Source organism: Campylobacter hepaticus, assembly GCF_001687475.2.
GTDB classification, from domain to species: domain Bacteria; phylum Campylobacterota; class Campylobacteria; order Campylobacterales; family Campylobacteraceae; genus Campylobacter_D; species Campylobacter_D hepaticus.
Genome location: NZ_CP031611.1, coordinates 1326443 through 1383509, shown reverse-complemented (window position 1 = coordinate 1383509; position 57067 = coordinate 1326443). Strand labels below are relative to the sequence as shown.

Annotated in this window: 65 protein-coding genes and 4 tRNA genes (2 of these 69 cut by a window edge); 38 read left to right on the top strand and 31 right to left on the bottom strand. The window is 27.7% G+C overall.

Annotated elements, in window-relative coordinates; all coding sequences use genetic code 11:
* The 18 genes from A2J15_RS06880 to A2J15_RS06795 form a co-directional block, all read right to left on the bottom strand.
* Positions 1-7: the beginning of an NADH-quinone oxidoreductase subunit M gene (locus A2J15_RS06880; RefSeq protein WP_066778881.1), read on the bottom strand. The gene continues 1481 nt to the left of window position 1, outside the view; 7 of the gene's 1488 nt are visible here — the first part of the coding sequence; the start codon lies at positions 5-7; its stop codon lies beyond the left edge, outside the window.
* 1 nt (position 8) lies between these two features.
* Positions 9-1799, bottom strand: coding sequence for an NADH-quinone oxidoreductase subunit L (nuoL, locus tag A2J15_RS06875; protein WP_066778883.1), 1791 nt, complete (start codon positions 1797-1799; stop codon positions 9-11).
* 2 nt (positions 1800-1801) lie between these two features.
* On the bottom strand, positions 1802-2098 hold the full coding sequence (gene nuoK, locus A2J15_RS06870) for an NADH-quinone oxidoreductase subunit NuoK (protein WP_066778885.1): 297 nt from the start codon (positions 2096-2098) through the stop codon (positions 1802-1804).
* Positions 2098-2613: an NADH-quinone oxidoreductase subunit J gene (locus A2J15_RS06865; protein WP_066778888.1), complete on the bottom strand. Its 516-nt coding sequence runs from the start codon at positions 2611-2613 to the stop codon at positions 2098-2100. Before A2J15_RS06865 ends, nuoK begins: the two co-directional genes overlap by 1 nt.
* Positions 2610-3239, bottom strand: a complete 630-nt coding sequence (gene nuoI, locus A2J15_RS06860) for an NADH-quinone oxidoreductase subunit NuoI (RefSeq protein WP_066778893.1) — start codon at positions 3237-3239, stop codon at positions 2610-2612. Before nuoI ends, A2J15_RS06865 begins: the two co-directional genes overlap by 4 nt.
* Before the next feature lie 9 nt (positions 3240-3248).
* Positions 3249-4247: an NADH-quinone oxidoreductase subunit NuoH gene (gene nuoH, locus A2J15_RS06855; RefSeq protein WP_066778895.1), complete on the bottom strand. Its 999-nt coding sequence runs from the start codon at positions 4245-4247 to the stop codon at positions 3249-3251.
* 4 nt (positions 4248-4251) lie between these two features.
* On the bottom strand, positions 4252-6702 hold the full coding sequence (locus tag A2J15_RS06850; RefSeq protein WP_066778897.1) for an NADH-quinone oxidoreductase subunit G: 2451 nt from the start codon (positions 6700-6702) through the stop codon (positions 4252-4254).
* Complete coding sequence (locus A2J15_RS06845; protein WP_066778899.1) at positions 6699-7388, bottom strand: NADH dehydrogenase; 690 nt, start codon at positions 7386-7388, stop codon at positions 6699-6701. The genes A2J15_RS06850 and A2J15_RS06845 overlap by 4 nt, the downstream gene beginning before the upstream one ends.
* On the bottom strand, positions 7385-7612 hold the full coding sequence (locus A2J15_RS06840; RefSeq protein ID WP_066778901.1) for an NADH-ubiquinone oxidoreductase subunit E family protein: 228 nt from the start codon (positions 7610-7612) through the stop codon (positions 7385-7387). The genes A2J15_RS06845 and A2J15_RS06840 overlap by 4 nt, the downstream gene beginning before the upstream one ends.
* Positions 7609-8835, bottom strand: a complete 1227-nt coding sequence (nuoD, locus tag A2J15_RS06835; protein ID WP_066778904.1) for an NADH dehydrogenase (quinone) subunit D — start codon at positions 8833-8835, stop codon at positions 7609-7611. The genes A2J15_RS06840 and nuoD overlap by 4 nt, the downstream gene beginning before the upstream one ends.
* A 1-nt stretch (position 8836) precedes the next feature.
* Positions 8837-9631, bottom strand: a complete 795-nt coding sequence (locus A2J15_RS06830) for an NADH-quinone oxidoreductase subunit C (protein ID WP_116980509.1) — start codon at positions 9629-9631, stop codon at positions 8837-8839.
* Entirely contained in the window at positions 9628-10131 is a 504-nt protein-coding gene (locus A2J15_RS06825; RefSeq protein WP_066778909.1) for a NuoB/complex I 20 kDa subunit family protein, read from the bottom strand. Before A2J15_RS06825 ends, A2J15_RS06830 begins: the two co-directional genes overlap by 4 nt.
* Positions 10113-10502 carry an NAD(P)H-quinone oxidoreductase subunit 3 gene (locus tag A2J15_RS06820; RefSeq protein ID WP_066778911.1) on the bottom strand — a complete coding sequence of 130 codons (390 nt, stop codon included), beginning with the start codon at positions 10500-10502 and terminating at the stop codon, positions 10113-10115. Before A2J15_RS06820 ends, A2J15_RS06825 begins: the two co-directional genes overlap by 19 nt.
* A gap of 108 nt (positions 10503-10610) precedes the next feature.
* The gene (locus A2J15_RS06815) at positions 10611-11276 is read right to left on the bottom strand and encodes an ATP-binding cassette domain-containing protein (RefSeq protein WP_066778913.1); all 666 of its coding nucleotides are present in this window, start codon (positions 11274-11276) and stop codon (positions 10611-10613) included.
* The gene (locus A2J15_RS06810) at positions 11269-11979 is read right to left on the bottom strand and encodes an ATP-binding cassette domain-containing protein (protein ID WP_066778915.1); all 711 of its coding nucleotides are present in this window, start codon (positions 11977-11979) and stop codon (positions 11269-11271) included. Before A2J15_RS06810 ends, A2J15_RS06815 begins: the two co-directional genes overlap by 8 nt.
* On the bottom strand, positions 11976-12764 hold the full coding sequence (locus A2J15_RS06805) for an ABC transporter permease (RefSeq protein WP_066778917.1): 789 nt from the start codon (positions 12762-12764) through the stop codon (positions 11976-11978). The genes A2J15_RS06810 and A2J15_RS06805 overlap by 4 nt, the downstream gene beginning before the upstream one ends.
* Positions 12757-13701, bottom strand: a complete 945-nt coding sequence (locus A2J15_RS06800; protein ID WP_066778919.1) for an ABC transporter permease — start codon at positions 13699-13701, stop codon at positions 12757-12759. Before A2J15_RS06800 ends, A2J15_RS06805 begins: the two co-directional genes overlap by 8 nt.
* Before the next feature lie 3 nt (positions 13702-13704).
* Positions 13705-15240: an ABC transporter substrate-binding protein gene (locus A2J15_RS06795; RefSeq protein WP_066778921.1), complete on the bottom strand. Its 1536-nt coding sequence runs from the start codon at positions 15238-15240 to the stop codon at positions 13705-13707.
* A 344-nt stretch (positions 15241-15584) separates the two neighbouring features.
* Between A2J15_RS06795 and cgb the strand changes: the two genes are divergently transcribed.
* Entirely contained in the window at positions 15585-16019 is a 435-nt protein-coding gene (gene cgb / locus A2J15_RS06790; protein ID WP_066778923.1) for a single-domain globin Cgb, read from the top strand.
* Between the two features lie 17 nt (positions 16020-16036).
* On the opposite strand, the gene A2J15_RS06785 is transcribed toward cgb, so the two are convergent.
* From A2J15_RS06785 to A2J15_RS06775, 3 genes are read right to left on the bottom strand one after another with little or no spacing between them, the layout of a single operon-like run.
* The gene (locus A2J15_RS06785) at positions 16037-16408 is read right to left on the bottom strand and encodes a heme-binding protein (RefSeq protein WP_066778925.1); all 372 of its coding nucleotides are present in this window, start codon (positions 16406-16408) and stop codon (positions 16037-16039) included.
* 40 nt (positions 16409-16448) lie between these two features.
* A complete protein-coding gene (locus A2J15_RS06780) occupies positions 16449-18077 on the bottom strand; it encodes a multidrug ABC transporter permease/ATP-binding protein (protein ID WP_066778927.1) in 1629 nt (542 codons plus the stop codon).
* 19 nt (positions 18078-18096) lie between these two features.
* A complete protein-coding gene (locus A2J15_RS06775; protein WP_066778929.1) occupies positions 18097-19404 on the bottom strand; it encodes an MFS transporter in 1308 nt (435 codons plus the stop codon).
* A gap of 363 nt (positions 19405-19767) precedes the next feature.
* Here A2J15_RS06775 and infA point away from each other — a divergent pair, with 363 nt between their 5' ends.
* From infA to hisIE, 15 genes are all read left to right on the top strand, one after another.
* Complete coding sequence (gene infA / locus A2J15_RS06770; RefSeq protein ID WP_002781436.1) at positions 19768-19986, top strand: translation initiation factor IF-1; 219 nt, start codon at positions 19768-19770, stop codon at positions 19984-19986.
* Between the two features lie 178 nt (positions 19987-20164).
* On the top strand, positions 20165-20278 hold the full coding sequence (gene rpmJ, locus A2J15_RS06765; protein ID WP_066778934.1) for a 50S ribosomal protein L36: 114 nt from the start codon (positions 20165-20167) through the stop codon (positions 20276-20278).
* 2 nt (positions 20279-20280) lie between these two features.
* Positions 20281-20646: a 30S ribosomal protein S13 gene (gene rpsM, locus A2J15_RS06760; RefSeq protein ID WP_066778936.1), complete on the top strand. Its 366-nt coding sequence runs from the start codon at positions 20281-20283 to the stop codon at positions 20644-20646.
* A gap of 9 nt (positions 20647-20655) precedes the next feature.
* Positions 20656-21048, top strand: coding sequence for a 30S ribosomal protein S11 (gene rpsK, locus A2J15_RS06755; RefSeq protein WP_066778939.1), 393 nt, complete (start codon positions 20656-20658; stop codon positions 21046-21048).
* A gap of 27 nt (positions 21049-21075) precedes the next feature.
* Entirely contained in the window at positions 21076-21702 is a 627-nt protein-coding gene (gene rpsD / locus A2J15_RS06750; RefSeq protein WP_066778941.1) for a 30S ribosomal protein S4, read from the top strand.
* Positions 21703-21714: 12 nt separating this feature from the next.
* On the top strand, positions 21715-22728 hold the full coding sequence (locus A2J15_RS06745) for a DNA-directed RNA polymerase subunit alpha (RefSeq protein ID WP_066778944.1): 1014 nt from the start codon (positions 21715-21717) through the stop codon (positions 22726-22728).
* A gap of 4 nt (positions 22729-22732) precedes the next feature.
* Positions 22733-23086, top strand: a complete 354-nt coding sequence (gene rplQ / locus A2J15_RS06740; RefSeq protein WP_066778946.1) for a 50S ribosomal protein L17 — start codon at positions 22733-22735, stop codon at positions 23084-23086.
* Between the two features lie 168 nt (positions 23087-23254).
* Complete coding sequence (gene hisG, locus A2J15_RS06735; protein ID WP_066778956.1) at positions 23255-24154, top strand: ATP phosphoribosyltransferase; 900 nt, start codon at positions 23255-23257, stop codon at positions 24152-24154.
* Positions 24155-24161: 7 nt separating this feature from the next.
* Positions 24162-25448, top strand: coding sequence for a histidinol dehydrogenase (hisD, locus tag A2J15_RS06730; RefSeq protein WP_066778959.1), 1287 nt, complete (start codon positions 24162-24164; stop codon positions 25446-25448).
* A complete protein-coding gene (gene hisB, locus A2J15_RS06725; protein WP_066778962.1) occupies positions 25445-26503 on the top strand; it encodes a bifunctional histidinol-phosphatase/imidazoleglycerol-phosphate dehydratase HisB in 1059 nt (352 codons plus the stop codon). The genes hisD and hisB overlap by 4 nt, the downstream gene beginning before the upstream one ends.
* Complete coding sequence (locus tag A2J15_RS06720) at positions 26500-26985, top strand: DpnII family type II restriction endonuclease (RefSeq protein WP_066778964.1); 486 nt, start codon at positions 26500-26502, stop codon at positions 26983-26985. Before hisB ends, A2J15_RS06720 begins: the two co-directional genes overlap by 4 nt.
* Before the next feature lie 93 nt (positions 26986-27078).
* The gene (hisH, locus tag A2J15_RS06715; RefSeq protein ID WP_066778967.1) at positions 27079-27666 is read left to right on the top strand and encodes an imidazole glycerol phosphate synthase subunit HisH; all 588 of its coding nucleotides are present in this window, start codon (positions 27079-27081) and stop codon (positions 27664-27666) included.
* Positions 27663-28391, top strand: a complete 729-nt coding sequence (hisA, locus tag A2J15_RS06710) for a 1-(5-phosphoribosyl)-5-[(5-phosphoribosylamino)methylideneamino]imidazole-4-carboxamide isomerase (RefSeq protein ID WP_066778970.1) — start codon at positions 27663-27665, stop codon at positions 28389-28391. The genes hisH and hisA overlap by 4 nt, the downstream gene beginning before the upstream one ends.
* On the top strand, positions 28373-29140 hold the full coding sequence (gene hisF, locus A2J15_RS06705; protein WP_066778973.1) for an imidazole glycerol phosphate synthase subunit HisF: 768 nt from the start codon (positions 28373-28375) through the stop codon (positions 29138-29140). Before hisA ends, hisF begins: the two co-directional genes overlap by 19 nt.
* Position 29141: 1 nt before the next feature.
* Complete coding sequence (gene hisIE / locus A2J15_RS06700) at positions 29142-29765, top strand: bifunctional phosphoribosyl-AMP cyclohydrolase/phosphoribosyl-ATP diphosphatase HisIE (protein ID WP_066778975.1); 624 nt, start codon at positions 29142-29144, stop codon at positions 29763-29765.
* A 91-nt stretch (positions 29766-29856) separates the two neighbouring features.
* Here hisIE and A2J15_RS06695 read toward each other — a convergent pair whose 3' ends face one another.
* Complete coding sequence (locus tag A2J15_RS06695) at positions 29857-31017, bottom strand: tetrahydrodipicolinate N-succinyltransferase N-terminal domain-containing protein (RefSeq protein ID WP_066778978.1); 1161 nt, start codon at positions 31015-31017, stop codon at positions 29857-29859.
* Between the two features lie 24 nt (positions 31018-31041).
* The gene (locus A2J15_RS06690) at positions 31042-32151 is read right to left on the bottom strand and encodes an Mrp/NBP35 family ATP-binding protein (RefSeq protein WP_066778980.1); all 1110 of its coding nucleotides are present in this window, start codon (positions 32149-32151) and stop codon (positions 31042-31044) included.
* A 123-nt stretch (positions 32152-32274) separates the two neighbouring features.
* On the opposite strand from A2J15_RS06690, the gene A2J15_RS06685 reads away from it, so the two are divergent.
* The 6 genes from A2J15_RS06685 (at position 32275) to prfA (ending at position 37337) form a co-directional block, all read left to right on the top strand.
* Complete coding sequence (locus A2J15_RS06685; RefSeq protein ID WP_066778985.1) at positions 32275-33390, top strand: bifunctional 2-C-methyl-D-erythritol 4-phosphate cytidylyltransferase/2-C-methyl-D-erythritol 2,4-cyclodiphosphate synthase; 1116 nt, start codon at positions 32275-32277, stop codon at positions 33388-33390.
* The gene (locus tag A2J15_RS06680) at positions 33387-34274 is read left to right on the top strand and encodes a DNA-binding transcriptional response regulator (RefSeq protein WP_066778987.1); all 888 of its coding nucleotides are present in this window, start codon (positions 33387-33389) and stop codon (positions 34272-34274) included. The genes A2J15_RS06685 and A2J15_RS06680 overlap by 4 nt, the downstream gene beginning before the upstream one ends.
* Positions 34252-35409, top strand: coding sequence for a sulfate adenylyltransferase (locus A2J15_RS06675; RefSeq protein ID WP_066778990.1), 1158 nt, complete (start codon positions 34252-34254; stop codon positions 35407-35409). Before A2J15_RS06680 ends, A2J15_RS06675 begins: the two co-directional genes overlap by 23 nt.
* Before the next feature lie 2 nt (positions 35410-35411).
* The gene (locus tag A2J15_RS06670) at positions 35412-35912 is read left to right on the top strand and encodes a phosphatidylglycerophosphatase A family protein (RefSeq protein ID WP_066778995.1); all 501 of its coding nucleotides are present in this window, start codon (positions 35412-35414) and stop codon (positions 35910-35912) included.
* A gap of 78 nt (positions 35913-35990) precedes the next feature.
* Positions 35991-36254 carry a 30S ribosomal protein S20 gene (rpsT, locus tag A2J15_RS06665; protein WP_066778998.1) on the top strand — a complete coding sequence of 88 codons (264 nt, stop codon included), beginning with the start codon at positions 35991-35993 and terminating at the stop codon, positions 36252-36254.
* A gap of 15 nt (positions 36255-36269) precedes the next feature.
* Positions 36270-37337 (top strand): peptide chain release factor 1, encoded by a 1068-nt coding sequence (prfA, locus tag A2J15_RS06660; RefSeq protein ID WP_066779001.1) that lies wholly within the window; start codon positions 36270-36272, stop codon positions 37335-37337.
* Between the two features lie 11 nt (positions 37338-37348).
* Here prfA and A2J15_RS06655 read toward each other — a convergent pair whose 3' ends face one another.
* The gene (locus tag A2J15_RS06655) at positions 37349-38101 is read right to left on the bottom strand and encodes a HugZ family heme oxygenase (RefSeq protein WP_066779004.1); all 753 of its coding nucleotides are present in this window, start codon (positions 38099-38101) and stop codon (positions 37349-37351) included.
* Positions 38102-38296: 195 nt separating this feature from the next.
* On the opposite strand from A2J15_RS06655, the gene A2J15_RS06650 reads away from it, so the two are divergent.
* From A2J15_RS06650 to A2J15_RS06635, 4 genes are read left to right on the top strand one after another with little or no spacing between them, the layout of a single operon-like run.
* Positions 38297-40417 carry a TonB-dependent receptor gene (locus tag A2J15_RS06650; protein ID WP_066779007.1) on the top strand — a complete coding sequence of 707 codons (2121 nt, stop codon included), beginning with the start codon at positions 38297-38299 and terminating at the stop codon, positions 40415-40417.
* Positions 40392-41378 carry a FecCD family ABC transporter permease gene (locus A2J15_RS06645; RefSeq protein ID WP_066779010.1) on the top strand — a complete coding sequence of 329 codons (987 nt, stop codon included), beginning with the start codon at positions 40392-40394 and terminating at the stop codon, positions 41376-41378. Before A2J15_RS06650 ends, A2J15_RS06645 begins: the two co-directional genes overlap by 26 nt.
* Positions 41378-42148, top strand: coding sequence for an ABC transporter ATP-binding protein (locus A2J15_RS06640; protein WP_066779013.1), 771 nt, complete (start codon positions 41378-41380; stop codon positions 42146-42148). Before A2J15_RS06645 ends, A2J15_RS06640 begins: the two co-directional genes overlap by 1 nt.
* 2 nt (positions 42149-42150) lie before the next feature.
* Positions 42151-42957 carry a helical backbone metal receptor gene (locus A2J15_RS06635; protein WP_066779016.1) on the top strand — a complete coding sequence of 269 codons (807 nt, stop codon included), beginning with the start codon at positions 42151-42153 and terminating at the stop codon, positions 42955-42957.
* On the opposite strand, the gene A2J15_RS06630 is transcribed toward A2J15_RS06635, so the two are convergent.
* Positions 42954-43811: a radical SAM/SPASM domain-containing protein gene (locus A2J15_RS06630; protein ID WP_066779019.1), complete on the bottom strand. Its 858-nt coding sequence runs from the start codon at positions 43809-43811 to the stop codon at positions 42954-42956. The two genes, A2J15_RS06635 and A2J15_RS06630, sit on opposite strands and share 4 nt — an antisense overlap.
* Before the next feature lie 169 nt (positions 43812-43980).
* Here A2J15_RS06630 and A2J15_RS06625 point away from each other — a divergent pair, with 169 nt between their 5' ends.
* Entirely contained in the window at positions 43981-45240 is a 1260-nt protein-coding gene (locus A2J15_RS06625) for an MFS transporter (protein ID WP_066779022.1), read from the top strand.
* Here the strand turns inward: A2J15_RS06625 and mutY are convergent.
* On the bottom strand, positions 45226-46245 hold the full coding sequence (gene mutY / locus A2J15_RS06620; RefSeq protein WP_066779030.1) for an A/G-specific adenine glycosylase: 1020 nt from the start codon (positions 46243-46245) through the stop codon (positions 45226-45228). The two genes, A2J15_RS06625 and mutY, sit on opposite strands and share 15 nt — an antisense overlap.
* A gap of 73 nt (positions 46246-46318) precedes the next feature.
* On the opposite strand from mutY, the gene A2J15_RS06615 reads away from it, so the two are divergent.
* The 7 genes from A2J15_RS06615 (at position 46319) to A2J15_RS06585 (ending at position 49094) form a co-directional block, all read left to right on the top strand.
* The gene (locus A2J15_RS06615; RefSeq protein ID WP_066779032.1) at positions 46319-47065 is read left to right on the top strand and encodes a hypothetical protein; all 747 of its coding nucleotides are present in this window, start codon (positions 46319-46321) and stop codon (positions 47063-47065) included.
* 70 nt (positions 47066-47135) lie between these two features.
* Positions 47136-47210 (top strand) — tRNA-Gly (locus A2J15_RS06610).
* Positions 47211-47219: 9 nt separating this feature from the next.
* Positions 47220-47308: transfer RNA gene (locus tag A2J15_RS06605), tRNA-Leu, on the top strand.
* Between the two features lie 16 nt (positions 47309-47324).
* Positions 47325-47398 (top strand) — tRNA-Cys (locus A2J15_RS06600).
* A gap of 21 nt (positions 47399-47419) precedes the next feature.
* Positions 47420-47507, top strand: a tRNA-Ser gene (locus A2J15_RS06595).
* A gap of 116 nt (positions 47508-47623) precedes the next feature.
* The gene (ribD, locus tag A2J15_RS06590) at positions 47624-48604 is read left to right on the top strand and encodes a bifunctional diaminohydroxyphosphoribosylaminopyrimidine deaminase/5-amino-6-(5-phosphoribosylamino)uracil reductase RibD (protein WP_066779035.1); all 981 of its coding nucleotides are present in this window, start codon (positions 47624-47626) and stop codon (positions 48602-48604) included.
* Positions 48585-49094: a hypothetical protein gene (locus A2J15_RS06585; RefSeq protein WP_066779038.1), complete on the top strand. Its 510-nt coding sequence runs from the start codon at positions 48585-48587 to the stop codon at positions 49092-49094. Before ribD ends, A2J15_RS06585 begins: the two co-directional genes overlap by 20 nt.
* Here A2J15_RS06585 and A2J15_RS06580 read toward each other — a convergent pair.
* The 4 genes from A2J15_RS06580 to A2J15_RS06565 form a co-directional block, all read right to left on the bottom strand.
* Positions 49091-50455 carry an L-serine ammonia-lyase gene (locus A2J15_RS06580; protein ID WP_066779041.1) on the bottom strand — a complete coding sequence of 455 codons (1365 nt, stop codon included), beginning with the start codon at positions 50453-50455 and terminating at the stop codon, positions 49091-49093. The two genes, A2J15_RS06585 and A2J15_RS06580, sit on opposite strands and share 4 nt — an antisense overlap.
* Positions 50456-50464: 9 nt before the next feature.
* Complete coding sequence (locus tag A2J15_RS06575; protein WP_066779045.1) at positions 50465-51787, bottom strand: aromatic amino acid transport family protein; 1323 nt, start codon at positions 51785-51787, stop codon at positions 50465-50467.
* A gap of 284 nt (positions 51788-52071) precedes the next feature.
* On the bottom strand, positions 52072-52491 hold the full coding sequence (locus A2J15_RS06570) for a PepSY-like domain-containing protein (protein WP_066779048.1): 420 nt from the start codon (positions 52489-52491) through the stop codon (positions 52072-52074).
* Between the two features lie 61 nt (positions 52492-52552).
* A complete protein-coding gene (locus A2J15_RS06565; RefSeq protein ID WP_066779054.1) occupies positions 52553-53296 on the bottom strand; it encodes a DUF4261 domain-containing protein in 744 nt (247 codons plus the stop codon).
* Positions 53297-53447: 151 nt separating this feature from the next.
* Between A2J15_RS06565 and exbB the strand changes: the two genes are divergently transcribed.
* The 4 genes from exbB to A2J15_RS06545 all read left to right on the top strand — a co-directional run bounded on the left by exbB (position 53448) and on the right by A2J15_RS06545 (position 56021).
* On the top strand, positions 53448-53873 hold the full coding sequence (exbB, locus tag A2J15_RS06560) for a TonB-system energizer ExbB (RefSeq protein ID WP_066779057.1): 426 nt from the start codon (positions 53448-53450) through the stop codon (positions 53871-53873).
* On the top strand, positions 53866-54252 hold the full coding sequence (gene exbD / locus A2J15_RS06555) for a TonB system transport protein ExbD (RefSeq protein ID WP_066779060.1): 387 nt from the start codon (positions 53866-53868) through the stop codon (positions 54250-54252). The genes exbB and exbD overlap by 8 nt, the downstream gene beginning before the upstream one ends.
* A complete protein-coding gene (locus tag A2J15_RS06550; protein WP_066779067.1) occupies positions 54252-54890 on the top strand; it encodes an energy transducer TonB in 639 nt (212 codons plus the stop codon). Before exbD ends, A2J15_RS06550 begins: the two co-directional genes overlap by 1 nt.
* A 147-nt stretch (positions 54891-55037) precedes the next feature.
* On the top strand, positions 55038-56021 hold the full coding sequence (locus A2J15_RS06545) for an MnmA/TRMU family protein (protein ID WP_066779069.1): 984 nt from the start codon (positions 55038-55040) through the stop codon (positions 56019-56021).
* Here the strand turns inward: A2J15_RS06545 and A2J15_RS06540 are convergent.
* Positions 56018-57067, bottom strand: partial view of a ShlB/FhaC/HecB family hemolysin secretion/activation protein gene (locus tag A2J15_RS06540; RefSeq protein WP_152778859.1) — the 3' portion only. 573 nt of this gene lie beyond the right edge of the window; only the last 1050 of its 1623 coding nucleotides appear in the window; its start codon lies off the right edge, out of view; the stop codon is at positions 56018-56020. The two genes, A2J15_RS06545 and A2J15_RS06540, sit on opposite strands and share 4 nt — an antisense overlap.

Sequence of the window (57067 nt, the reverse complement as noted above, 5' to 3'; positions counted from 1 at the left end):
TAAGCATCTTACACCACCCACACTAAAATCATTAAAACCACAAAAGCAGCAATTAAAAATCTAAGCATTAAATTAAGACTATTTGGCATAATCATTTTTTTAGACATATTTTGAGAATAAAAAGCCATTTTTTGAAGTATTTTATCAAAAATAAAAATATCAAAATATCTCAAAATACTACATAAACTTTCATATTTTCTTACAAGAAATTGATGATAAAACTGAGGAATAAAATAATCATTGCTTAAAAGCTTATAAATTTTATTTTCTTTGATATTTTCTTTAAACCAAGCCTTTTTATAAGCAATAATAGCTAAAACAATACCCAAAATAGCTGCTATACTTGCACAAATCATAACTATATGATTTTGCGCATCAATAAAAACTAATTTAGTACCAAGATATTCAAAAAATTTATGCTCAAAAAATCCTGTAATACAAGATAAAACCACTAAAGGACTCATAGCTAAAAGTGCTATTTTACTAGCCTCATGAGGATGTTTCTCATGCTTTATAGGAACAAAAAATACTAACATTAACAATCTAAAACTATAAAATGCTGTTAAAAAAGCTGCAATTAAAAGTGTTAAAAAAATACCATGATGAAAAGATATAAAAGAATATCCCAAAATCAAATCTTTAGAAAAAAATCCCGCAAAAGGATAAATTCCAGACAATGCTAAAGATCCTATACACATTAAAATAGCACTTAATTTTAAAGGTTGAAAAAGTCCACCCATTTTTTTAATATCAAGTTCATTATTCATTGCATGCATTACATTTCCAGCACCTAAAAAAAGTAAAGATTTAAAAAAAGCATGTGTAAGCAGGTGAAATAAAGCTATGCTGTAAGCTCCAAGCCCTGCAGCTACGAACATATAACCAAGTTGTGATAAAGTAGAATAAGCAATAATACGCTTTAAATCTCTAGCCACTAAAGCCATAGAAGCAGCAAAAATAGCCACAAAAGATCCAAGTAAAGCAATACCATAGGAAACTTCAGGAATTAAATCATAAATCGTACTTGCACGAATAAGCAAATAAACCCCTGCAGTAACCATAGTTGCAGCATGTATTAAAGCTGAAACAGGAGTTGGTCCTGCCATAGCATCAGCTAACCAAGTATGAAAAGGAAATTGTGCTGATTTTCCCATAGCTCCAATAAATAAACAAGTTCCAATTAAAATCAAGGCATTATGATCTAAACTTTGAACCATAGCAAAGACTTCATCATATTTTAAGGTCTGAGTTTGCAAATATAACCAAAAAATACCCAAAAGCATACCCAAATCAGCTATACGGTTCATAATAAAGGCTTCATTAGCCGCAAAAGAATAAGTAGGATTTTTATACCAAAATCCTATTAAAAGCCAAGAACAAAGTCCAACACCTTCCCAACCCACAAAAAGTCCTAAAAAATTATCACTCATAACTAAAAAAAGCATGGAAAAGACAAAAAGTCCCAAATAAGCAAAAAATTTATTAAAACCTTCATCATGAGCCATGTAAAAAATACTATAAAAATGTACACAACTTGCTACAATACCTACAACACTCATCATAGTAAGTGAAATAGCATCTACAACAAAACCAAAATTGACTCCGATAAACCATTCAAATAAGCTAATATTTAAAGCTTCATTGCAAAATAGTAAATATAAAGAGCAAAAAGTACTTAAAACTATTAAAAAAGAACAAATAATTCCTACAAATAGTTTTTTATTGCTTAAAGCAAAACAACTTGCAAATACAAAAGCTATTAAAGGACTAAAAAGTGAAATCAAAGCTAGACTTTGCATGATTAAACCTCCGCTTCTTTTAAACTTTTTAAGTCCAAAGTACCTTTTTTTCTATACCAAAGCACACACAAGGCTACACCAACAGCCACTTCACAAGCTGCCACACCCATAATAAAAAGAGCAAAAACTTGACCATTTAAGTCATTATGTATTTTAGATGCTGCTATTAAAGCTAAATTAGCGCTGTTTAACAAAATTTCACTTGAAATAAAAAGCATAATAAGATTTTGTCTTTTTAAAATTCCTGTTAATCCTATGATAAACATTAAAATGGCTATAAAAAAATACTTTTCGACCATTATTTTTCCTTTATAAGATCTTTATGTGTAAGCACAATAGCGCAAACTAAAGCAATTAAAAGCAAAATAGCCATAAATTCAAAAGCTAGAAGATATTTTGAAAAAATTGCTAAAGCCAATTGCTTATTAAAATCAAATAAAAGAGGATTATTTAAAGCCAAATCTGTACTTATATTTTGATATTTAAAACCTATTAATATCATTAAAAGTAAAATAGCGCTTAAAATAAGTAAAACAAAAAAACTTTTTTTTGCTTTAAGTTTTTCTTTTAAATCTTTAGAAAGATCAAAAAACATCATAGCAAAACTATAAAGTCCTAAAACAGCACCACTATAAACAATAATTTGTATCACTCCTAAAAATTCCGCATTAAGTAAAAAGTAAAATCCTGATAAAAATACCATACCTCCAGCTAAAGCAGAAAGAGAATAAAGCATATTTTTACTTAAAACTGCTATGCTAAAAAAACCTAAAACTACTACACTAAAAAATATAAAAGCTAAATTTTCTATCATTTAGCCTCTCCTTGATCATTTTCAAAAACTCTTTCTTGCATAGCATCATAATAATTTGGTGTTTTTTTAACCCACAAATCTGCATCCTTACTAAGACTTCCTGCACCTTCAAATTCAACTTGTTCTTTAAGTTTATCAATAGGAGTTAAAAAATCTTGCTTATATCCAAAATAAGATCTTTGTTCAGCCGCATTTTCATACTCTATTCCATGTACTATTGCAAGTTCAGGACAAACTTCAGCACAAAAACCACAATAAATACAACGTCCTAAATTAATACTATAATTAGCTACTTTTTTACGTCCATTTTCATCTAAAGAAGTTTCCATTCTAATGCAATTGCTAATACAAATTTTTTCACAAAGTCCACAACCTATACATCTTTCATTTTCACTTTCTATAAAGCGCATAAGCCTATGAACAGCTCGGTATCGACTATCAAGCTTAACTTTTTCAAAAGGATATTTAATCGTTGCACTATTGTTTTTTTTAAGCAATTCTCTCATCATAACAAAAAGTCCTATAAAAAGCTCTAATTTAATACTTCTATGCAAAGTTTGTGCAATTTTTTGCCAAGTATTACAAGGATTTTTTCTTTTTCCATCAATTAAAAAATAATTCTTCATCATAAGCTCCTATAAAAGCACAACTAAAGCAGTAATTAAAAGATTTAAAACTGCTAAAGGGATTAAAATCAAATAACACATTTTCATAACTTGATCAGGACGCAATTGTGCAAAAGTTGCTCTTGCCCAAAAATACCAAAAAAAAATAAAACTTGATTTTATTATCATCATAATCCATCCAGGAACAAACCAAAAGCTATTAAATCCTCCTAAAAATAATAAAGTAATCAAAATAGACCCTGCTATCATAGAAGTATATTCACCTATAAAAAACATTCCCCATCTTAAACCCGAATATTCTGTTCCATAACCAGCTACAATTTCAGCATCATTTTCAGTTAAACAAAGTGGGGTTCTATTAGTTTCTATAAATAAAGCTATTACAAAAAGTACAAAAGCTAAAGGTTGCTTAAAAATCAACCAGGAAAAAAAACCATCACTTTGGTAATTATTAATATCTATAAGAGAAAAAGAACTAACAAGCATCACAATAGCAATCAAAGCCAAAGCACCTACACTCTCATAAGAAATAACTGCTACAAGTCCTCTTGCAGCACCTAAAATAGACCATTTATTATTACTTGCTAACCCACCTAAAAAAATGGCATAAAAACAAAGCCCAGAAGTTCCTATGACAAAAAGTAAAGCTACATTAATATCTGCTAATATAGGTTTAATTACTCTACCAAATAAAACAAACTCAGGTAACATTGGAATAACTGCTAAAGAAATAAAAGCACATACTACAGAAATCAAAGGAGCAATAGCAAAAATGAATTTTTGTGAATTAGAAGGAATAATATCCTCTTTAGTAAAAAGTTTTATCATATCAGCTACAAGTTGAATAAGTCCAAAAGGACCCACCATATCAGGACCTATACGTCTTTGAAAATAAGCTAAAACTTTTCTTTCGGCATAGGTTGCAAGCCCAGCTAAACTAGCAAATATAGCAATAATAATAATACATTTAATCAAAGCCTCTAAAATAAAAAAAGCAAAATCACTCATTATTTCATCCTATTTTTTCTAATCTTGCTACAATAAATCTTTCATCAAAGATACTTAAAGTATCAATCTTTTCATCAAAATACGGCAAATAAGCTCCATTTTTTATATCTTTATCTACACGCACACTTAAAACAAATTCTTTATCTTTAATATAAATTTTAACTAAATCTTTATCATACAAATCATTTTTCCTAGCAAGTTCCTCACTTACCCCTAAAAAAACTGTCTCATTAATCGCACTAGCACGATTTGAAAATCTACCAAATTGGTAGCTAGGATTTGCGCTATAAAGTAAAATTTCATCATCTTTTAAAACAAAATTTTCTACATTAAAAGCTATAAATTCTTTTTTAGCTTCTTGTTTAAAACATTTTAAATTTAACTCATAACCTCTTTTACACTCGCCACCATTAGTATAAAAATTATCCAAATCATCAAATTCTAAAGGAGCAAAACCTTTATTTATAGGAAGTCTTTTAGTATAATTAATAGTATATTCTTCATCAAAACCTAAAGCATTAGCTAAATCATTTAAAAAATACCCTTTAAATTCTAAAGCTGCATTAGTTGGAACCACTCTTTTATCATAATTTAAAAAGGTTCCTTCTTGTTGATTTAAACTAGCGCTAGCTAAATGGGCATGCTCTTCATAAGAAAAAGTAAAATCTCCCTTTTCATTATAACCTAAAATTTTACCTTCTTTTATATTTTTATCTAAATCACAAATCATAGAAACGCCTAAAGTATTAGTATAAGTAGGATTTAAAAAAACTTTAAAAGGTGTTGTAATTTGGATTAAAGCAAGCAATTTGGCTAATTTTTTAGCATGTTTATGAAAATAAAAATCACTCCCTATAATAAGAATAAAATTTTCTTTTTTTAATAATAAATTCTCTAATTTATCTTCATCTAAACCTAAATTTTTAGCAAAAATAGAATGTTTAATTGCAATGGTTTTTTTTATTTTTTTAGTAACGATTTTCTTTACTTCTTTTTGAATTTCATTACCTACTTCATCTTTTTGTATAACTTGCTCTACAATTTCTTCATTTATATTTTCTTCTATATCTTTAAACCCATCAACAAAAAATTGTGCTAAATTATTTTTAATATTTTCATCTGTACTAAATTTTTGAAGTAAAAAATATAAAATTTGTTCTTCATCTCCATATTGATGTTTATGTGAAATAAAATTTTTAGAATATTTTATAATTCCTAAATCTTCTATAGGATGAAAATAAAGCCCTGATCCTTTATTCATTACCAAAGCATTATTGATTTTATAACTTAGAGTTGGTGCATCATATCTTAAAAGCATTCCTGCAACGACTAAAAAATCGCTTTTTACTATATCTTGAGTACTTGCATTATAAAATACTCCAGCATTAGCTATAAATTCATCTAAAAATTCTTTAAATTTTAAAGCTTCTTCATTAATCAAATTAAGATTAAATTTATGTTTTAAATTTTGCAAAATCAAAGCTTCTTCATTTGTAATAAAACTATTAAATTTAATATTTTTAATTTCATTTTTTTCAAAAAGTTCTATAAGTTTTTTAAAAGCATTTTCATCTTTTTGTGCTTCATTTTCAGTATCAAAAGCAAATCTTGCTGCTTTATTTAAAGTTGCAAAAGCAAAATCATTACTTACGCGATAAATTTTTTCTTTTTGATTATTAATACTACTTTGTTTAATATCATAATACATCAATTCACAATCACTAGAATGCGGATTTGAAGCAGGAATTCTTTTAAGCTCCCATATATTAGAAGTATATTGGAATTTCGAACTAATTAAAGCGCCTGTAGGACACACACTTGTGCATTCTCCACAAAAAGAACAATCTAATGTATCACCATTAACAGGACCAATTAAACTTTTTTGAAATTTAGTCCAAATAGCATAAGCGTCTTTACTCATAAGATCTTTAAAACTATTATCTACACTATCACTATTACGTGGTACTGTCTTTAAAGCACTCTCACCTATTTTATCCTTACAAACAGTAATACAGCGTTCACACACTATACAAAGAGCAGGATCATAATTTATCGCTCCCCAATGTTTGTGAGGCTTATGCGTATCTTTAATCCAATATTTTTGTATATTTACACGGCTTTTATGAGTAAAATTTTGCAATTCACACTCACCCGATTTATCACAAACTCCACATTCTAAAGGATGGTTAATACAATAAGCTTGCATGATTTCATTTCTTTCATCCCAAAGACTTTGTAAATCACTTTCTACAACCATACCTTCTTTTGCTTTAGTATTACAAGAATATACTTTTTTACCATCAACTTCTACCATACACATACGACATGCTAAAGTAGGGCTACAACCTGAAAGATAACAAATTGCAGGTATAAAAATATCATTCCTTCTTGCTATATTTAAAATATATTCGCCTTCTTCAAAGGTACAATCTATGCCATTTATTTTAATAGTCATTTTACTTCCTTTATGCGAATTGGAGTAAATGCAAAGTCATTATCACAATTAAAAAATCCTATAGTACCTTGTAAATTTTCATCTAAACATAACGTAGTTTTAAAACTAAAATTCTTAGCTAAAACTTCAACTTTGCTTCCATTTTGACATTTTGCAATTTGCAAAAACTGTTTAGAACAATGCAAATTACTATCTTCCATATTAACCTTAAAAAGAATTAACCCATCATAATTATCAAGTTCTTTTAAAGGATGTAACTTTGCTTTTTGAAAATCACATTCTTTTTCCTTACTATCTAAAATTTTAACTTGATATTTTTGACTTAAAAAATTTAAAAAATATTTAATATTTTCATTATCTTTATAAAACTTAATATTTTCATCTATAATTAAATATTTTGCTGTTTTTAAAAATTGAAGTATTTCACAGGCTTCTTCTTCCCCAAAACAAGACTCTGCACTCAAATATCCTTCATCTAAATCTTTAAAAATTTTTTCATCGCTTAATTTACAAAATAAAGCTAAAACAAAACTCAAACTTGCAATTTCACACTTATAAAATCTTGACTTTAAAACTTTATCCTCAAGGCAAGAAATATTAATGCTATTAAATCCTATCTTTTGACATAAATTAGGATTTTGCAAGCTTGGCATATCTAAAAAACAAAGGGCATTATCATAAATCATTCCCTATCCTTTTTTATCACAATAGTCCAATCCACTTGATTAAATTTTAAAGAATTTAAAAGAGTACAACCTTTTTCTTTTACAAAAGAAAAACTTTTTTCAACACAAGAAAAATCACCAATTTCAAAAAGTATTACCAAAACCTCACCCTGCTTTGCTTCTTTAATCAATTGTGTTAAATCTTCAAAAAGATCTTTACTCTTTCTTAAATCCACCCTTCTCATCGATCTATCTCGCCTAAAACTATATTAACATTACCCATAATAGCTACAACATCTGCTAAATAAGATCCTACAAGCATTTCTTCAAAAAAAGCACAATGCCAATAACTAGGTGTTCTAGCTTTTAAACGATAAGGTCTTGAATCTCCATCACTATGAATAAAAAATCCAAGTTCACCTTTTGGACTTTCAGTTGGTACATAAACTTCACCTTTTGGAGGCTTTAAACCCTGAGTAATTAAAACAAAATGTTGCATTAAAGAATAATTTTGTGTTAAAATTTGTTCCTTTGAAGCGCTTACATATTCAGGGTGAGTAGCTAAAATTTCAGGTGGAGTATCTTTATAAAGTATGGTACATTGTTTAAGAATTTTTAAACTTTCACGAAATTCTTGCATATAAACCTTATACCTTGCATAAGAATCTCCCTGAGTAGCATAAGGCACCCCAAAATCAATCTCATCATAAAGTAAATAAGGCTCTTCCTTGCGTATATCATATCTTACACCACTAGCTCTTAACATTACTCCGCTACAACCCCAATTTAAAGCTTGTTCTTTACTTACTACGCCTACATTTTCAGTTCTTAAACGCCAAATTCTATTATCATCTAAAAGATCTTCATAATCTTTTAAGTCGCTTGGAAACTTATCGCAAAATGCTAAAACTTCTTTTAAATAATTTTCTGGCAAGTCAAGCATGACTCCTCCTATTCTCATAGAAGAATGAGTAAGTCTTGCACCACAATATTTTTCTATTAAATCTAAAACATACTCACGCTCTCTAAAACAGTATAAAAATACGCTCATCGCACCAATATCTAAAGCATGTGTAGCAAGCCAAAGCAAATGTGATGCAATACGGTTTAATTCTAAAAGTATCATACGTATGATTGCTGCACGACGCGGAATACTCAAACCACAAAGTTTCTCAACAGCAGCACAATAAGCATAATTATTTGCTGAAGCAGCAATATAATCCATTCTATCTGTAGTAGGAATAAATTCTTGATAAATCATATTTTCAGCCATTTTTTCCATACCACGATGCATATAACCTATACAAGGACGTGCTTTTACAACCTGCTCTCCATCAAGCTCTAAAATCAAACGTAAATTTCCATGAGCTGAAGGATGCTGTGGACCTAAGTTGATAATCATTTTTGAATCTTCTTGCTCAAAAACTATATTCTCATAATAAGGTTTTAATTTGCTAGGAATTTGCATTTTAACGCCTTTTTTCTAAAATTTTTGTTTTATTACGTTTTACTTTCTTAACAAAAGCCACACCTTCATCTTCTTGATATTCTTGCTTAAAAGCAAGTTCTTTATTTTGACCGCCTTTAGGCACTTCATGACAAAATCTTGCAAAATTTAAAGTATCCTTGTCATCTACAAAACCAGGATCTCTTTGTTCTTCACCTACAACTTCACGATATTCTTTACCAAAAATTTTATCAATTTCATACCATCTTGCAAATTCATCACCTTTTAAAGGGTAAGTTTTTAAAAGTGGATGTCCAAACCAATCATCAGGCATTAAAATACGTTTTAAATTAGGATGATTAATGATAAAAATTCCAAACATATCATAAATCTCCCTCTCGCTCCAATTTGCTCCTTTAAAAACCTTAGTAACGCTTTGTAAACGTTCTTTCACCCCTACAAATGTTTTAATTCTTACTCTTAATTTTTTCTCTAAATTTAAAAGCTGATAAAAAACTTCAAAACCTTTTTTATTAGCTATAAAATCAATAGCACTTGCTTCTGTAAAACTTAAATATCCTAAAGTTTTAAGCATTTGTAAAGTTTTAACATTATCTTCTTTTTTAATTTCTACTACCCAAAAATCAAGTTCAACAAAAGAATTTAAAATTTCTACTTGAGTATTTAAAATTTCAAAATCTTCCTTAAAAATACTTTCTAAAACCTTATCTTTTTTAACACTAGGCGCATGATAAAATCTATCTTTATAATAATTTTGAACTTGAACATTTTTTTTATGGCTATATTTTCTCATTATACTAACCTTTTTGGTGCCATTTTATAATTTGCTTTTTGTTTTCGAATTTTTTTTTGTAAAATCATTAGAGCAAATTGAAAACTTTCAGGACGAGGAGCACAACCTGGAACATAAATATCTACAGGAATAATCCTATCTACTCCTTGAACCGTAGAATAAGTATTAAACATTCCTCCAGTATTAGCACAACTTCCCATAGAAATCACCCATTTAGGATCAGGCATTTGATCATAAAGTCTTCTTGTAAATTCAGCATGCTTTTTACACAAAGTCCCTGCAATAATCATTACTTCACTATGCCTTGGAGAAGCCCTAAAAATAGTTCCAAATCGATCAAAATCGTATCTTGAACCCCCAGCTGCCATCATTTCAATGGCACAACAAGCTAAACCATAAGATAAAGCCCATAAAGAATTACTTCTACCCCATTGAATAAGCTTATCTACACTTGTTAAAACTATAGGCAAGCCACTAGCATAATTTACTTGATGCTCTGCCATATAAATGCTCCTTTTTTATAAACATACAAAAATCCAACGCCTAAGAATAATATAAAAATTAAAACTTCTAAAAATCCAAACCAACCTAAATCTTTAAAAATTAAAGCCCAGGGAAATAAAAAAACAACCTCTATATCTAAAAGTATAAAAATAAGAGCAATAATAAAAAATTGAGAATTGATTTTATTGGCTTGTTTAATAGGAATAGGACCACATTCATAAATTCCAAGCCCTAATTTTTTGCGATTTTTAGAAGCCAAATTATTACCAATTTTTGAAGCCAAAAATACTAATCCAAAAAAAATAATACTAGCTAATACTAACATTAAAAAAATACTAAAATAAGGATGCAAAGCATCTATATGGGACATTTATTCTCCTTTTAAAACACCTAAATCACTCCGCAGCAAAATCAAATTTACACTTTTTTTATTTTACTCTAAACTTTCTATATTGAAACTTAGAATAAAAAATATTTTTTAAAGTTTTATTTTCTCATATTTAAAATTATAAAAAAGTTCACTTTGATGAGTAATAAAAATATAAGAAATAAAATTTTTTTGCTGATAATGATATAAAAAATTTAAAATTTCTTTAGAATTTTTTATATCAAGAGTAGAAACAATTTCATCTAAAATAAGTAAACTAGGATTTAAAATTAAAGAACGAATAAGACCTACACGAGTAGCTTCTCCTCCACTTAACTCATAAGGTTTTTGTTCTAAAATTTGTTTTTTTAGATTAAAAAAATCGAAAAATTCATCAATTAAATCACCATTTTTTTTAAAATTAAAATTTTCTAAACCATCTTGTATTAAATTTTTAATTTTTTTATAAGGATTTAAAGCCATTTTTTGATCTTGAAAACAATATTGAATTTCTTTTCTTAATAATCTTTGCCTTTTTTTATCTAGTTGATGCAAATTATCACCTTTATACCAAACCTCACCGCCGCTTGGATTTTCCAAAAAGCAAAGTATTCTAGCTAAGGTACTCTTACCCGCACCACTTTTTCCTTCAATCATTAAATTTTCATTTTGTTTAAGAGAAAAATTAATATTTTCAAAAATAAAATACTTTTTGCTTTTTAAATACCGATGTTTTTTTATTTCATAAAATTTACTTAAATTAGAAACCCTAAGCATATTCACTCTTTAAAAATTCTTCAAAACTAAAAAATCGAGAATTATGTTTTTCTAATATATAAATTTCATCTGCTAAAAAATGCACTAAATTTAAATCATGGGTAATACACACCAAGGCTCCATCTTTTTTAAATTCTTTTAAAATTTGCATAATTTTTTGTGCATTTTTTTTGTCTAAAGAAGAAGTAATCTCATCACAAATTAAAATTTCAGGCTTACTTAATAAAGCCAAAGCTAAACTTACACGTCTTGCCATACCCAAACTTAATTCATTAACATAAGAATGCCACAACAAGTCAAGATATTCAAATCCTAAACTTTCAAGACAAGAAAAAGCGTAATCTTTTCTTTCTTTTTTCTTTAAATGAGTATAAGTTTTTAAAACAAGATGGCATAAATCACCTATATTTAGATAAGGATAAAGACTAAGTTCAGCATCTTGTAAAACTAAGGCCACTTTAGAACGCAATTGTCTTAATTCTTTTTTATTAAAATTTAAAATAGAAGCTTGATTAAAACTTAATTCTTCTGCATCAAGTACAAAATCTGAATCTAAAAGACCTACCAAAGCCTTGCCAAGTAAACTTTTTCCAATGCCACTTTTACCTAATATCATCAAAGCCTTGCCCATTTTTATATCAAAATTAATATCTTCAAGTATAATGCTATTTTTTATACTAATATTTAAATTTCTAATTCTCAAGATCTTACCCCCCAAATCTTTTGCAAAAAATTACCTAACCATAAAAGGGGTAAAAACAATAATAAAAGAGTTGCAAGAGGAAATAATATCATCCACCAAGCTCCTATAAAAACAGCTTTTGAAGACTCACTTAAAAGAGTTCCTAGAGTTGGAAATTCAAATCCAAGTCCTAATCCAAAAAAACTTAAAGTCGCTTCTGTAGCTATAGCATGGACAATATTAAACACAAAAAGTATAAAAATCAATGTTTTTAAAGCGGGTAATAAATCTTTAAAAAAAGCTTTAAATTGAGTCCTTCCAAGCACTATATTTGCCTTGTAAAAATCTAAATTTTCAAGTCTTTTTAACTCACTTTCTACAATTCTTGCAATAAAACACCAATGCACTAAAGCAATTAAAAAAATCATTAAAAATAAATTGGCTCCTAAAAAACTTTGAAAAAACATCATAAGTAATAAAGCAGGCAAGGCTAAAAAAAATTCTAAAATACGCATCCAAAACATATAAAAAAAACAACGAGCTAGCCATAGATAAAAAAGGGCAAAAAACACAGAGAATAAAGAACTAAAAATCCCTATTATCAATGAATTTCTTAAAGCAAAAAGTAAACGAGAGAACAAATCTCTACCTAAAAAATCTGTTCCTAAAATATAAGTAAAACTTGGAGCTTGATGCAAATGATTTAAATGGCTAGTTAAAATATCATAAGGTGCTAAAAAAGGTGCTAAAAAAGCACATAAAAACAAAAATATTAAAGGAATAAAACAATAAATGATTTTAAGCAAAATCAAGCCTTCTTAATCGTGGATTTAAAATTTTTGCAACAATATCACTTAAAAATGTAAAAAACGCTACAAGCAAAACGCTAAAAAAAACTAATGCAAGTACAACTGGGTAATCTTTAAAAAGAATGCTTTTAAAAAGCAAAGTTCCAAGTCCTTCATAAGCAAATACACTTTCTATTACATAAGTTCCCATCATAAAACTTAAAGCAGTACCTCCAAAATAAGCAATAATAGGACTTAAAGAATATTTTAAAACCAAAAAATAAATATCTTTTTCTTTTAAAGCTCTAGCATATAAGTTTTGAATGAAAATTTGAGTAAAACTTTCATTAATAAAATTTCTAGCAATCTTTAAAAATAAAGCTAAATGAGATAATACAAGCACGCAAACAGGTAAAATTAAGTGCTTTAAACGGTTTAAAAAATCATCTTCAAAACCTATATCACTTGTCCCTAATATAGGTAAAACTTGCCAAAAAATTCCAAAAATTAAAACAAAAAACAAAGCTAAAGCAAAAGGAGGTAAAGCAAAAAAATTAAATGCTAAAAAAGTAATAATTTTATCAATAAAAGTATCCTTATAATAATACCCCAAAAATGCTAAAAAAATACTCGATAAAAACAATAATACTAAAGCACTTAAACTCAAAATTAAAGTGTTAAACAATCTTTCTTTTATCAATTTTAAAACATTTTCTCCGCTTAAAAAAGAAACTCCTAAATCTCCTTGTAAAGCCTTAAAAAGCCAAATTGTATATTGCTCTAATAAAGGCTTATCAAGCCCTAAATTTTGCTCTACTCTTTGAACAAATTCTTTACTTTGTGAATTTATTGTATTAGCATAAGCCACACTAGTTTTACTAAAATAAAGTAAAATAAAACACAAAAAAGTGCTAAAAAACGCTATAAAAATACTAAAAATAAAGCGTTTTAGCACAGTTTATTTAACCCATTCATAAATATTCCAAGTAAATCCTACACCATGGTGACCCAAAGTTCTTGCTTTAATTCCTTGAATTTCACTATTATAAACTAAAGCAAAATCAAGATAAGTTAAAAAAATGAAAGGAGGATTTTTATATAAAGCATCTATAAATTCTTTATAGTATTTTTTTCTTTCATCTAAATTTAAAGTATTTCTAGCTTTTTGTAAAGCTATATCAACTTTTTTATCATGATAGTGTCCAAAATTCCAGCCTTCATCATTTAAAGCACTATCTTGAGAACTTTCAAAAACTCTAAAAGTATGAAAATCAGGATCTAAAGGACTTCCCCAACCCACTAAAAAACTATCGACTTTAGAATAATCAAAACTACCAGCAGGTTTTGCTATAACTTTAGTTAAAACTCCTATTTTTTTAAATTCACTTTGCAAAATTCCTGCTAAACTCACTCTTAAAGGATCATTACTCATAACCCAAATTTCAAATTCTAAAATTTTTCCATTTTTTTCAAAAATTCCATCTTTATTTTTCTTAAAACCTGAATTTATAAGTAATGCTTCAGATTTTTTAGGATTGTATCCATAAGTACGGAAACTTTTAGGATTCGCCCAAGAATTTTCTAAAGGATGATTTGCTACAAAACCATAACCATGTAAAAGATTTTTTACTATACTGTATCTGTCAACAGCATAATTTAAAGCTTGTCTTATTTTTAAATCTTTTAAAAATTCATTATCAAGATTAAACATTAAAGCCCTATAATCAGCTGATTTTTCACGTAAAATAGTAAAATGAGTATCATTTTTAAAAATATTAAGCAAAGAAACATCAATTAAAGCAGCATCAATTTTCCCATTTTTAAGCTCTACACTTGCTATTGAAGGATCAAAAATATGCTTTATAATCAATCTTGGAGTTTTTACCTTTGCAAGATAAAAATTTTCATTAGCTTTAAATTCTACATATTCGCCTTTTTTCCATTTAACAAATTCATAAGGTCCTGTACCTATAGGATTTTGATTAAAAGAAGCAGTATTTAAATCTTTATTATCCAATAAATGCTTAGGCAACATTCCTATACTTAAAGCATCTAATAATGCAGGATAAGGTTTAAAAAGTGTAATTTTTACATGATAGGGGTTTAAAACTTCTACATTTTTAATATCTTCAAAATTCACATATACTGAAGAATTATTTTTAGGATTTTTAAAAGCATCAAGACTGAATTTTACATCATCAGCACTAAATTTAACCTTATCATGCCATAAAACATCATCTCTTAAAAAAATATCATAAATAAGCCCATCTGCACTAACATTCCACGATTTTGCCAAGTCTGGCTTTAAATCCATATTTTCATCAAAACGCGTAAGACCTGAAAATACAAGATTAATATACGCATCATGATCTTCACTATAGGCAGGGTTAATTCTTGAAATTTCATTTTCAACTGCAACAATTAAAGTATCTTTAGAAATTTTAGCTTCTAAATTAACTAACAATAACAATATAAAAATCAAAAATCTAAACATGAGAAAACCTTTTTCACTCTAAAATATTTTAAAAATTATAAAATAAAATTAATGAAGTCGCAAGCCTATATGGGGGATAAAAGTACTAAGTTTTAAAATTAATTTTTCATATCAATTATATTATAAATTTTTAGGTAAATATATTTTACAAACCTTATAAAATAAGCATTTAAAAACATCTCTTAGTCTTAAACAATAATTAAAATTTAGCAATTTAATTATTATAATTTTTGATTTAAATTATTAAGATTAAGTTTCAATTTTAACCTAAATCAATTTTTTGTTTTAAATTTCAAGATAAAATCTCTCCTTAATTTTAAATATTTATATTTCAAGGAGAAATAATGACACAAAAACAAATTCAAATTATTAAAGACTGCGTTCCTATTTTACAAACAAATGGAGAAAATTTAACAAAAGAATTTTATAAAATAATGTTTAATGATTATCCTGAAGTAAAACCTATGTTTAACATGGAAAAACAAATATCAGGAGATCAACCAAGAGCTTTAGCCATGGCAATTTTAATGGCAGCTAAAAACATAGAAAATCTAGAAAATACTAAATCTTTTGTTGATAAGGTTGCTATAACCCATGTTAATTTAGGTGTAAAAGAAGAACATTATCCCATAGTAGGTGCTTGCCTTTTAAAGGCTATTAAAAATCTTTTAAATGCAGATGAAACAACCTTAAAAGCTTGGGAAGCTGCTTATGGCAAAATAGCTAAATTTTATATAGATATAGAAAATGATCTTTATATGAAAAAAAATCATTCTTAAAAAATAAGAAGCATGGGTTATTTTAAGAATTTTAACCCTGCTTTAGCTATTTTAACATCTTGCTCTAAATGAGCGCCTCCTACACCTATACCCCCTATCACAATTCCATCAAGCATAATAGGAACACCTCCTGGCATAATAGAAAATTTATCATCTAAATAGCGTATATCTTCTGGAATTATCCCTTCTTTTACCCCTTTTAAAATTTGTCCTGATTTATCCACTATAGTAATACTAACATTAAAACCTTCTTTTCTTGCTTCTTTTTGAGCTAATTCAAGTATACCTTTAACCATTTGATGAGTTAAAATTGGTTCTTTAACTATTTCATAAGATTGAGCAAAAAGACTTGAACTTAACATAAAAATAAAAAATAAAAATTGCTTCATACTTTATCCTTAATATCATTATTTTTCAAAAATTATAAAATTAAAATTTTTCTACTTCTTTAATAGCTAAAAAATTTCTATTATCCCCATGTAATTCTTCGATATTACCATTATTAGCTAAAAGTATTCTATCAGCCATATCAAAATATGTATCATCATGAGTAATTGCAAAAATTGTTTTACCTTGATTTTTTAATAAAGGTAAAAGTTTTTTATAAAAAAACCTTCTAAAAACAGGATCTTGATCAGCAGCCCATTCATCAAGTACTAAAATATCCCTTTCTTCAAGTAAAGCTATAAACATAGCTAAACGCTTTTTTTGTCCTGTAGAAAGCTGAGTTAAGCTTAAATCATGATCTTGGATTTTTGTTTTATCTTGAAGTTCTAAAAATTTAAGCCAAAACGCAATTTTTTCTTCACTAGCAAATTCTTCTTTACTTAAAGTTTTAGTAAAAAGATGAAAATCACTAAATACAGTTGAAATAAGGGCTTTATATTGATCTAAATTATCATCATTTATAAGCATATTATCAAGATAAATCCTACCTTTACTTGCTTTAAAAAGCCCTGTTAAAAGCATACAAAAAGTCGATTTTCCACTTCCGTTTTTACCTATTAAAAATACAAGTTCACCTTTTTTAAGTTCTATATTCACAGGATTTAAAGAAAAATTTCCATCGTAAGTAAATTCAATATCTTTAAAAATAATACGCTCCCAATCATTAATATAAGATATTTTTTTAAAATTTTTTACATATGTATCTAATTCCAATTTAGCAATCTTATCTAAAGCAATCTTTGCTAAAAGCAAAGTAGGAAAAGATCCTATCATAGAAACTAAAGGGGTTCGTAAAAATAAAATAGAAAGAGCTATAGTAGTAGCATCTGCTACACTAGCCCATTGAAATTTTAATGCTAAGTAAAATTCCACTCCAACTAAAGCTAAAAGGCTCACATTTGTCCAATTATTTGAAAGATTATTAAAAAAATTTCCCAAAGTGCTATTTTTCTTTTTTAATTTAGCATTTTTTTCAAATTCATCTTCATAATAAAGTTTAGCTCTATAACGATTCATTAAAAGTTCTTTATGTCCATCAAGTATATTTTGATAATTATTTTGTAAAGCATCATCATTTTCTCTTGCTTTACGAAAATATTGATACACTTTAATCATTAAAAAATTATTAGTAAGAAAAACAACCATTATCCATATCATACACAAAATAAAAATAGGTTTTGAAAGATAATACAAATAAATACTAGTACAAAAAATTAATATGCTTGATTGTAAAAAATCAGGCAGTCTTAAAAGTCCAAAAGATATATTTCTTATATCACTCCCCAAAGATGCTAAAATTTTTGCTTTACCTATTTTAGCTATTTTTAATAAAGGAGTATCTAAAATTTGTTTTACTACACGCCTTTGCATTTTAAAAATAAAATTTTGACCAAAAATATTAAGTCCAAATTCAACCATAGTAGAACTTATAAAAAATATCCCAAGTAAAACAATGAAATAAAAAATAGGAATATTTTGTACATTTTTAAGTAAATAATTATTAATAAAAACTAGAATTAAAACCCCAAGTATGCTACTTATAAAAGAAAATAATAAAAAAAATATTAATTTCAATTTATTTTGTTTTAGCAGTTCTAAAATAAAAGACATATATTTATTCCATAAATAATTAAGAATGTTTATTAAATTGTATTTGATCTTTTACAATTAAAACAGCTAAAATAGCCAAAAAAGATAAAAAAATCATATATATACTCATACCGTATAAAAATGGATTTTCTCTTTTAGTAGCAAGAGTATTAAACCAAAAAACAAGTTGTGGAGTTATGCCTCCTGAAATAGCATAGGCAATATTATATGAAAAAGAAATTCCTGAAAATCTTATCTTAGCTTTAAAAACCTCACTCATTAAAATTGGAGCAAAAACATTAATTCCTCCTAAAAAACAAACAATAGCATATAAAATACATACAAAAATCAAATTTTTAAATTCATATAAAACATAAAAATATAAACAAGAAAAGAACATAAAAACCAAAGAAAATACAATACAAATTTTAAATAAACCCAATTTATCCACAAGATAACCTACAAAAACTCCACCAAAAGCTATACCTAAAATTCCTAAAATCTGTAAATAACTAGCTTGAACCTCACTTAAATTCAAAATACTAGGCATAAATTTAGGCATTAATAAAACAAGCACCACAACACAACCTGTTAAAACCCAACTTATAGCCATAGATGAAAATATTTTTTTAAAAATACCTTTTTCTTTAAACAAATCTTTAAGAGGAAAAGAACTAAGATCTGATTTTTCTTGCATTTGTTTAAAAATAGGAGTTTCTTGTAAAAATTTACGTAAATAAACAGAAATGATTCCAAAAATTCCACCTATAAAAAAAGCAATACGCCAAGCATAAGCTCCAATTTCTTCTACACTAAAAAGAAGATTAATAAATAAAAATACCACACTTCCTAATAAAATCCCTAAAGCCATAGCAGAATTTAAACAACTTAAAAAGAAAGCTTTATGATTTTCTTGACAATGTTCTCTTATAAAAACCCAAGCTCCAGGAAGCTCTCCGCCTATAGCTATACCTTGAAAAACTCTTATTATTATAAGCAAAACAGGGGCCATAAATCCAAGAATTTCATAACCTGGTATAAAAGTTAAAATAAAAGTAGGAAGCACCATAAGTAAAATACTCAACATAAACATATTTTTACGTCCGAATTTATCCCCAAAATGTGCCATAACTATGCCTCCTAAAGGACGCACCAAATATCCTATAGCAAAAACCCCATAAGTATTTAATAAAGCCCAAAATTCATCTATACCTTTAGGGAAAAATACATTAGCAATATATTGAGCAAAAAAAACAAAAATAATAAAATCATAAAATTCTAAAGTTCCACCTAAAGAAGATAGTCCTAAAATTTTTAATTCTTTAGCTTTTAATTTCTTTTTTTCCATTATATTAATACCTTAAAAAATTTAAAAACATCAATTTTTAATTATACTATAATTCTAAAATATCATCTCATTTTATAAAATAGGCTTTATTTTATTAATTTATTTCTAAACTTAGTCAAACAAAAATTCAAAAAGAATCAATCTTAAATTATTTAGATGTTCTTAATTATAATACAAACAAAATCTGTAATATAACTTAAATCTTAAATATTACCTAATAAATAAAAAATTTCACATAAAAAATTTAAAAATTCATACATTGAAAATAAGAATTTTAATCTTAAATAAATTATTTAAATTAAGTAAAAATTTTTATAATTTTAGATAAAATAAAGCCTTTTTAAATTTTTGAAAGGAGAACATTTGGCAAAAGATGATGTAATCGAAATTGATGGCACAGTACTTGAAGCATTACCAAATGCAAATTTTAAAGTAGAACTTGACAATAAACATGTAATTTTATGTCATATTGCTGGAAAAATGCGTATGCATTATATAAGAATTATGCCAGGGGATAAAGTTAAAGTTGAACTTACGCCCTATAGTCTTGATAAAGGACGTATAACTTTTAGATATAAGTAATTCTAAGTTATTTAAAAGTTAATTTTAGATACAATTAGAATTTTTGCGACAAATTACATCAAACTCTATGAAAGAAGTATTTTTAAAATCTACCACTTATTTTAAAAATAGTTGGTTATTCATAAAAAAACCTGATGTAGTCGTAAATCAAGTGGAATTTATTTACAAGGAGATTCTCATGAAAGTGAGACCATCGGTTAAAAAAATGTGCGATAAATGTAAAATAGTTCGCCGCAAGGGTATAGTTCGCATTATTTGCGAAAATCCAAAACATAAACAAAGACAAGGATAAATATGGCTCGTATTGCAGGTGTTGATTTACCAAAGAAAAAAAGAATAGAGTATGGACTAACCTATATTTATGGTATAGGACTTTTTACTTCAAAAAAAATCTTAGATAAAGTAGGAATTTCTTATGATAAAAGAGTTCATGAATTAAGCGAAGATGAAGCAGCAGCAATCAGAAAAGAAATTCAAGAAAACTACATGGTAGAAGGAGATTTAAGAAAACAAGTTGCTATGGATATTAAAGCACTAATGGATTTAGGAAGCTTTAGAGGCTTAAGACATAGAAAAGGTTTACCAGTTCGTGGACAAAAAACAAAAACAAATGCAAGAACTAGAAAAGGTAAACGCAAAACTGTTGGTGCAAAATCATAAGGATAAATCATGGCAAAAAGAAAAATTGTAAAGAAAAAAGTAGTTAAAAAAAATATAGCAAAAGGTATTGTTTACATTAGTGCAACTTTTAATAATACTATGGTAACTGTTACAGATGAAATGGGAAATGCTATTGCTTGGAGTAGTGCAGGTGGATTAGGATTTAAAGGTTCTAAAAAATCTACTCCTTATGCAGCACAACAAGCAGTAGAAGATGCTTTAAATAAGGCAAAAGAACACGGAATTAAAGAAGTAGGTATTAAAGTGCAAGGACCAGGAAGCGGTAGAGAGACTGCTGTTAAAAGCGTAGGTGCTATAGAAGGTATTAAAGTAACTTTCTTAAAAGATATTACCCCATTAGCTCATAATGGTTGCAGACCACCTAAACGTCGTCGTGTCTAAAATATAAGAAAAATTTAGGAGAATATTATGGCAAGATATAGAGGACCAGTAGAAAAATTAGAAAGACGCTTTGGTGTTAGCTTAGCATTAAAAGGAGAAAGAAGGCTAGCAGGTAAAAGTGCCCTAGATAAACGCCCTTATGCACCAGGACAACACGGAGCAAGAAAAGGGAAAATTAGCGAATACGGATTACAACTAAGAGAAAAGCAAAAAGCTAAATTTATGTATGGCGTAAGTGAAAAACAATTCCGTCGTTTATTCAGCGAAGCAGCTAGAAAAGAAGGGAATACTGGGGTTTTACTTATACAACTTTTAGAACAAAGATTAGACAATGTAGTTTATAGAATGGGTTTTGCTACAACACGCCGTTTTGCTAGACAACTTGTAACTCATGGACATGTTTTAGTAAATGGCAAAAGGGTAGATATTCCTAGTTTTAGAGTAGAAACTGGAGCGAAAATTGAAATTATTGAAAAAAGCAAAAACAATCCACAAATTACAAGAGCTATTGAGCTTACAGCACAAACTGGTATAGTTGCTTGGGTTGATGTTGAAAAGGACAAAAGATTTGGAATTTTCACTAGAAAACCTGAAAGAGAAGAAGTTGTCATTCCAGTAGAGGAAAGATTTATCGTCGAGCTTTACTCTAAATAATAAGGGCTAAATATGAGAAATATTACAACATCAGCTTATACGCCAACAGAATTTACGATAGAAAATATTAGCGATACTGTGGCTAAAATCAGTGCTTGGCCTTTTGAGATTGGTTATGGAATCACCCTAGCCCATCCTCTACGCCGCTTACTTTATACTAGCACTATAGGATATGCTCCCACTGCAATTTATATTGATGGTGTAGCTCACGAATTTGATAGTATGCGTGGTATGCTTGAAGATATAGCACTTTTTATTATCAATCTTAAAAAACTACGTTTTAAAATTAAAAATGATTCTAATAAAGAAATAGTAGAATTTAATTTTAAAGGTTCTAAAGAAATTTATGGTAAAGATTTAAATAATGATCAAGTAGAAGTAGTCAACACAGATGCTTATTTAGCAACTATTAATGAAGATGCAGAACTTAAATTTACCTTAATCATTGAAAAAGGTATTGGTTATGTTCCAAGCGAGGAAATTAAAGAACTTCTTGATGATCCTAAATTTATTGCTCTTGATGCATTTTTTACACCCGTAAGAGAAGCAACCTATGATATTGAAAAAGTTTTATTTGAAGATAATCCTGATTATGAAAAAGTAGTTTTAACTGTAGCAACTGATGGGCAAATCACACCTAATGAAGCTTTTCAAAATGCTTTAGAAGCTATGTATAAACAATTATCAGTATTTGATAAGATTACTAATGTTAGAAGTATGATCAAAAATCAAGCAACGAGTAATGAATTAGAAAATACAAAATTATTACAAAATATCACAGATTTAAATTTAAGTGCAAGAAGCTATAATTGCCTCGAAAAGGCAGGAATAGTTTACATAGGAGAACTTGCTTTAATGAGTGTAAATGAACTAGCAGGACTTAAAAATTTAGGTAAAAAATCTCTTGATGAAATTAAAAATATTATGGAGAGTATAGGTTTTCCTGTGGGAACTTCTAAGCTTAGCGATAATAAAGAAATACTTAAAAATAAAATCGCAGAATTAAAAGCACAAAACGAAGGATAAAAGAATGAGACATAAACATGGATATAGAAAACTTGGCAGAACTTCATCTCATCGTGCTGCCTTATTAAAAAATTTAACCATAGCTTTAGTTAATAGTGGCAAGATTGAAACAACCTTGCCAAAAGCTAAAGAATTAAGATCTTATATAGAAAAATTGATCACCAGAGCAAGACTTGGAGATTTTAACGCTCATAGAGTGGTCTTTGCTTCTTTACAAGATAAAAACGTTACAAATAAACTAGTCACAGAAATTGCTCCAAAATTTAAAGATCGCAATGGTGGATACACAAGAATTATTAAAACAAGAATACGCCGCGGTGATGCTGCTGAAATGGCTTTTATTGAATTTGTAGCTTAATATCCTAGCCTTGCTAGGATTTATCTTTTTATTTTTTTTAAAAAATAAAAAAAGCTTCAAATATTATCTTAAATAAAAATTAAATTCATTTATTTTAAAAAGCCTTGCTAAAAATTCAACTACTTATGCTAATATAGTCATTTTAATTTTAATTTCTAAGGATATGATATGCAAGAAAATACTCGTTTGAGTATAGCTATACAAAAATCAGGTAGACTTTCAAAAGAATCTATAGATCTGCTCTTAAAATGTGGGATTAAAATGCATATCCATGAACAAAGTTTAATTGCTTTTTCTACAAATTTACCTATAGATATTTTACGCGTTAGGGATGATGATATCCCTGGACTTATTTTTGATGGGGTTGTAGATTTAGGAATTATAGGAGAAAATGTTTTAGAAGAAAATGAACTTGAACGTCAATCTTTAGGCGAAAATCCAAATTATAAATTATTAAAAAAATTAGATTTTGGTTTTTGTCGTCTTTCTCTTGCCTTACCTCAAAATAAAAAATTTGATAATTTAAAAGATTTTGAAGGCTTAAGAATAGCTACTTCTTATCCACAACTTTTAAGACGTTTTATGAAAGAAAATCATATAAATTACAAAAATTGTATGCTAACAGGTTCAGTTGAAGTAGCTCCAAGATCTAATTTAGCTGATGCAATTTGCGATCTGGTTTCAAGTGGTGCAACTTTACAAGCCAATAACCTTAAAGAAGTTAAAGTAATCTACCAATCGCGTGCTTGTTTAATCCAAAAAGAAAGTGTTCTAAGTAAAGAAAAACAAGCTTTAGTAGATAAAATTATGCTACGCGTTTCAGGAGTTATGCAAGCAAAAGAATCAAAATACATTATGCTACATGCCCCAAAAGAAAAACTTGATAAAATCCAATCTTTATTACCAGGAGTTGAAAAACCGACCATTTTGCCTTTAGCGCATGATGAAAAAAATGTAGCTTTACACATGGTAAGTAAAGAAAATCTTTTTTGGGAAACTATGGAAGCCTTAAAAGAAGAAGGGGCGAGTTCCATTTTAGTTTTACCTATAGAAAAAATGTTAAAGTGAGTCAAAAATGCAAATTTTAATTTATGATAATTTAAATCAAAAACAAAAAGAAGAAGCTTTAAAACGTCCAGCTATAAAAGCACAAGATGAAATCACAAAAATAGTAAGTTCTATCATTAAAGAAGTCCAAAAACAAGGTGATGAAGCTTTAATCAATCAAGCTTTAAAATTTGATAAAGCTAAAATTACAAATATCGCAATCACTCAGGAAGAAATCCAGCAAGCAAGTACACGCTTGGATCAAGACTTAAAAGAAGCAATTTTAGTAGCTTATAACAATATAAAGAAATTTCATGAAGCACAAATCCCTCATGATATTTCTCTTGAAACTACTAAAGGGGTTAAATGTGAAGTTTTAACACGTCCTATAGAAAAGGTAGGACTTTATATACCAGGTGGATTAGCACCTTTATTTTCAACTGTTTTAATGCTTGCTATTCCTGCAAAAATTGCCCAGTGTGAAAAAATTGTTTTAGCAAGTCCTGCAAAAATCCATGATGCTGTACTTTTTTGTGCCCAACTTTGCGGTGTAGATGAAATTTATCAAATGGGTGGCGCAGGAGCTATAGCAGCTTTAGCTTATGGAACACAAAGTGTTACAAAAGTAGATAAAATTTTTGGTCCAGGCAATGCCTTTGTTACTGAAGCTAAACGTCAAGTTAGTAATGATATTAATGGAGTAACCATTGATATGCAAGCAGGTCCTAGCGAGGTTTTAGTCATAGCTGATGAAAAAGCTAATGTGGAATTTGTAGCCAGTGATTTATTATCTCAAGCTGAACATGGAGCAGATTCTCAAGTTATTTTAATATGCTTAAGTGAAGACTTTGCTAAAAAAGTAAGCAAACAAATTGATGAGCAAATTCAAAAACTTCCAAGATATGAACTTGCAAGCAAAAGTATTAATCATTCAAGAATTATTATTGCTAAAGATTTAAAACAAGCATTAGAAATTTCTAATGCTTATGCCCCAGAACATTTAATCATACAAACTCAAAATCCACGTGAACTTTTAAAAGATGTTAAACATGCAGGATCAATATTTTTAGGAGCTTATTCTCCAGAATCTATGGGAGATTATGCAAGCGGGACTAATCATGTTTTACCAACTTATGGTTTTACTAAAACCCATTCTAGCTTAGGTTTAGCTGATTTTAGTAAAAGAATGACAGTACAAGAACTTAATAAAGAAGGTTTTTTAGCCTTAAGTAAAAGTGTTACAATTTTAGCTCAAAATGAGTGTTTACAAGCACACAAAAATGCAGTAACTTTTCGTTTAAAGAGTTTAAAATGAGTCAAAAAATTCTTTTTATTGATAGAGATGGAACCTTAATAAAAGAACCAAAAAATGACTTTCAAGTTGATTCTCTTGAAAAATTATATTTTGAAAAAGATGCTATTCCTGTGCTTTTAAAGCTTAAAAATTTTGGTTTTAAATTTGTTATGGTAAGCAATCAAGATGGTTTAGGAACCCATAGCTTCCCACAAAAAACATTTCAAAACCCTCATGAAAAAATGCTAGATATTTTACAAAGTTGTGGGATAGAATTTCAAGATATTTTTATTTGTCCGCATTTTGAACATGAAAATTGTACATGTAGAAAACCAAAAACGGGTTTATTAGAAGAATATATCAAACACCAGCTTTATGATAAAGAACAAAGTTTTGTTATAGGTGATAGAGATAGTGACATAAACTTAGCTTCAAATTTAGGTATACGTGGTTTAAAATATGGTATTTTAACCTGGAAAGATATAGAAAATGAAATTTTAAGCTCTTTTAGAAGTGCAAATTATGAAAGAACCACCAAAGAAACAAAAATCAGAGTAAAAGTGTGTTTAAACGGTGGAAAAATAGATATTCATACAGGTATTGATTTTTTTGATCATATGTTAGAACAAATTGCCATACATGCTAATATAGGACTTGAAATTTTTTGTAAAGGTGATTTAGAAATTGATGAACACCATAGTGTTGAAGATGTAGCCTTAGCACTTGGTACTTGCATTAAAAAAGCTTTAGGAGATAAAATAGGTATTGCAAGATATGGTTTTTGTTTACCTATGGATGAATGTTTAGCAAGTTGTGCGATTGATTTTTGTAATCGTCCTCATTTAATTTATAAAGCAAAATTTAAAAAATCCCACCTAGGAGCCTTAAGCACAGAAATGATAGAACATTTTTTTTATTCTCTAAGCTATACTATGGGAGTAAGTTTACATTTAAAAGTAAAAGGTAAAAATGAACATCATAAAGCCGAAGGACTTTTTAAAGCTTTTGCAAAAGCTTTAAAAATGGCAATTAAAATTGAAAGTGAAAAATTAGCCAGCTCTAAAGGGATAATATGAAAAACAAGCTTACTTTTAACGGTTTTATAGACAAACCACAGCCTACAAATACATATTTAGGATTTTATATAGATTGGGAAAAATGTTTAAAAAATAAAGATAAAATTGAAATGGCTTTAAATTATTTAAATCTGTTATTAAAAGCTAAAAAAAAACAATTACAAAGAAAAATTAAAACACTTTTTAAAGAATATCCAAAAGTTTTCAATATTTTACCTTTGTTAATTACAATTAAAAATGCTGCTAATAATAAACTATTTAACAGCCAAGGTCAAATATGTGTTATGAGTTCTTGCTTAAAAACACCATATAAAATTTATAAATTTATTCATCAAAGCAAATTATCTAAAATATTTTACAATGAAAAAATTAAAAATTTAAACGATTTTGCATTTGGAATAGAAATGGAACTTAATACCAATGCAAGAAAAAATTATAGGGGTGATAATTTTGAGAAAGAAAATCAATTTATCAATAACTAAAAAGAAAGAATTGCAAATTAATTTTAATGCTATTAAAAATAAAATTAATAATTTAAAATCATTAGATAAAAACAGTTTGTTTCAAGGAGCAATATGAAACTAATTATTATCGATACAGCTTGTGCCAATTTAGCATCTTTGAAATTTTGTCTTGATAGACTAGGCTTTAATGCTAAAATCAGCAAAGATTTAAAAGATTTAGAAAATGCAGACAAACTTTTTTTACCAGGTGTTGGAACAGCATTAAAAGCAATGAGTAATCTAGAAAATTTTAATCTAATACATTTCATTAAAAACACCAAAAAACCTTTACTTGGCATTTGTTTAGGAATGCAAATTTTAGGAGATTTTTCAGAAGAACTCGATCAAAAAACTCTAGGCATCATCCCTTTTAAAACTCAAAAATTTAAACTTGCAAAAGAATATTCTTTACCTCATATGGGATGGAATAAAATCACAAGCTCTCACCCACTCTTTAAAGGATTAAATGGAGCTTATTTTTATTTTGTACATAGTTATCATGTAGCATTAAACAACCACACTATAGCTACAAGCGAATACGGGGTGCAATTTAGCGCAAGTTTAGCAAAAAATAATTTTTATGGGGTGCAATTTCATCCTGAAAGAAGTGCTGAAACAGGAGAAATTTTAATATCAAATTTCATTAAGGATATAGCATGATAATCCCTGCACTTGACTTGATTGATGGAGAAGTAGTGCGTCTTGTCAAAGGTGATTATAAACAAAAAAAAGTATATAAATATCATGCTTTAGAAAAATTTAGAGAATACGAAAATGCAGGAGCAACCTGGCTTCATTTAGTAGATTTAAACGGGGCAAAAAATCCAAACAAAAGACAACTTAGCTTAATAAAAAAATTAGCCGCTCAAGTTAATGTCAATTTACAAGTAGGTGGTGGAATTCGCACCAAAGAAGAAATAAAAGCCTTACTTGATTGTGGAGTAAAACGTGTAGTAATTGGCTCTTTAGCGATTACAAATCCTAAACTTTGTATTGACATGTTAGAACACTTTGGAAATGAAGTTATTGTTTTAGCACTTGATACAATTTTAAAAGAAGATTATATGATAGCTATTAATGCTTGGCAAGATACTAGTGATAAAAAACTTTTAGAAGTTTTAAAATTTTATAATACCAAAGGTTTAAAACACATACTTTGTACTGATATTTCAAAAGATGGTACCATGCAAGGAAGCAATACTACACTTTATAAACTCATACACAAAAACTTTCCTAACATTCATACTCAAGCAAGTGGAGGTGTAGCAAGCTTAGAAGACCTTAAAAAACTAAAAGGTGTTTGTAGCGGGATTATTGTAGGCAAAGCTTTACTTGATGGAATTTTTAGCGTAGAAGAAGGGATAAAATGCTTACAAAACGCATAATTGCATGTTTAGATGTAAAAGATGGTAGAGTGGTAAAAGGAACACAATTTAAAAATCATAAAGATATGGGAGATATTATAGAACTTGCAAAATATTATTCTCAAAATGGCATTGATGAACTTGTATTTTATGATATTAGTGCTAGTGCTAAAAAAGAACGTATTTCAAGAGAATGGGTAAGCAAAGTAGCTAAAAATATTAATATCCCTTTTTGTGTAGCAGGAGGGATTAAAAGCGAAGAAGATGCAGCAGAACTTTTAGCCCATGGAGCAGATAAAATTTCTATTAATTCTCCTGCTTTAAATGATCCATATCTTATCACACGTTTAGCAAAAAGTTTTGGTGTACAATGTGTTGTAGTAGGGATTGATAGCTTTAAAGATAAAAATGGAAATTTAAAAGTTTTTCAATACACAGGTGATGAAAACACTAGCAAACATAGTGGAAAATATACACTTGAATGGATTAAAGAAGTACAAGATTTGGGTGCTGGAGAAATAGTACTAAACATGATGAATCAAGATGGTCTTAAAAATGGCTATGATTTAGAACAATTAAAAATAGGAAAAAAAGAATGCAAAGTACCCTTAATTGCAAGTGGTGGAGCAGGCAAAATGGAACACTTTTTAGAAGCTTTTAAGATTGGAATTGATGGAGCTTTAGCAGCCTCTGTTTTTCATCAAAAAACCATTAATATTAAAGAATTAAAAAATTACTTAAAAACTCAAGGTTTAAATGTAAGGATATAAAATGCAAAATTTCCAAAGCTTAAATGAAAAAATCAATTGGGAAAAAATAAAGGGACTTATCCCTACTATCATACAAGATGCAAAAACTTGCGAAGTTTTAATGTTAGGTTTTATGGATAAAAAAGCTTTAGAAAAAAGTTTAGAAAATAAAAAAGTTGTATTTTTTTCACGTAGTAAAAATCGCCTTTGGATGAAAGGTGAAAAAAGTGGGAATTTTTTAAATATCATTGATTTAAGTCTTGATTGTGATAATGATACACTTTTAATTTTAGTCAATCCCATAGGTCCTACTTGCCATTTAAACAATATTTCTTGCTTTGAAAAACTATCTAAAAATGCAGACTTTGTCTTTTTAGCTAGACTGGAAAAACTTATAAATTCACGTAAAAATGCTGATGAAAACACTTCTTACACTGCAAAACTTTTGAAAAGTGGTACTAAACGTATCGCACAAAAAGTAGGTGAAGAAGGTGTTGAAACTGCCTTAGCAGCAACTATTAAAAACAAAGATGAACTTATTTGTGAAGCGGCTGATTTAATATATCATTTAAGTGTTTTACTTGCTGATGCGAATTTAAGTTTTTCAGATATTATTGCTAAACTTAAAGAAAGACACAAAGAATAAATTTTTATTGCAATATTTTTAAAAATTTACAAATCAAAAAAATAAGAAAATTGTACATATATAATAAAAGCCTATTTGAGGCTTTTATTTGCTAATGTAAAGCCTCATTAAGTTTAACTGCCTTTTTATTTAAACTTACTATCATTGCACCACTAATAGAATCTTGGCGGAAATGAAGCCCATTTAATCCTTTAAGCTCAATACCCTTATAAATGTCTTTACTAAAATCAAAACAAGGATTAAGTTTAACAAGATCCTCACGATCTTTAAGTAAAAATTTAGTACCTTCTAAAACTGCAATACCTGCATCTACTATACAATTATCTCCCAAAGGAATGCCTGTAACTGAATTAGCCCCCAAAAGACAAGCTTTACCCACACTTATAGCATTTCCACTTGTTCCACTTAAAACGCCTAAAATTGAAGCCCCTCCACCTATATCAGAACCTTCACCCACAATAGCACTTGAACTAATGCGTCCTTCAACCATACAAGCACCTGTTGTACCTGCATTAAAATTCACATAAGATGCTCCTGGCATTACAGTTGTACCAGCAGCTAAACAAGCACCCATTCTTACTTTAGAACTTTCTAAAATTCTTGTATTATCCTCAGGAATAATATGAGCTAAAAATTGTGGAAATTTATCAACAAAATCAATTTTTGGATATTGATTACTCATTTTTAAACGCATTTCATTTTCTCTTAAATATTCTAATTCAAAGGGTTTATTATCACTCCATGCTACATTACTTAAAAGTCCAAAAGCACCATTGAGATTTAAACTTCTTAAAGGAACCTTTTTAGTGGAAAGTAAATAAAGCTTTAAATAAACACTCTCAACACTTAAAGGTTCTTTATCTTCAAAAAGACACACAAAAGCAAACTCATCATCTTTAAATTTATCTTTAACAATTTTTAAAAGATCTATATTTTGATGCCCTTCTTCTTCTAAAAAAGGTTTAAAACATGAAAGCGCAAAATCAATATCCTCTAATTTTAAAACCTGAACAAATTCACTTGCATTAAAATCAATCTTTATCCCTCTTAACATAAAAGCTTCAAGCATAATAGCTGCTGATCCAAAGTTTTGCTCATAATTTATTAAAGCAAAACTAGCTTGCAAGATTTTATTCTTATTAAGCTGACCTCTATCAAGCCTTGCTATACCAAAAGCCTTGGGCTTTTTATATCCACTTTTTTGCTCGATTTGTTTAACTAAAAGTAAAAAATCCTCTTTAGTACTAATCATTTTATTTTCCTCAAAATAATAAATTTAATGTGAAGAACAAGCACTTTTTCCATTCATCACAGGTTGAATAGCAGAATTATCACCGCCACCTTCATTATTAACCCTTTCTATAAAAGTCCAAATTTTTTCAGCTGCCATTAAATACCGTTTAGAGCTGATACTTTCAGGATGATAAAAACTTACAGGTCTACCTTCATCTCCTCCTTCCCTTATTATCATTTCAATAGGAATTTGTGCTAAAACCTCGCTTTTGTAAGCCTCAGCCATAGCCAAAGCTGTACCTTTACCAAAAATATCATATTCTTTACCATTATCAGGACATAAAAACCCACTCATATTTTCAATAACACCAGCAATAGGAATATGAAGCTTATTAAACATATCTAAAGCTCTTTTATTATCATCTAAAGATACAATTTGAGGGGTACTTACACACACACCAGCAGTAATTGGAATACTTTGAGCAGAAGTGATTTGCGCATCACCTGTTCCTGGAGGCATATCTAAAAACAATACATCAAGTTCAGGCCAAATCACATCAGCCAGTAATTGTTCAATAGCTTTCATAATCATAGCTCCACGCCACATAAGCCCTTGTCCTTCTTCAATTAAAACCCCCATACTCATCATATAAATGCCATGAGTTAAAATAGGTTTTAATCTTTGACCTATAACTTCGGGTTGAGTTTTAGTTTCACCCAACATCCTTGGAATATTTGGCCCATAAATATCAGCATCTAAAACCCCTACTCTTTTACCCATTTTAGCCATAGAAATAGCTAAATTTACCGTAGTTGTAGATTTACCTACCCCTCCTTTTCCACTTGAAACCATAATAAAATTTTTAACTTGTGGAACAATATTTTTACCGCTTCTTGAATTACTTTTTTCTTCAGGAATTTTTGGAGCAATAATATTTAATTGTATATTCTTTAAATTTAAACTTGATAAAGCTTTTTGAGCATTTTGACGAATTTCATTTGCTACTTCAGGATTTGCTGAAACAATTTGTATATCAATACTTACATTATCATTTTCAATTTTAATATCTTTTACGAAATTAAAACTCACTATATCTTTTTCAAAACCAGGATATTTTACTTCTTGTAATTTTTTTAAAATTTCTTCTTTCATTATTTTCCCCATAATTTTTTAAAATCAATTTTACTAATAAAATTATAAAATTTAGCTTTTTATAAGTGTATAATATGGTAACATTACACAAACTAACTATACCAAAATTAGGATCAAAATAAAGTGAATAAAATTAGTCTTATTATGCTAGCAGCTGGCAATTCTACTCGATTTAACACTGGTGTAAAAAAACAATTTTTACGACTTGGGTGTGATCCGCTTTGGCTTTATGCAACAAAAAATTTAAGCTCTTTTTATAATTTTGATAAAATTATTATCGCTTCAAATGATATTACTTATATGAAAAAATTTGCCAAAAATTATGAATTCGTAGAAGGGGGTAATACTCGTGCACAATCTTTAAAAAAAGCCTTAGAACTTGTTGAAAGTGAATTAGTAATGGTAAGCGATGTTGCAAGAGTATTAATCAGTAAAAACCTATTTAAACGCTTAATTGAAAACATAGACAAAGCAGATTGCATTACTCCTGCTTTAAAAATAACAGATACAACCCTTTTTGATAATCAAGCCCTACAAAGAGAAAAAATCAAACTTATTCAAACTCCTCAAATTTCTAAAACTAAATTGCTTAAAAAAGCCCTTAATCAAAATTTAGATTTTACAGATGATAGTACTGCAATAGCAGCTATAGGAGGAAAAATTTGGTACATAGAAGGGGAAGAAAGTGCGAGAAAACTCACCTTTAAAGAAGATTTAAAAAACTTTGATTTACCTAAACCTAGTTTTGAAATTTTTAATGGCAATGGTTTTGATGTCCATGAATTTGGAGAGAATCGACCCTTGCTTTTAGGCGGTATACAAGTACATGCTAGCATGGGTTTAAAAGCACACAGCGATGGAGATGTTTTAGCACACTCTTTAACTGATGCCATCTTAGGTGCAGCAGGACTTAAGGATATAGGCGAACTCTATCCTGATACGGATATGAAATTTAAAAATGCTAATTCTATGCAACTTTTAAAACAAGCTTACGATAAGGTAAAAGAAGTAGGCTTTGAGCTTGTTAATATAGACATTTGCATAATCGCACAAACACCTAAACTCAAAGATTTTAAAGAAGCTATGCAAACAAATATAGCAAATACTTTAAATATTGATGAATTTAGAGTTAATATTAAAGCTACCACAACAGAAAAATTAGGTTTTATTGGTAGAGAGGAAGGAATAGCTGTACTTAGCAGCGCAAATTTAAAATATTTTGATTGGACAAAATTATGAAAGTTTTAATTATAGAAAATGAAATTTATTTAGCACAAAGCATTAGTATTAAATTAAGTGACGTAGGATATCATTGTGAAATTATTAGCTCATTTGATGAATATAATCATGAAAAATATTATGATATTATACTACTTTCTACTAATACTAATAATTTTTTAAAGGCTGTGACAGAATTTAAACATAGTATTATTATTTTACTTATTTCTTATATCAGCACAGATACTGTTTCAAATCCTTTAAAATTAGGTGCTAGTGATTATATTCAAAAGCCTTTTATGATAGAAGAATTAATCAGAAAAATTAAACACTATCAAGATTTTAGAAAACTTTCAATCCTTAATGAAGCTTATCGTAATTATATTAAATCTCGACTAGAAACAGTTAAAATTGCTGAATATAATTATAAAAAATTAAAACTTCCTTTAATTTTAAAATCTAATAAACAAAGCAGTGCAGATGCTTTTGTGTTTAATTATATTAATGAATACAATATTACTCTTTCTTTTATAGATTTAACCATTACCAATGCAGTAGAAAAAGCTATAAAACTTCCTACAGAAAACAATCTTTTATTTTTAAGTAATTTTCAAGCTTTAAAAGCGGTAGAAAGGGAAAAACTTTTAGATTTTATACAAAATAAAAATGTTATTTTACATACTAATTCAAATACAGATGATTTAAATTTTCATTGCATCAATTTAAATGATAATGAAAAAAATATAGACAGTAATGAAATTTTAACTATAGATGAATATGTAAAATATATTATTATAAACTATCAAAATATCTTTCCAGATACAGATCTTTCAAAAAAGTTAGGCATTTCACGTAAATCTTTATGGGAAAAAAGGAAAAAATATGAAATCAGTAAAAAAAAATAAAAGCATTAAGATAGATCAAAATGAATTTGGGATTTTTTCTTTAATCAAAGAAGGTTTACTTGGCACTTGTACTCATTTAATGGATGAAAAAGAAGTAAAAGAAATAGTAAAAACTGGTAAATTTAAAGGAGAAAGCTTCCCTTATCCTTTAAGTTTTACTCCAAAAAATGAAGACACTTTACACAATATTAAAAGTGGTACTCAAATTGATCTTATATTAAAAGAAGAAATAGTTGGACATATAGAATTTAAAACTAAATTTAAAAATAATAAAAATTTTTCTGATATTTTTAGCCCTAACACTTGCTCATTAGAAGATATGGGCGCAACTTATATAAGTGGAGAAATAGAAATTTATCATTCTCCAATCCAAGAAATAAAAGCAAATTTTCAAGAAGTTAAAAACAATCTTAATGCTCAAAAAATTACTGCTATAGTTTCAAGTTTTGATCCTTTACATAGAGCTCATGAAAGAATGTTTCGTTGGACTATAGATAAAGCAGATTTAGTTGTCCTTTTTCTAATAGAATCTTATGAAAACAATGGTTTAGATTTTACACTTAAAGAAACTTATTTAAGAAATTTTATACAAAATTATTTACCGCCAGATAGAATTTTTATTTTTCCTTTAAAAGATATTAATATTTTTCATGCTCATTTAAACCCTGGCTTAGAAAGCATTATTGCAAAAAGTTTAGGTTGTACCAAACTCGTTGTAATGCAAAATCATACAGGACTTGGAATGTTTTATGATCATAACCAACCCAAAACCATACTTGATGATTTTTCTAAAGATTATGGTATAGAAGTCATTGTTTTACCCGAATTTGTATTTTGTGATCAATGCCGTATGATTGTTAGTACAAGATCTTGTCCACATGGTTCCCACCATCATTTACATTATAATTCTCAATCTTTAAAAGATTTATTAAGAGCAGGTATTATTCCTCCAGCAATTTTTATGCGTAAAGAAGTATCAAGTATCATTTTAGCTTCTCTTTTTCCAAATAGATTAAAAAATATGCAAAAAATGTATAATGAACTTTTTTCAACTAATGGAATTTTAGAGTATAAAAATGATGAAGAATTTTATCAAAAACTTTTAGAAATTCATCAAATGTCTTATATGGTGTAATCATGCAAAAATTATTTTTAACCTTTTTTTATTCAGGTTGCACAAAAAAAGCAAGTGGGACTTTTGGAACTATTGCGGCTTTAATTCCAGCTTTTTTCATACTCAAATACTTAGGAATTAGTACTTTATTTTTACTTAGTATTTTAATTTTTATTATAAGTATTCGCATCATAGATGATTATGAAAAACAAACAGGTATTCATGATGATAAGCATATTGTTATTGATGAAGTTGCAGGGGTTTTTCTAGCTTGTGCCATTGCCGCAAGTGCTGAAAACTCAATCATTAATTTTATCATGGCTTTTATTTTATTTAGATTTTTTGATATTACAAAACCTTCTTTAATTGGAAAAATAGATAAAAAAGTCAAAGGTGGATTAGGAGTTATGCTTGATGATATGCTAGCAGGATTATTTGCTGGTTTATTAAGTAGCATAATTTATGGATTTTTAATACGATTTAATCTTTTAATATGGGATATTAAGCTAGAAGATTTATTTTGAAATTTTTCTTAAATTAATTAAATTTTAAATTTTATTCTTATATAATTTAGTCTTTAATTTAAAAAAAGGAAAATATAAATGGCAAACCATAAATCTGCTGAAAAAAGAGCAAGACAAACTATTAAAAAAACAGAAAGAAATAGATTTTATAGAACAAGACTTAAAAATCTTACCAAAGCAGTAAGAGAAGCTGCTGCAAATGGAGATAAAAATACTGCAAATGAAGCTTTAAAAATAGCAAATAAAAGTATTCATGCTATGGTAAGTCGTGGTTTTCTTAAAAAACAAACAGCATCAAGACGTGTAAGTCGTTTAGCCCTTTTAGTAAATAAAATTGCATAATTTTTTATCATTTTAATGTTAATTAGTAAATTAGATCCTTTTTTAAAACGCTTTGAAGAATTAAATTCTCTTCTTAGTAAAACTGATATCATTAATGATATCAGTAAAATGACTGCACTTTCTAAAGAACAAAAAAATTTAGAACCTATTGTTTTAAAAACTAAAGAATACTTAAAAACCATACAAAATATAGAAGAAAATAAAGCTTTAATCAATGATTTTGAACTTGGAGAACTTGCAAAAGAAGAATTAAAAATTCTTGAAGAAACTAAAATCCAGCTTGAAAAAGAACTCAAAATCTTATTAATCCCCAAAGATCCTAATGATGAAAGAAATATTTTTCTTGAAATTCGAGCAGGCACAGGTGGAGATGAAGCCTCTTTATTTGTAGGAGATCTTGTAAAAGCTTATGCAAAATATGCTGAAAATCGTGCTTATAAACTTGAAATTGTAAGTTCTAGTGAAGGAAGTGTTGGAGGATTTAAAGAAATCATTATGCTTATTAAAGGTGCGGGTGCTTATTCAAGATTAAAATACGAAGGTGGCACACATAGAGTTCAACGTGTCCCTCAAACAGAATCTCAAGGTCGTGTACACACTTCTGCTATTACTGTAGCAGTAATGCCAGAAGTTGATGATATAGAAATTCAAATTAATCCCAACGATCTTAAAATTGATGTGATGCGTTCTTCAGGACATGGTGGACAAAGCGTCAATACCACAGATTCAGCTGTTCGCATTACCCATATACCTACAGGTATAGTAGTGGTAAATCAAGATGGAAAAAGTCAACATAAAAATAAAGAAAGCGCCATGAAAGTTTTAAAAGCAAGACTTTATGAAATGCAAGAAAACGAAAGATTAGCTCAAGAAAGTCAAGCAAGAAAATCTCAAGTAGGTAGTGGAGACAGAAGTGAGCGTATACGCACTTATAATTTTCCACAAAATCGTATTAGCGATCATCGTATTAATCTTACTTTGTACCGCTTAGATGCTATTATGGAAGATGGGCTTTTTGATGAAATTATAGAACCTTTAATCGCTCATTATCAAGCCCAATCTTTACAAAAAGAAAATTTATAATTTTAAAAATATTAAGATTTATGTGGAAATTGATGGGGATTCTTAGAACCTACATGAGTTATATTACCATTTTCTATATCATAAGCTTGACCAAAACCTTTAACAAAACGACCCTTTCCAAACTCAAGCTTAACTAAATGAAAATCAAGCATTGTACGTATAGTTTTAATACCACCTTGAGCTCCTGTTTGCCTTTCAAATTCATCATAAATCTTATCAAATTGTTCACCACGCTCTAAAAAACTTGCATTAGCCCTATAACGCAATCTTTTACGTAATATCACAGATGCTGCCTTGCTCTCATCTTCTAAAAACATTATTTCTATATTATTTGGATTATCTTTAATATTATTAAAATGCTCGCTTACTTCACTAATATAAATATAATTTCCCCACTGAGTGCTTATAAAAGGTGCATATGAGCAAACAACTTCACCTTGTGCATTTAAAGTTGCTAAAGATACAGAATTAAAACTTAACATAAAATCATTAAATTCTTTCTCTATAGCATTAAAATTTTGTTCACTCTTTGCACCCATACAAAGAGATATAATAGTATCTTTTATGGTGTTTTCATCTGCTTTTTTAGGAAATTCTATACGCAAATTTTCATTGTTATTATAAACAATATCCAAGCCATTAAAATCAACACTCTTTAAAAAAACATCTTTAAGATCATTGATGCCGCCAAATTTTTTACAAAGATCTATTAAATTAGATTTGTGATGATCATTCATATGAGAAATAATACTTTCAAAATTCATTATTTAGCCTTTCTTAGTTTTAAAATAAAATTCCAATATAAAAATGGTATCAATTATCAAATTAAAAAGGACTTAAATAATAAATAAATTATTATTTTAACAAAAATTTATACTAAATTAAGTGAATAAAGGATAAATTTCAATTTAAATTATAATGATATAAATTATCATATTCATTTTATTTAAGGAGTTATTTTGCAACAAAATACAAAGGTTTTAAAATTGTCTTTGTTGATATTTTTAAGCACAACATATGTAAATTCTCAAGAATTAAATGAAAGTATTAATTTACAAAAAGTTGTTGTAAGTGCAACAGGCTTTGAACAAGATGCAGATAAGAATTTACGCAATACCATTATCATTGATGGTAAAGATTTACAAAAAAAAGGATTTAATACCTTAGAGCAAGCTTTAGAAAGAATTGCAAATATTAGTTTTGTCAATTTTGGATTAGGTCGCAATATAGATATGCGTGGGCAAGGAAATAAAGCTAATATAGCCGTAAAAGTTATGGTTGATGGACGTAGTATTAATTTACTCGATAATTCTCATGGTATAACACCTTTACAAAGTATCAATTTAAATAATATAGAACGCATAGAAATTATACCTGGAGGTGGTTCTGTTTTATATGGAAATGGTACAAGAGGCGGGGTAATTCATATCATTACAAAAAAACAAAAAGCAGACTCTTTTGCCATTAATTTTAAAAACAATAATTATGATGATGATAAAATTAGTGGTGATTTAGGTTTTGATGGGACTAAAAAAATCAATGAAAATCTAGCACTAAATTTTAATATACAAGGATTTTATCATAAAGGATATCAAGAAGGTTATAGTCAAAAAGGTTATTTTATCAACACAAAAACTTATATAAATACTACTAATGATGCTACTATAAGCTTAATTTATAATTATTTTAAAAGTAAAGATACTAGTAGCGGATACTTAACAAAAGCACAAATACAAAAAAATCCAACTCAAAAAGGCGATAGTGATAATATCTCACAAACTTATAAGCCTGAAATTGCTTTAAATTATCATTATTATTTTAATGACATATGGGAATTTGATTTAGAAACTTTTTGGCAAAACCAAAAAATAAAATATCTTAAAGATATATCTACAATAAATTATAAAAGTTTAAATGTTCCTATATATCAAAACGGAAGTGGTTTTGAAGATACACTCACAGGTATTAATTTAAAAAATAAACTCCATTATACTGATAATTCTTATTTTATTTTTGGCTACGAATTTGCAAATCATGATGCAAAAAGAAAAAATATTATCCACTATGATATCAATCAAGTCTCATTTACAATGAATCATACTATGACAACACTCATGGATATGAATAAACTAAGTCATTCTGTTTTTGCACTTGATTCTCATGCATTAAATGATATTTTAAACCTTTTAACTGGAATAAGATATGAATATAGTCTTTATAATACAAATAAAAACTATACAAGCAATATGACCCTATTGAAAAAATATAAAAATAATAATGAATTTTTTAATACAGAGGATATAAGCCATAATTTCGCTTTTGAACTCACTCCTAATTTTCAATACTCAAATACAGGAAAATTTTATATCAAATATGAAAGAGGTTTTATTTCACCTACTCCTGCACAATTTATCAATAAAGATCAAAAAACTCAAAAATACTATACTGCTAATTTAGATTCTGAAATCTTTGATACCTTTGAATTAGGTATAGAAGATTTTTGGTGGGATTTTTATGGTTTTAATTTAACTTTATTTTACACTTTAAGTAAAGATGAAATTGCTTATCTTGGAAATCCACATGCTACAAATGGAGCATTTTGGAAATATTATAATATAGATCAAACACGCCGTTTAGGAATAGAATTAAACCTTAATCAAAATTTTTTAGATGATATATTAATCTTTAAAGAAAGTTTAACTTATCTTGACGCTACAATTTCTAAAGGTGTTAATAAAAATCTTAAAATTCCTTATGTTTCTAAAATAAAAGCTAGTGCTGGAATTGAATACAGCTGGAGTAAAAATTTATCAAGCTTTATAGATTTAACTTATTTTTCTAGAGCAAAAGATGGAGGAATTATAGATGAAAAAACAGGAAAAATGTCTAAAAATTCTTGGATAAAAGATTATTTTTTAACAGATATAGGCATCAATTATAATTATAAAAATTTACAATTTTTAGCAGGCATTAGAAATCTTTTTGATAAAAAATATTATACCTATCAAGATAGCATTAATGATCAATATTTACCTGGAAATGGCAGAAATTACTATGTTGAATTTAAATATACATTCTAAAAATTTAATCATTTTAGGACTTTTTCTAGCCTATATTATTAGCTGTTTTACTGCACTTTGCTTAGGAGATGAAAATTTAAATCCTAAACAACTTTTTTCTTATATTTTTGGAGAAGATGAAATTTTACGCCAAATCATAATCCATGGACGCTTACCTCGCATCATAATGGCTATTTTAATTGGAATGCTCTTAGCTAGTAGTGGGGCTATTACTCAAAATGTATTTTCAAATCCTATAGCAGACCCTTATATCATAGGCATAGCTTCTGCAGCAACCTTTGGCGCAGTATTAGCATATTTATTAAAATTAGCTGATTATTATTATGGAATTATAGGCTTTATTTGTTCTGCCCTTTTTGCATTAATGGTATTTAAAATTTCTTCTAAAGCTTCTATAGCTAGTTTACTTATCATAGGCATAGCCACTTCATCTTTTTTAGGTGCTTTTACTTCTTTTTTTACCTATCTTATAGGAGAAGATTCTTTTAAAATAGTAGCTTGGCTTATGGGAAATATAGGAGTAGCCTCTTGGTTTCATGTAAAAATACTGATTTTACCACTACTATTTTGCTTGCTTTATTTTTATGCTCACAAAAATGAATTAAACATACTTTTAAGCGGGGATGATGAAGCTAAAAATTTAGGAGTTAATGCTCAAAAATTAAAAATCAATTTACTTATTGTCTCATCTTTGGCTGTATCATTTGCAGTTGCTTTTACAGGACTTATAGCCTTTGTTGGGCTGATTATACCTCATATTATAAGACTTGTATTAAAAAATTATGACAATGCTTTAGTAATACCATTTTGCACTATACTTGGAGGACTTTTTTTATTAATTTGTGATACCTTAGCAAGAACTCTTATAGCTCCTGTACAAATTCCTATAGGAGTTTTAACTGCATTTTTTGGAGCCCCTATATTTTTATATTTAGCTTTAAGGGCTAGGAGATTTTTATAATGCTAAAAATAGACAATTTAAATTTTTCCTATTATAAAAAAAACTTACTTAAAAACATTAATTTAGAACTTAAAAGTCAATCTTTTATTGGTATTTTAGGTCCTAATGGATCAGGAAAAAGTACACTTTTAAAACTCATGCTTAAAAACTTAAAACCTGATTCAGGAGAAATAAGTTTTTTTAATACCAACATACAGCAATTTTCCCTTAAAGAATTTTCTAAAATTTGTGGTTTTGTCCCTCAAAATTCAGGATTAAATACACCATTAAAAGTAATAGATATACTTTTAATGGGAAAATATATTCATTTAAAACATACTTTTAGCTCTTATACTCAAGAAGATATTTTAGAAATTACAGAATTTTCAAAACACTTCAAACTTGAAAATTTCTTAGAAAGAAATGTACTTTCTTTAAGTGGAGGAGAATTCCAAAGAGTACTTTTAGCAAGAGCCTTATTAAAAAAACCAAAAATTCTCTTTTTAGATGAAGCCACTTCAGCACTTGATTTAAACTATGCTATAGAACTTTTAAGCCTTTGTGAAAAATTAATCAAAGAAAAAAACATAACCGTCATTGCTATTTTACATGATTTAAATTTAGCTTCTATATTTTGCGATAAAATAATTTTTCTAAAAGAAGGAAAAATTCAATATTTTGGAACAAGTAAAGAACTCTTTACTAAAGAAATTTTAAAAGAAATTTATAATTTAAATTGTGAAATTATCTATAAAAATTCTAAACCTTATATCTTAATTTTAAAGGAGTAAAAATGAAAAAAATTTTAATTATAATAGGTTTATTTTTAACCCTATTACAGGCTAAAGAACGCCTTGTAGTTCTTGATCCTGCAAGTATAGAAACCCTTTTTATGTTACATGCAAATGATCAAATTGTTGGTATAGCAAACTTGCAACATGCAAACATCTATCCTCAAGATAAAAGCTCAAAGCTTACAAGTGTTGGAACTTTTTCAAATCCTTCTCTTGAAAAAATCATCTCTTTAAAACCCACTTTAGTTATTCTTAGTTCTTATTCTTTAAATTTAGAAGAAGGACTTAAAAATTTTGGCATCAAAAGTATTTATTTAAAGGCTCAAAATCTCAATGAAATAAAAACCAATATACAAACTCTTGCAAAAATCACAAATAAGCAAAAAGAAGGCGAACAACTTTTAAAAGATTTTGAAGAAGGATTGGAAAAATTACGACAAAACCCTTTAAACAAAAGTGCTATTTATTTATATTCTAATCATCCACTCATGGCTTTTAATGATAATTCTTTAATCGCTGATATATTAAGAACAATAGGAATAAATAATTTAAGCCCTAAAAGTGATATAGCTCGCCCTATTATATCAGCAGAATATATCTTAGAACAAAATCCTGATTTACTGATTTTAGGTATGAATGCAAACGATAAGCTTTTAAGCATGCATACTTTGTTAAATCAAACAAAAGCAGCCAAAATGGGACAAATTTATTATAATAAAAATACAACTATACTTTTACGTTTAAGTCCAAAAATAATAGATAGAATTCAAGAGTTTAAAATGACAATAAAAAACAAAAATTTTTAACCATTCAATCTTGTTTTAAAAAATTCACAAGTTTGACAAAGTTTTTCTATGCGTTCATTTTTTTTAAAAGCTTTTTTCATCGCCTCTACATGAGGTGATTTAAGAAGCTTAATAAAATCATCCTTAAAAACATTCCCCAAATAAATATCACCTTGAGTATCCAAACAACAAGGTACTAAATTTCCATTGCTTAAAATTCCAATTTGCTCTTTTAAAGCATGACATTTACCTTTTTTATAAAAAGCTTTTTCTTTAAGATTGGGCCATTTAAAAAGTTTATCTTGATGAAGCAAAATATGCCTTTGAAGACGATTTTTAGCTAAATGTGTAAAAATTTCAACCCCAAATTCTTGAGCTAAAAATTTATAAATTTCATCATTTTCTTTAGGAGCTTTAAAATAAGCATCTAAATTCCAAAGCCTAAGATTGATAAAACTTAATTTTTTATTCTCTAAATGCTCTTTACAAAATGCTAAAATAGGTTTTAAATATTCCTTTAAAGTAAGTTTTTTTTGACTTAAAAAAGCCATTAAAGAAATATTAATTTGACGAATATTATCATATTCTAATAATAATTTAGAATTTTTAGAACTAAAATAAAAACCACTTGTAGTGATTTCTAGTTTCATTTCATAATTTTTAGCAATTTGCAAATAGTTTTCTAAATTATCCAAAAGCAAAGGATCGCCCAAAAGATGAAAGGTAAAAATTTCACTTTTATCATAAATTTGCTTAGCAAGTTTAGAAAAATTATCCACACTCATTATTCCACGCGAAGCTTTTTTTGAAGGACAAAAATCACATTTTAAACCACAAATATCACTTAATTCTATATATATTTTTTTAAATTTCATTAATACACCTAAAAATGCCTTTAAGATATTTTTAGAAAATAAATTAAAATAAGTAACATTTAATACCAATTTTATTTATTTTTTTATGATCTTACATAATTTTAAAACTTTATAAATAAAAGCTAGATTATACTTTAGTAAAGTTAAAACCTTAAAAATAAGGATTTTCATGCAAAAACTTAAAGCTAAAAAAATTCGCTCTATTATAGGTGCAAGTAGTGGAAATCTAGTAGAATGGTTTGATTTTTACATTTATGCTTTTAGCGCAACTTATTTTGCTCATGCTTTTTCCACTTCAGATAATATTATCATACAGCAAATCAATGCTTTTGGAGTTTTTGCTGCAGGATTTTTCATGCGTCCTATAGGATCTTGGCTTTTTGGATCTTTAGCTGATAAGATGGGTCGTAAAAAATCTATGCTTATTTCTATAATTTTAATGGCACTAGGATCTTTTATGATAGCAATTTTACCTAGTAAAGATATTATGGGAGATTTTGCTATCATCTTGCTTTTAATTGCAAGATTAATACAAGGACTTAGTGTGGGTGGAGAATATGGCATAGCAGCAACTTATCTTTGTGAACTTGCCACAGAAGGCAAACGTGGTTTTTATTCTTCTTTTCAATATGTAACCCTTATAGGTGGACAACTTTTAGCTGTAGCTAGTATTAGCATAATGCTTTTCTTTTTTAGTGTTGATGAAATGAAAGATTATGCTTGGAGAATACTTTTTATTATAGGAGGAATTTTAGCCCTTAGTTCACTTTTCATACGTAAAATTATGAATGAAAGCGCAACACAAATTCACAAACACGATGATAGGGGAACACTAAAAGCATTATTTAAAAATTCTTGGAAAGCTTTTTTAATGGTGCTTGGAATTACTGCAGGAGGGTCTTTAACCTTTTACACTATTACTACTTATGCTAAAACTTTCCTAGAAAATTCAGGCATGGATCAAATACTAGTTAATAATCTTTTTTTAGGTGCCTTATTTATACTTATGATCATACAACCACTTTTTGGATATATAGATGATAAAATAGGACATAAAAATTCTTTAATCATATTTTGTATTTTAGCTTTTATAGGAATTTATCCTATCTTTAATTTTATATCTAATAACGCACAAAATAATTCTTTAGCGGTATTTATCTCTTTGGTATTTTTATTTACAATTCTAAGTTTTTATACCTCAGTAGCTGGAATTTTTAAAGCCAAACTTTTTCCTGAGTATATAAGAGCTTTAGGTACAGGTTTAAGTTATGCAATTTCAAATGCCATCTTTGGAGGATCTGCACCTTGGGTTGCCTTACAATTTAAAAACGCAGGAATAGAAAAAGGTTTTTTTATTTATATAGCTGTAGTGATTTTACTCATGTTTATAGCAAGTTTATTTCTACCTAAAAAATCAGAGCTTAATTAATTTTAAAGCCTTTAAAGATAAAGTTGAAAGTGGTAAATTTTCAATTTCTTTTAAACTTTTAAATTCATATTTTTCATCTTTAAATTCTAAAACTTGATGATAAACTTTAATGCTTAATTTATATTTAGTATAACTGTGTCTAAATTGAGTTAAAAAACGCATATTTTTATGAATTTTAAACTCACCTTCGTTAAAAAAAGGAAAATTATACATACCTTTATACAACTTATTATTACTTTTTTGTACAGCAAAATTATTATCTAGTTCAAATAAAAAAAGATCTAAATTAAGTTCACCGTAAAATATTTTTTTGGCCCTAGGATAAAGCTTGGGATGAATCTTACCTTGACAAAAATCACATAAAGGACATACTCCACATTTTGGATTTTTACTTATACATATTAAAGCACCTATATCCAACAAGGCTTGGTTGTGATTAAAAGCATCATTTAAATTTAAAAGTTCTTGAGCTTTTTGTTCAAGCTCTTTCATGCTTGGGTTTTCTAAAGCAAAAAGTCTTGAAATTACACGACGTATATTAGCATCTACAAAAGAAACTTTTTGATCATAAGCAAAACAAGCAATAGCCCCTGCTGTATAAGCTCCTATCCCGTTTAACTTTTTTAAATTATTAAGTTCTTTAGGCAAATTACCCTTAAATTCAACCATACATTTTAAAGCTGCTTTTTTTAAATTTCTAGCACGAGTATAATACCCTAAACCTTGCCAAAGTTTTAAAATTTCATCCTCATTTGCATAAGCTAAACTTTTTAAATTAGGAAATTTTTCTAAAAAAGGAAAATAAAATTTTTCTAAAACTGATTTTACTTGGGTTTGCTGAAGCATAATTTCACTAATATAAACCCCATAAGCTCTATTAATATGTTTTAATCTTGCATCACAATTTTGACTTTGCAAATTCCTCCAAGGTAAGCTTTTGCGTCCATTTTTTTCATACCAAAAAAGTAAATCATTTTGTAATTTTTCAATTGTTGCTTTTTGCATAAATCAAAGTATAACAAAAATTGAAAAATTTCTGCTAAAATTATTAAATAATTAATATAAAATAAGGATATAAATGTTAGCTTTTTTAAAAGGTTTAGGCATAGGATTTTTATGTTTATTGCTTTTTGTTGCAGGAGTAATTTTTAATGTAGAATTTTTAAATAAAGAAAAATCTAATCATAATTTATATTTTTCAAGAAATATAGAAGTAAGCAATACTTTAAAACCTGATCTTTTATATGCTAATATTAATTTTTGGGCAAATGAAAATTTAAGCTCTAAAATTACATTGAGTAAAGATGAAAAAGCTCAAATCGCAAATACTTTTAATGAAATCATAAAACGCACTCAAAAAGAAAATTTTTGTCAAGGCGGTAGTTTTGATTTAAATCCTAACTTTTCTTATCAAGAAGGTGCTAAAATCTTAAAAGGTCAAACACTTCATGCGAATTTAATATGTGAATTTAAAGAAAATCAGATTCAAGATTTTAACAAAATGTTAAATGATATTGATTTTATTCTTGAAAAAAACATTTTTATTGGTGTTTCAACACCTGCTATCAAAACAAAATTTTCAAAAGATATTTTGAATAAAAATAAAGAAAAACTTTACAAAGAATTATTACACACAGCTTATTCATATGAAAAAACTTATTCTTTAGATCTTAATAAAACTTGCACATTAAAAAATCTACAAGTAAATAACTATATTAATACACCTTTATTAAATACCAAATCAAACAATATAGAACTTTCATCTCCTATTATCCATGAAAAAGAACAAATTTTAAGTGCAAAAGCTTTATTTGTGTGCAAATAAGTGGATACAAAATAAACTCCTTTTAAGTTTATTTTGCTACAATTTCACCTTAATCCTTTCAAAAAATTTTGCGGGAATAGCTCAGGGGTAGAGCACAACCTTGCCAAGGTTGGGGTCGCGAGTTCGAATCTCGTTTCCCGCTCCATAATCACCCGCCCGGGTGGTGGAATTGGTAGACACAAGGGACTTAAAATCCCTCGGAATTTTTCTTCCGTGCCGGTTCAAGTCCGGCCTCGGGCACCATTTTCAAGCATTATCAGGCGACATAGCCAAGCGGTAAGGCATGGGCCTGCAAAGCCTTGATCTCCGGTTCGAATCCGGATGTCGCCTCCAAAAAAAGGCAAAATACTTTATCGGGAGATGGCTGAGTGGTCGAAAGCGGCGGTCTTGAAAACCGTTGAGGGTAACACCTCCAGGGGTTCGAATCCCTTTCTCCCGGCCACTAATTTTCAACTTAATTAATCATACTTTATAGAAATTAAATATAAAATACATTGATTATAACTAATATTTAAAAAATTTCAGTTGATTGTCTTAAAAAAATACAAGGTGCACACAATGAAAGAATTTTATATGAATCTAGCTTTAAGTGAAGCATGGAAATATCAATTTCTAACCTATCCCAATCCAGCCGTAGCTTGTGTAATTTTGGATAGAAATGGGAAAATTTTAGCTATAAAGGCACACGAAAAAGCAGGATGTGCGCATGCAGAATTAAATGCCATAAGCCATGCTTTTAAATCTTTAAAACCTGAAATTCCTCTACCTAAAGAAGCTAACGCCTTACATGAGTTTATTTGCAAAAATCATCAAGGAATTTTTAAAGATAGTATAGCTTTTGTTACACTTGAACCTTGTACTCATCAAGGCAAAACCCCACCTTGTGCAAAACTTTTTAGTGAACTTGGCTTTAAAACAATTTTTATCAGTGTCAAAGATGAAAATAAACTTGCTAGCGGGGGGGCAGAATTCTTAAAAAAACAAGGTATAGAAGTTGAATTAGGGATACTAGAAGAAAAAGGGAAACAACTTTTAAAACCTTTTTTAATATGGCAAAAAAAACAATTTAAACTTTTTAAACTTGCCCTTTCTATGAATGGATCACCTTTTGGCAAAATCGTAAGCAATGAATTAAGTCGCACTTATGCCCATAAAATCAGATCAGTTATTGATTTACTTGTAGTAGGTGGGGACACTATAAGAAAAGACCGCCCCATTCTTGATGCTAGACTTTGCAAAGGAAAAGCACCTGATATTTGTATTTTAACTCGTAAACAACTTGATGATTTTGACAAAAATATTCCCTTATTTAAAGTACCAAAGCGTCAAATTTATACTCAAGTCCCGCATGAAGCTAAATTTTTAATGTATGAAGGTGGGGAAAATTTCCTCAAAATATTTAAAAATGAAATAGATATGTTTTTAATTTTTCAAAATCCTAACTTAAATAATGAAAAAAATGTTACAATACCTTTAAATTTTAAAGTTCTTTATAGAGGTTTTTTAGGAAATAATATTTATGGCATTTATGAACTTTAGTGGATTTTTTTATGCAAGAAATGATATAAAATTATTTAAAATAGCAAATAAAAAAGTATTAAAAACTTTCTTTTATAATAATTATATTTTAGTAAATTTCAAAGATGAATTAAATTTAAACAATAAAAGCTTTTTTTATAATAGTCAAAAAGCAAATTTATTTAAAGAAAATGATGAAATTTTAATTTCTTATTTGAATAAAAAGATCATACTTTTTAAAAATTTTACCCAAAATACAGATAATTTCAAAGAAGCTAAATCTAAACAAGGATGGCTTTTATTTTTTTTATTTTTATCTAATATATTTTTTATAAATCTAGCCATAATAAATGAGTTTAATACTGTAGATCTTCTTTTTTTGATGATAGGTTTTCTACTTTTAACTATGGGTTTTATTAATCTTATTTTACTTTTTAAACAAATTAATATTTTAAAAAACTCTTCAAAAAAAGAAATTAAAGAATTTTTAAAACAAAGAAAAAATACTTAACATATTGTTTTTAAATTAGTCGCAAGACCCCCTAAAGAAGTTTCTTTATATTTATAATTCATATCTTTACCAGTTTCATACATAGTTTCTATAACCTCATCAAGACTTACTCTAGGAGTAGATTTACGCGTCATAGCCATTCTAGCAGCACTAATAGCCTTAATAGCACCAAAAGCATTCCTTTCTATACAAGGAATTTGTACTAGTCCTCCAACTGGATCGCAAGTTAAACCTAAATGGTGCTCCATAGCCATTTCAGCAGCATTACAAGCTTTAAATGCATTAGCACCCAAAACCGTTGCCATAGCACCTGCTGCCATGGAACTAGCACTACCAATTTCTGCTTGACAACCTGCTTCTGCCCCACTAATACTTGCATTTTTCTTATAAAAAGACCCTATAAGCATAGCCGTAAGCAAAAATTTAACAACCTTTTCATCGTTAAAACCTATAGTATGGTTTTTAAGATAAAGCATTACTGCAGGGATAACAGCACAAGCACCATTAGTAGGAGCTGTTACTACCTTAGCTCCACTAGCATTTTCTTCAGCAATTGCAATAGCATATAAAGAAATAAAATCAATAATACCCATAGGATCACTTGTCATACTTATTCTTTCCTTAAGCCCCTTTGCTCTACGCTTTAAATGGAGCGTTCCGGGTAAATAAATTTCATTTGAATGTGTACCATTATAATAAACTTCTTGCATCACCTCCCAAATTTCAAAACAATAAGTATAAATTTCTTCTTTAGTATGAAATTGCAATTCATATTGATAAGAAAGTTCTGCTAAATCCCAATTTTGTTTATCACAAAGTTCTAAAGCTTCTTTAGCATTATTTAATTTTATATCCAATTGTTTTTGATTTTGATGGGAATTTTTACCTTGTTTTTCAAGCTCTAAAGCTGTTAAAACAAAACCTCCTCCTATGGAATAATAAGTTTGTTCTTGCACTAAAACACCTTTACAATTATAAGCTTTAATAAGCATCCCATTTTCATGTAAAGGTAAAAAATCTTTAGAAAATATCATATCTTTTTCATAATTAAAATTAAGCTTTTTTCTTCCACAAAAATTAATTTCACCCTTTTTAAAAGCATTTTGATTAACTTCATCTTGTATAGATGCACTTAAATTTTTAGCTTCCAAACCACTTAATCCCCAAATTACAGCTTTATCACTTAAATGTCCTTTGCCTGTTAAAGACAAAGAACCATAAAGAATAACTTCAATTCTAACAATTTCATCAAGATTTTTAAAAGCTTGCTTACAAAATAAATTACCAGCTAACATAGGTCCTAAAGTATGCGATGATGAAGGACCTACCCCAATTTTAAAAATATTTAAATTACTACCCATTTTAAAACCTTAAAAAGTATAAATTACAGTTATAATTGTTAAAATCCCTGTGATAAATACAAAAGCATCTAAAGCTTTATTTTGAAATTTTTTCATTTTAGAAACAGTATAAATAGCAATTATTGGCATTAAAAATAAAATTGCAGCAATAATAGGACCACCCAAACTTTCAATAAAACCTAAAATACTAGGATTTACATAAGCAGTAATTAACATAATAATATACATAGTTAAAGTAGAATAAATTGCAATTTTTTTCAAATTAGGGTTTTGATTACCTGCTAATTTAAAACATTTTCTTACTATACCATAAGCACCCTCTCTAGCACCAAAATAATGTCCAAAAAACGAACTAGAAATAGCAAAAAAAGCGACCAAAGGACCCCCATAAGAAATAAATGGATTATCAAGTTTATTTGCAAAATAAGAAAGTACAGGTATATTTTGAGATCTAGCCTCAGCTAATTCATCAGGACTTAAAGAAAGCACACAAGATAAAACAAAAAACATAACAAAAAAAAGTAACATTACAGAAGTTCTAAATAAAATTTGATTGGCTTTTTGTACAGAATTTTTATCGTACCTTCTCTTTACACTTAAAGAAAAGGTAGAAATAACTGGTGAATGATTAAACGAAAATACTAAAACAGGTAAAGTTAGCCATACTATAGTAATAAATTCTTGTGTTCTAGAAATAATACCAAAACTCTCAAATGACCACTGAGGAATAAGATATAAAGAAAAGATAAATAAAATAGCACATAAAGGATATACAAGCCACTCACACACTTTAGTAATTAACTCCTCACTAAAAAGCATAATAAGCATAAAAATACTTACCAAAACAAAAGCAAAAATAGCCCTATAAAAAGGAAACAAATTTGCTATAGTTTTTCCTTGTTCATTGATATGTACTTGATACATAAAAGAAATAGCATTAGCCCAAGTACTTTTAGGATCTAAAAGTGGTAAAAACTGATTATAAATAAAACTTTCAAAAGTATTAGTTATACCCACACAATAAGCTAAACAAATAGGAAAAATCGCAAAAAAATAAAGTACAGAAATAAAAACACTCACCTTCCTACCAAAATACTCTTCAGCCGCATGAGTGATATCTTTATCATTTCCATTTGCTTGACACACAAAACGACTCAAAGCCCTATGACTTAAATACACCATAGGAAAAATAATTAAAGCCATTACAACAACTGGCCAAAAACCACCAACACCGGCTTTAATGGGCAAAAATAAAATTCCAGCCCCAACTGCAGTTCCAAATAAAGATAAAACCCATCTAGTATCGTAACTTGTCCATTTAAGAGTGTCCATGTATTTTCCTTAAAAATTTAATACATTATAAATAAATTTATTTTAACATACTTACTAAAAAACAAAAGAATTTTTAATAATATGTTTCAAAATATGTTACATTTAGTAAATTACTATAATAGAAAAATAATAATTTAGCTTATCATATTTAATTCAATTTTATTTATTTTATATTTATATTATAAATAAAATTATTTAAATTTAATTTATAAAGTATAAATTTTAGACAGATTAGTAAAATTTTTTAAAGAATATATACTTTAAAAAATTTTACAATCCTATTTTCAATCATCTAGTTTTTTTCTTAAAATATTACCTTGCATATCTGTATATACTTTTATACCATTATTAAACTTAAATTTATAACCATTTACTTCTTTACTCAGTTCAACAATATAGGAACTAAGTTCAGTATTGCTTATTTTTTCCATAACAACAGGTAAGATACTATAAGGTAAAGCTTTATGTTTTCCATCGAGATCTTTCCACTCTCCATTAAACATAAAATCAATTTCTGTCCCATCATTTAAAGTCACCTCATAAGAATCAAGATCTTTTTTCACTAAAACAATTTGAGTGTTTTGGAAATTTTTAGCAATAAATTCTTGAGCATTTTGTGGAAGTTCATTAGCGGGAATAACCATATCTTTAGCAAAAAGCACCATAGCACTAAATAAAGCGCATAAACTTAATTTTAATTTCATTTAATTCCTCCTTACTTTTATCCATAAAAATTTAACTAAATACTGTGAAGCAAATGTGAATTTAAAAAATAATTTTTAAACTTTCATGCTCAATCTTTAAACCTTGACTTTTAATAAATTTAACCTTTTTACCATCTTCAAATTTTAATATATCTTTATCTTTTAAACTAAGATCATAAGTTAAAAGATGTAAAATAATATCATAAATACAAAAGAAAAGTTCTTTTTCTTTTATCTTTGCATCACAAACTTCAAGCTCTAATTTATTAAAATTTCTAAGCCCAGAAGTATAAGCATTAACCCCATTCTCTCCAGGATAAACATTAACATATACCCAATTGTAAACAGGTAAGCGATTATCATTTAACATTTTTGCATTTTCTATATAAAAATGAGGTTCTAAAACAACAGCACCTGTATAAAAACCTAAAGCATGTTTATCCTCTAAACACAAAGCTGCAATTTGAGTAAAAAGCTTAGCTTGTTCTATCTTACTTTCATCTTGACTTAAAACAGCTACAAGAAGATGTGCTTGATGTTTTTTAGTTTGTACTAAAGCATCTTTCCACATAAAATTAAAATTAGCATAATACTCTGCTTCATCATTAGGTATACGATTTTTGATTAAATTTAAAGTAATTAATATATTTTTATAATAAAAAATTACCCCCTCTTCATTAAAATTCTCATCAGCTATTGTTATATTTAATTTATCTTCTAAGCTCTTTTTTAGTGCCATAAAATCAAAATCAAGACTATCTAAAAGAACAAAAGAAGTAAAATTACGATTTAAATCTGTAGTCATTTTCCACCCTTTATAAAAAATTGTATTAAAATAATTATAGCTTATAAAAATAACAAATACCAAAGATTAAAAGATTATGATAATTAATATTAATTATAAATTTATTTTTTAAATAGTATAATTTTTATTTACATATTTTTGGGAGTAAATTATGGAATTTCTGAAAAATTATATAGACTTAATTATCTTCATTATTCTTGGAATAATGGCATTTATAGCCCTTTGGTGTGTTATTGAAAGAATACTTTTCTTAAAAAATATTAATTTTAAAGATTATGATAATCAAGAACAATTTGATGATGCTATTAGTGAAAATTTAACTCCAATATATATCATTTATTCTAATGCTCCTTATATAGGGCTTTTAGGGACTGTTATAGGTATTATGATTACCTTTTACCAAATGGGTTTAGCAGATAATATCGAGGTAAAATCTATAGTTACAGGCTTATCTTTAGCATTAAAAGCGACAGCTTTAGGACTTTTAGTAGCTATTCCTTCTCTTATAGCATATAATGCTTTACTGCGTAAAATTTCACTTTTAAGCAATGCTTATAAGGTATACAAAAATGCTTAAATTACCTAAAAATGAAGGTTTAAACATAATCCCTTTTATAGATATTATGCTTGTTTTATTAGCTATAGTGCTTAGTATTTCAAGTTTTATTGCATATGGAAAAATCAAAATCAATCTTCCTTTAAGCGAAAATGCTACTAATATAAATAATGAACAAAAAAAACTGCTTATAAGTATTGATGAAAAAAATTTATTCTACCTTAATGATGCCTTAAGTCCTTTAAATGAAATAAATAATGTCCTTTCTTCACTTGATAAAAAAACCTTAGTAGAATTAAAAAGTGATAAAAATGCCAAATTTGAAAGCTTTATTAAAATTATAGATTTATTAAAAGCTAAAGAACATGAAAATTTTCAAATTATTACAGAGAAAAAATAATGAAAACTTTATTTTTTAACCACAAATATCAAGCTTTTTATATCACTTTTTTCATTTTCATGCCTTTAGTTTTTATTTTTTTACATCTTAATAATTTTTTTAAAACAGAAATAAAAAATCAAAACACTTTTTCTTTAACAATGAAACATTTTATACAAATCAATCAAAACCAAGAAAACAAAATCACACAAACAACCATAAAACAAGCTCAAAAACAAATAATAAAAAAAACTTCTAATCCCAACAAAGCAATAAAAAAACACACAAACCTAAAAAAACCATCTTTAAACACCATGCAAGTAAATAAAGAAGATATATCCTTTTTAAAAACTAAACATATACAAACAAATCAAATCTTGCAAGATAATACTTCTATCTTGCAAGAAATTCAACAAGCCATACAACAAGTACAAATTTATCCCAAACAAGCTATAAAAATGCGTATGCAAGGCATAGTAAAAGTAGAATTTTTATGGAAAAAAAATAAAAGCTTAGCAGAACTTAAAATCCTTGAAAGTTCAGGATATGATTTATTAGACAAAAATGCTTTAAAAAGTATACTTAAAGCTTCAGTTTTCTTCCCTTCTTATGAAAAAGATTTAAAAATAGTTTTACCTATAGTATACCATCTAAGCTAATACATTTTTAAATTTAAAACTTTTTATATATTTTTATTACCTATGGTAAAAAATGATTTTAAATAAGAACTCATTCTTATTTAAAAATTTTTAGTTAAAATTATAGTTTTGAAATAAAAAATAATTTTTAATTATAGAAAGGGAGAAATGAAAGCATTAGCTCTTTTTAGTGGTGGGCTTGATAGCATGCTTGCCATGAAGCTTATCACCTTACAAAACATAGAAGTTAAAGCTTTAAATATTAATATAGGTTTTGGAAGCACAAGTGACAAAAGTGAAATCATGAAAAAACGTGCGGCTATGGTAGGTGCTGATTTTGAAATGATAGATGTAAGAAATTCTTATCTTCAAGAAGTACTTTTTAACCCTCAATATGGTTATGGAAAACATTTCAACCCTTGTATAGATTGCCATGCTTTTATGTTTAAAACGGCACTTTCTATGTTAAAAGAAGAAAAAGCAAGCTTTATTATCACAGGAGAAGTTTTAGGACAAAGACCCATGAGTCAAAGAAACGATGCTATGGTTAAAGTTAAAAAACTTGCTTTAGATCAAGAAGATTTAATCTTACGTCCCATGTGTGCAAAAAAATTGCCCCCAAGCAAGCCAGAAAGAGAAGGTTGGGTAGATAGAGAAAAACTTGAAAATATCAGTGGAAGAAGCCGCAAAAGACAGCTTGAACTTGCAAAATTATTTGGCTTAGAAGATTTTGAAAGCCCTGGAGGAGGTTGTTTACTAACTCTTGATAGTTTCACTAAAAAAATCCGTGACTTTATAGAATTTGATAAAGACATGCAAGTTAATGATGCACAACTTTTAAAATACGGTAGACACTTAAGACTACCTCATGGAGCTAAAATGATTATAGGGCGCAATGAACTAGAAAACGCTATTTTAAAAAATTTAAAAACTCCAAAATATGAAGTTATAGAACTTAAAAATCTAATAGGTGCTTATTCTTTAGTAGATGAAAAAATTTCAGAAAAAGATTTAGAACTTGCTATGAAAATCGCTTTAAGCTATACTAAACATGAAATAGGAAAAAGCTATGAACTTAGTTTTAAAAATAAAACTTATCAAAGCATAGCCTTTGAAGATAAAAATAGCATAAGTCAATTTTTTATTTCTTAAAAAAACATCGAAGCTCTAAAGTAAATAGGCATTCTTTCACTTGGCATATTAGAAGATTTATGCAATGCCTTAGATGCAGTAAAATTTAAAGATAAATAATCTAAATTGTATCTAAATCCAAAAGCAATGCCTGCTAAAAAATCTTTATTAGGCAAAAGATAATCTCTACCATAACCCAAATCTAAACCAATAAAAGGTTGTAAAGCTCTTAAATATTTTGGGAAGTGTAAAAATTGTAAATATATAGTATGATTTCCATATACTCCATAATCAAGTGCTGCTGAACTTTCCTTAAATCCTCTAACAGTATATTCATCACCTATTAAAAATTTATTTGCATATAGCAAGGGTTCATTAGAATAACTTCCCCCTATATTACCCTGATATAAAAAGGCTAAATCATCATTAAAATAAAAATTCTTTTTATAACTTGAATTAAAATTTACCTTATTAAATTCTACCTTATATAAAGAATTAATAGAATCTCTTTTAGATCCTAAAAATGGAACCCCTTTTTCATATTCTAAATTTAAAAATAAAAACCCATCAAATGCAAGAGTTGAATACTCAATACCACTAGCAATACTAGAATACCTACCACTTGAACTTTTTAAAACAAAATCATCAATTTCATTAACATCATCTTTAATAGATAAATTAGCATAAATTGAAAACTTATCCGTATTAGTACGGTGTAAAATTTTCCTTAATGTAATTTTATGTCTTAAACTTGTATCTTTATTTACTATGTAAGAATTACCATAACCTTCAATCAAATTTTTATTATCACTGTATTGTAAAGAATAAATAAATTCATAAGTTTGCAAAGGTAAAAGATAATTTAACAAATAAACATTTTTATGTTCTTTTCCCATATCTTTTAATAAACTTTGGATAAAACCAAATTGCATAGAATCATTAACATTAAATGGATTTTTCAAAACAACTTGAGTGCTAGTCTTATATTCTCCTTGATCTTTACTTCCACTATTATCAAAATCAATAAGTATATCAATAGGATTTGGTTCACTTTCAATAAATATATC

Coding starts and splice junctions, on each gene's coding strand:
- nuoL (WP_066778883.1), bottom strand. CDS start 1,799: ATGCAAAGTCTAGCTTTGATTTCACTTTTTAGTCCTTTAATAGCTTTT.
- nuoK (WP_066778885.1), bottom strand. CDS start 2,098: ATGGTCGAAAAGTATTTTTTTATAGCCATTTTAATGTTTATCATAGGA.
- A2J15_RS06865 (WP_066778888.1), bottom strand. CDS start 2,613: ATGATAGAAAATTTAGCTTTTATATTTTTTAGTGTAGTAGTTTTAGGT.
- nuoI (WP_066778893.1), bottom strand. CDS start 3,239: ATGAAGAATTATTTTTTAATTGATGGAAAAAGAAAAAATCCTTGTAAT.
- nuoH (WP_066778895.1), bottom strand. CDS start 4,247: ATGAGTGATTTTGCTTTTTTTATTTTAGAGGCTTTGATTAAATGTATT.
- A2J15_RS06850 (WP_066778897.1), bottom strand. CDS start 6,702: ATGACTATTAAAATAAATGGCATAGATTGTACCTTTGAAGAAGGCGAA.
- A2J15_RS06845 (WP_066778899.1), bottom strand. CDS start 7,388: ATGATTTATGATAATGCCCTTTGTTTTTTAGATATGCCAAGCTTGCAA.
- A2J15_RS06840 (WP_066778901.1), bottom strand. CDS start 7,612: ATGAGAAGGGTGGATTTAAGAAAGAGTAAAGATCTTTTTGAAGATTTA.
- nuoD (WP_066778904.1), bottom strand. CDS start 8,835: ATGCAAATTCCTAGCAAATTAAAACCTTATTATGAGAATATAGTTTTT.
- A2J15_RS06825 (WP_066778909.1), bottom strand. CDS start 10,131: ATGGCAGAGCATCAAGTAAATTATGCTAGTGGCTTGCCTATAGTTTTA.
- A2J15_RS06820 (WP_066778911.1), bottom strand. CDS start 10,502: ATGTCCCATATAGATGCTTTGCATCCTTATTTTAGTATTTTTTTAATG.
- A2J15_RS06815 (WP_066778913.1), bottom strand. CDS start 11,276: ATGCTTAGGGTTTCTAATTTAAGTAAATTTTATGAAATAAAAAAACAT.
- A2J15_RS06795 (WP_066778921.1), bottom strand. CDS start 15,240: ATGTTTAGATTTTTGATTTTTATATTGTTATTGTTAGTTAATTTAGAA.
- cgb (WP_066778923.1), top strand. CDS start 15,585: ATGACACAAAAACAAATTCAAATTATTAAAGACTGCGTTCCTATTTTA.
- A2J15_RS06785 (WP_066778925.1), bottom strand. CDS start 16,408: ATGAAGCAATTTTTATTTTTTATTTTTATGTTAAGTTCAAGTCTTTTT.
- A2J15_RS06780 (WP_066778927.1), bottom strand. CDS start 18,077: ATGTCTTTTATTTTAGAACTGCTAAAACAAAATAAATTGAAATTAATA.
- A2J15_RS06775 (WP_066778929.1), bottom strand. CDS start 19,404: ATGGAAAAAAAGAAATTAAAAGCTAAAGAATTAAAAATTTTAGGACTA.
- rpmJ (WP_066778934.1), top strand. CDS start 20,165: ATGAAAGTGAGACCATCGGTTAAAAAAATGTGCGATAAATGTAAAATA.
- rpsM (WP_066778936.1), top strand. CDS start 20,281: ATGGCTCGTATTGCAGGTGTTGATTTACCAAAGAAAAAAAGAATAGAG.
- rpsK (WP_066778939.1), top strand. CDS start 20,656: ATGGCAAAAAGAAAAATTGTAAAGAAAAAAGTAGTTAAAAAAAATATA.
- rpsD (WP_066778941.1), top strand. CDS start 21,076: ATGGCAAGATATAGAGGACCAGTAGAAAAATTAGAAAGACGCTTTGGT.
- A2J15_RS06745 (WP_066778944.1), top strand. CDS start 21,715: ATGAGAAATATTACAACATCAGCTTATACGCCAACAGAATTTACGATA.
- rplQ (WP_066778946.1), top strand. CDS start 22,733: ATGAGACATAAACATGGATATAGAAAACTTGGCAGAACTTCATCTCAT.
- hisG (WP_066778956.1), top strand. CDS start 23,255: ATGCAAGAAAATACTCGTTTGAGTATAGCTATACAAAAATCAGGTAGA.
- hisD (WP_066778959.1), top strand. CDS start 24,162: ATGCAAATTTTAATTTATGATAATTTAAATCAAAAACAAAAAGAAGAA.
- hisB (WP_066778962.1), top strand. CDS start 25,445: ATGAGTCAAAAAATTCTTTTTATTGATAGAGATGGAACCTTAATAAAA.
- A2J15_RS06720 (WP_066778964.1), top strand. CDS start 26,500: ATGAAAAACAAGCTTACTTTTAACGGTTTTATAGACAAACCACAGCCT.
- hisH (WP_066778967.1), top strand. CDS start 27,079: ATGAAACTAATTATTATCGATACAGCTTGTGCCAATTTAGCATCTTTG.
- hisA (WP_066778970.1), top strand. CDS start 27,663: ATGATAATCCCTGCACTTGACTTGATTGATGGAGAAGTAGTGCGTCTT.
- hisF (WP_066778973.1), top strand. CDS start 28,373: ATGCTTACAAAACGCATAATTGCATGTTTAGATGTAAAAGATGGTAGA.
- hisIE (WP_066778975.1), top strand. CDS start 29,142: ATGCAAAATTTCCAAAGCTTAAATGAAAAAATCAATTGGGAAAAAATA.
- A2J15_RS06695 (WP_066778978.1), bottom strand. CDS start 31,017: ATGATTAGTACTAAAGAGGATTTTTTACTTTTAGTTAAACAAATCGAG.
- A2J15_RS06690 (WP_066778980.1), bottom strand. CDS start 32,151: ATGAAAGAAGAAATTTTAAAAAAATTACAAGAAGTAAAATATCCTGGT.
- A2J15_RS06680 (WP_066778987.1), top strand. CDS start 33,387: ATGAAAGTTTTAATTATAGAAAATGAAATTTATTTAGCACAAAGCATT.
- A2J15_RS06675 (WP_066778990.1), top strand. CDS start 34,252: ATGAAATCAGTAAAAAAAAATAAAAGCATTAAGATAGATCAAAATGAA.
- A2J15_RS06670 (WP_066778995.1), top strand. CDS start 35,412: ATGCAAAAATTATTTTTAACCTTTTTTTATTCAGGTTGCACAAAAAAA.
- rpsT (WP_066778998.1), top strand. CDS start 35,991: ATGGCAAACCATAAATCTGCTGAAAAAAGAGCAAGACAAACTATTAAA.
- prfA (WP_066779001.1), top strand. CDS start 36,270: ATGTTAATTAGTAAATTAGATCCTTTTTTAAAACGCTTTGAAGAATTA.
- A2J15_RS06655 (WP_066779004.1), bottom strand. CDS start 38,101: ATGAATTTTGAAAGTATTATTTCTCATATGAATGATCATCACAAATCT.
- A2J15_RS06645 (WP_066779010.1), top strand. CDS start 40,392: ATGTTGAATTTAAATATACATTCTAAAAATTTAATCATTTTAGGACTT.
- A2J15_RS06640 (WP_066779013.1), top strand. CDS start 41,378: ATGCTAAAAATAGACAATTTAAATTTTTCCTATTATAAAAAAAACTTA.
- A2J15_RS06635 (WP_066779016.1), top strand. CDS start 42,151: ATGAAAAAAATTTTAATTATAATAGGTTTATTTTTAACCCTATTACAG.
- A2J15_RS06630 (WP_066779019.1), bottom strand. CDS start 43,811: ATGAAATTTAAAAAAATATATATAGAATTAAGTGATATTTGTGGTTTA.
- A2J15_RS06625 (WP_066779022.1), top strand. CDS start 43,981: ATGCAAAAACTTAAAGCTAAAAAAATTCGCTCTATTATAGGTGCAAGT.
- mutY (WP_066779030.1), bottom strand. CDS start 46,245: ATGCAAAAAGCAACAATTGAAAAATTACAAAATGATTTACTTTTTTGG.
- A2J15_RS06615 (WP_066779032.1), top strand. CDS start 46,319: ATGTTAGCTTTTTTAAAAGGTTTAGGCATAGGATTTTTATGTTTATTG.
- ribD (WP_066779035.1), top strand. CDS start 47,624: ATGAAAGAATTTTATATGAATCTAGCTTTAAGTGAAGCATGGAAATAT.
- A2J15_RS06585 (WP_066779038.1), top strand. CDS start 48,585: ATGGCATTTATGAACTTTAGTGGATTTTTTTATGCAAGAAATGATATA.
- A2J15_RS06580 (WP_066779041.1), bottom strand. CDS start 50,455: ATGGGTAGTAATTTAAATATTTTTAAAATTGGGGTAGGTCCTTCATCA.
- A2J15_RS06575 (WP_066779045.1), bottom strand. CDS start 51,787: ATGGACACTCTTAAATGGACAAGTTACGATACTAGATGGGTTTTATCT.
- A2J15_RS06570 (WP_066779048.1), bottom strand. CDS start 52,491: ATGAAATTAAAATTAAGTTTATGCGCTTTATTTAGTGCTATGGTGCTT.
- A2J15_RS06565 (WP_066779054.1), bottom strand. CDS start 53,296: ATGACTACAGATTTAAATCGTAATTTTACTTCTTTTGTTCTTTTAGAT.
- exbB (WP_066779057.1), top strand. CDS start 53,448: ATGGAATTTCTGAAAAATTATATAGACTTAATTATCTTCATTATTCTT.
- exbD (WP_066779060.1), top strand. CDS start 53,866: ATGCTTAAATTACCTAAAAATGAAGGTTTAAACATAATCCCTTTTATA.
- A2J15_RS06550 (WP_066779067.1), top strand. CDS start 54,252: ATGAAAACTTTATTTTTTAACCACAAATATCAAGCTTTTTATATCACT.
- A2J15_RS06545 (WP_066779069.1), top strand. CDS start 55,038: ATGAAAGCATTAGCTCTTTTTAGTGGTGGGCTTGATAGCATGCTTGCC.